Origin of the sequence: Bacillus sp. 95MFCvi2.1 (genome assembly GCF_000374965.1) — a bacterium.
Taxonomy (GTDB): domain Bacteria; phylum Bacillota; class Bacilli; order Bacillales; family Bacillaceae_G; genus Bacillus_A; species Bacillus_A pseudomycoides.
This window is the reverse complement of the sequence record NZ_KB895720.1, coordinates 1-42,300: the sequence shown is the minus strand read 5'-3', so window position 1 is coordinate 42,300 and position 42,300 is coordinate 1. Positions and strand designations below refer to the sequence as shown.

Here is a 42,300-nt window from a genome sequence, read left to right as displayed (position 1 = left end):
AAAAGGCGGAGTCTCTTTGAAGACTTCGCCTTTGTTTATATAGAGCATGAATGGTTTCAATACCTTTTATCGTACGTGAAGCATGACGAAGATTTTGAAATCCTGCGGATTTAGCAAAACGTCTCTTTACATGCCTATGATCCTGTTCAATAAGATTGTTTAAATGCTTGATTGTACAATGGATTGTAGTTTGATAAAATCCTTGTTTTCTTAATTTGTTAAATGCGCAAAGTAATGCCGGCGTTTTGTCTGTAGTGAGAACAGTTGGTTCTCCAAAATGTTTTACTAATCTTTTCATGAAGGCATAGGCAACTTTTTAAAAGTGTTCATTATCTAGGGGACAGCTAAACGGGAGTGCAAATAAAGTGAATTTGTAATGTAAGTAGAAGATTGCGTTTTTTACTCATGCTTCTTTATATATTGAAGAATAAAATTAATATATCAACAAATTGAAAGGAGCAAATAGGATGAATACATTATTATCTGCAAAAAATGTTACAAAAATTTACAATAAGAATCAATTGCCTGGACTGAATAAAGTATCTTTTGATATTGAATCAGGTGAATTTATTGGTATTATGGGTGCTTCAGGATCTGGGAAGACAACTTTATTAAATATACTATCAACTATTGATACACCGACAGATGGAGATGTTTTGATAAATGGTGTCAATATTAAAACACTTAATGATAACAAAACTGCGGATTTTAGGAAGGATCATTTAGGCTTTATTTTTCAAGAGTATTTTTTACTTGATAGTTTAACGGTGCAGGAAAATGTTGCTGTGCCACTTACTCTGTTAAACAAATCTCCAAACGAAATCGAATCGACTATAGAAAGTTTAGCAAAGCGTTTTGGCATATTCGAACAATTATCAAAGTACCCTAGTCAACTTTCTGGAGGACAAAAGCAGAGGGTTGCGGCAGCAAGAGCCATTGCGAAACAGCCAAGTATATTATTTGCAGATGAACCAACCGGCGCGTTAGATTCAAACTCTGCAACAGAGCTGCTTCAAAAGTTAAGAGAGGCTAATGAGGATCTTCATACAACAATTTTGATGGTAACCCATGACGCTTATGCAGCAAGTTTTTCAAGTAGAATCTTAATATTCAAGGATGGGAATATTTTGAAAGAATTAAAAAGAAACGAAAAGGGTAGAAAAGAATTTTTTGAAGAGATATTAAAGGAAATCTCAAAAATTGATGAAAATCGATATAACTAAGAGTGTGAAAGGAAGGCATGACTGTGGGATTATTAACAATAGCAACAAAGAATCTGAAGAATAACTTTTCCTTCTATTCGTTCTATTTCGTTTCAGTGGCTTTTGTTTTGATGGTGTTTTTCGCCTTTATTTCTTTTTCCATGAACGATATTATCATGGAAAAGATTTCGTCTGATGGTAGAGTAGAAACAATGTCGAGAACGGTGGCAATATTCGTTATGGCATTTGTACTATTCTATATGTCATACTCCAATACTTTCTTTATGAAAAAAAGAATGAAAGAACTGGGAATTTATTCGCTCTTGGGGTATCGAAAGTCAACCATGGTAAAATTATTAACCTTTGAAAATATTATAATTTCTTTTACTGCTCTAATTGTAGGTATCGTGCTGGGTGCTGTTGCTCATAAAGGAATTATTGAGGTGATAGTCAAAGTACTAAAATTAAACATTAATACTTTTGAAGTGCCATTAATTAATCTTGATTCGGTACTATTCACTTTTATTTTTATATTTGCTGTTTTGACTGTCTTATTCTTATCAAACTGGATAATCCTTCGAAAAAGTTCCTTACTTACTTTGGTACGTATGGAGAAAAAGGAAGAAAAGCAGATGAAAGTTAGTACAGCTTTATCCCTATTAGGACTATTCTTGATTTTGGTAGGCTATTTCTTAGCTATTGATATTATAAGAGGAACCGAATCATTGTGGAAAACGATAGGGTTTTCACCAATCGCACTTTTAACAATGTTAAGTGTGGTATTAGGGACAATCTTCTTTATTCACTCCTTTTTACCTTTTGCTATTCAAAAATTGAAGAAAAAGAAAAAATGGTTTTATAAGGAATCGAATATTATTATCATTCCAAACTTTATATTTAAAATCCGTTCGAAGGCAAAGACTTTAATTTTGTTAACTTTATTAGCTGCAGGAACTTTGGCTATATTTGGCGCCACTATACTAACGCTTTACTATCCAATTGCTGCTACAGAACGTATCGTACCGTCAGCTATTGAGTTCCCGTTGGAAGATAAAGAATCGGCTAATAAAGCAATTAAAGTTGTACAAGATACTGTCGGAAAAGAAAACATGAAATACAAAGAAACGACTATTATTCAAGGAACATCCTCTTCTGAAAATTTGCCTAAAGAATATAATATGAAGAAAGAACATGGATTTGATCTAATCTCTGAGTCGGATTACAGGGATCTAATAAATTTTCAAGGGAAAAATGTAGAATTTGAAAATTTAGCTAAACATGAAAGTATTTTAGTGAAATATAGGCCTGAAAAAGAAAAGTTAGATAAAGAGAATACATATACTTTGAACTTAACATCTACAAAGAGTGTGGGTGTGAAAGTGAAAGAGACTACATTACTTAACCCAATTGGATTTGCGAATAGTGTAGGAACCCTTATTATTTCTGACAAACTTTACAAAGAAATAAAAGCATTAGGGCTTCCAGAAAAGACTATGATGAGCATTAACAGAACAGATATGAGAGATAACAAAGAAGTTTATGAAAACTTAGCTCCACTATTTAAAGATAATATCTATTTTACAAGTAGTTATCAAAAAAATGATTACATTATCCAGCAGAATAGCTCAACCTTCCTGCTCATTAGCTTTGTCACTATCATCTTTTTTATTGCAACAGGTAGCATACTCTATTTCCATAATCTTTCGAGTATAATGTCAAATGAAAATGAATTTACAATTTTACAAAGAATGGGATATAACAAGAAAAAGATAAAAAGGATAATAAGAAAAGAAATCTTTACGTTATTTAGCATCCCTTATATATTAGGGGCAGCGCATAGTATTTTTGCACTGGTGGCATACAAAACTGCTTTAATGGACGATTTATTAGGAAAAGGTAGTGCCTTTATATTACCTATTCTTTTTGCATTAATTATTTTTACTGTGGTTTATATCATTTATTATTTGTTAACAAAAAGAGCATGCTATAAAATTATATTTAACGATAAAAAGTAAAAATTTACAGATAAAGCTGATGATAATAAACAAACATCAGCTTTATCTGTATGTAATCTAGTAAAGGTAAGTGAGTCTATGAAAAAATACTATGAGCAAAAACAAATCTTTATTTTAATGAATCAACTTTGTATGATTATTTTTTTATGCTATGAATTTTTGCAAGGTAAGATTGCAGGAACAGCAAAGTTACTTCCACTAACGTTTATAACAATAATGGTCATATATGGGGCATATATTAGTTTTGTAAACATAAAAGAAAATAACACGCTATCAAAATTCTCCAAATTGCTATTTTTTGCTTCATGGCAATTTTTACTTACGCTTAACGGGAGTCAAATTTCTTATACACTAAGTATACTACTTAGTGTAGTAATTCTATATAAGACAGTACAATTTTTGCTTTTGTTCTTTTTCCAAGATTCTATTTATGCTTATAAAAAAGAGACAGACTGGATTTTAAAGATTACATGTGTATTAACATTGGTTGCGAAATTGACAAACGATAAAATATTTGCCGCTCTATTTTCATGTCAATGGATTTTTAGTTTTATTTGTATTATTTTTCTGTTTTTGAAAAATCGAGAACGAATTAAATTTATCTTCAAAAGCGAAAAAAAGCAGTTATTTAAATCTGTTGCTATTCTTATCGCTCTCTTTATTGTATATGCTATGTTGTTTGCAGGAAGCCCCGAATATTTAAGTAATTTAGGGTGGTATATCGTGATCCTGCTACCCTTATTTAGTATTCATGCGATTGCTTTTAAAAGCCATACATTTATGAAGCAATATTTTCTTTTAAAGGAAGGTAAAATGATATTCATGTTTTTATGTTTTATTGTTTTTATTAGTTCGCTTGGGCTGTTGTTTAAATTTAATATGATTACCTATTTTGTCATTATACATACGATTTTTTGGTTTGTTCTTCTTTATTTCACATTATTATTTCAAGACATAAAAGATACGATCTTAAATGTGGATGCAGAAGAACCTAAACCCTTGCCAGAAAGCTCTTACGCTCAAAATCTTTTACAGATAGCTAAAGAGGAGAGGTTGAAAAGTGAATTTTCTGATTATCTGCATGATGAAATATTACAAGATATATTAGCAGTTAAAAATATGATGAATAAATCTAATAAAGAAGAAATTCATGAAATGATAGTAAAAACGCTAGATGACTTAAACCAGTCTATACGTGTACAAATGCAAGAATACCACCCAACGTTATTAAAGACACTCACATTAAAAAAGAATTATAGTAATCTGCTTGAGATGATCCAGCAAAAATACGGAATGAAAAATATTGATATATCTTTTAATTGTAATGATAATTTATTCTTAGTTGAACCTTATAATCTTGTTATATATCGAATTTTAAAAGAATTAGTAACAAATGCGTTCAAACATTCTAAATGTTCTAAGTTAGTTTTGAGTTTGACACAAGAAAATAACAAAATAGAGCTTATAGTAAAAGATAATGGGATAGGTATGGGAAATGAGAAGCATATTCCTAATGAACATAGGGGGGTGAATTCGATTAAAGAACAACTGTTTTTGTTAAACGGTAACATGACAATTTCAGAATGTAATCCTTCTGGTTTATGTATTGATATTTTTATTCCTATGAAAGGAGATGATTCCTATCAATATTTTATTAATAGATGACCATGCTTTGTTTTCAAAAAGTTTGGAGATAGCTTTAGAAGATTATCCTGAGATAGATGAATTCTATTCATTACAAAATGTTGAAAATGTTATCACAATCATTAATGAGTTTAAGCCAGATATTATTTTAGTAGATATAAATTTAAGCAATATTAGTAGCGAAGATGGTTTAGAAATAGCAAAAACTATTTTAGATAGTAAATGTGACACGAAAATAGCTATATTAACAGGCTATGATTTGCCTGTTTATCGATATGAAGCTCAAAAAATTGGTGTAAGTGGCTTTATTAATAAAAATATTATGCCAGATAAGTTGTTGGAAATTTTAATTAAAATTAACGAAGGTATTTGTTATTTTCCAATGTCTATGGACTATGTTGAAGAATTAACCGATAGTGAGAAACAAATTTTACAGTTACTATGTGGTGGATATAAGCGTAAAGAAATTGCTACTATGTTATATGCTAGTGAACGCACAATTTCAAACCATATTCAACATATGTTTGATAAATTGGATGTTTCATCTTCATTAGAAGCTGTAACAAAAGGAATACAATTAGGATATATTCAACCTCATTATAGAAATCGTTAATGAAACTATGGGCTTGAATCCAATACATTTCATTCAATCGTAATTTTTTGATTGTAATCTTTTGTTCATATTCCGTTCATATTTCTTTTTTAAGATGAGTACATAGAAAGAAATAGGAAGGAGCGAGCGAAATGTTTTTAGCTCTGCGTGAATTAAAACAATCAAAATTAAGATATGGATTAATCGGGCTCATCATGATTTTATTATCATTTTTAGTTCTTGTGATTTCTGGATTAGCAAATGGTTTATCGTATGATAATGCATCATCAATTCAAAATATGGATGCAACAAAATTTGTATTAGCAGATGATGCAGAAAATAAATTACTCCGTTCACAAATAAAGAAAGAAGATGTGGATGATGTAGTAGGGCAAGTAGATGCAAAAGATGCTGTGCCATTTCATGTGAAGGTTTCTACGTATGAAAAGAAGGATAGTTCAAAAAAGGTTGATATTGCAATTTTTGCAAGTGAACGTGACACGTTCTTGGAACCAAAGATTGTGAAAGGGAATGCATTAGGAACAGCACAAGATGAAATGGTTGCTGACGAATCGATTAAAGAAAAAGGCATAGATATTGGCGATACAATTATCGATCCAGTTTCGAAAAAGGAATTCAAAATCGTTGGCTTTACGAAAGATCAAATGTTTAGTCACACACCTGTTGTTTATGTGAATCAAGATGTATGGGGACAAATTGCGCAGCCAAATCAAAAGGATTATAGCGCAATTGCACTTCGTATTGATAAAGAAGTGAAAAATGCACATGTGATAGAGAAAAAAGAAGTTCTTCAAAGTATTCCAGGGTATAAAGAAGAACAAGGAACATTAACAATGATTATTGCGTTCTTGCTTGTGATTGCTGCTTTATTAATCGGTGTGTTCTTCTATGTCATTACATTACAAAAAACGCAGCAATTAGGTGTGTTAAAAGCAATTGGAACGAAAAATTCGTATTTAGCAAATACTTTAGTTGTGCAAGCATTATTCTTATCTGTTGTTGCAATGGGGATAAGTATTGTATTAGTAGAAGGATTGCAAAAGATTTTGCCAGAAAGCATGCCATTTTTATTAACAACGACAATGATTGGCCAATATGCAGGAATCTTTATTGTCATTAGTATTCTAGGAACACTTATTTCCTTATATCAAGTGTTAAAAGTTGATGCACTAGAAGCAATTGGAGGTGGCATGTAATGACTTCATTATTAAAATTAGAGGAAGTAAGTAAAGTGTACGGAGAAGGAAATACCGAAGTAACTGCTCTACATCCAATTTCACTTGATGTGAAGGCGGGAGAGTTTATCGGTATTGTTGGTCCCTCTGGATCAGGGAAAAGTACTTTGTTATCAATTGCTGGTGCGTTATTATCACCATCAAAAGGAAACATTTACATTCGTGAACAAAATATTACGCGTTTATCAGAAAAGGAAATGACAGATATTCGTTTAAGAAAAATCGGGTTCATTTTTCAGTTTGCAAATCTTGTTCCCTATTTAAATGTAAAGGAACAATTACTCTACATTGCAAAATTAAAGAAAGAAGACCGAAAAGAATCCGAAAAGCGTGTGGATCATTTGTTAGCTGCATTTGGATTATCTCAAAGAAAAAATCATTATCCAAATCAATTATCTGGCGGAGAAAAACAAAGGGTTGCAATTGCTCGTGCTTTCATGAATAATCCAGATTTAATATTAGCGGATGAACCAACAGCAAGCCTTGATTCAAAACGCGGACGCGAAGTTGTCGAAATGATGAAACGAGAAGTAAAAGAAAGTCAAAAAGCAGCAATTATGATTACGCATGATGAAAGAATGCTGGATGTATGTGATCGTATCTTAACATTACGTGACGGAAAGTTAGTATAAGTATTATAAGAAAAAGCACAGGGTGGATTCCTGTGCTTTTTTGTACATGATAATTCGTTTAGACTGGTTTTGGAATTAAATGTTATAATAGTCTTATTATTCTGTTTTTTTATAGGGGAGGATAAAATATGGAGAAAAAAATCATACATATGGAAGGGCTTATTGTCTTAATAGCGACCATTTATATATATGCATTAAATGAGTTTAGCTGGTTAATATTCTTCTTGTTGCTTTTAGTACCTGATGTTTCAATGCTAGCATATCTTATTAATAATCGTATTGGTGCGCAGATTTATAACCTGTTTCATACTTACATAGTATCAATATTACTGATTTTGATCGGTTTATTTCTAAAATCAGATGTGACTCTTATGATCGGCTTAATTTGGACAGCTCATATTGGAATGGATCGTCTGTTCGGATATGGTCTTAAATATCAAACGGATTTTAAGGATACGCATATTCAGAAGTTATAAAATACAGTAGGAATAAACGTTTATCATACATATGAATCTTTTTATGTACCAGGCTATATTCATTTTAAAATCTAATCGCGACAAAGAGGGATAGGTATATGAATAATGATATGAAACGATACTTAATATGCACGTTCATATTTACATGGATACTCTGGGGACTATTAATTAGCTTGATAAAATGGGACATTACCACATTCGGTACTCCATTAGCAATGATATTGTTTGTTTTCGGAGGTATCATGCCAGCAATTATTGCAATTAGTTTAAAGAAAAAATATGGATCAAGAGAGGAGTTTAGAGTTTTTATCAAAAACATTGTTAACGCTAAACATCATTTTGCATGGTATATTCTGCTCATTGTTCTAGCTTTTATTAGCTGTTATCTGCCAACGCTATTTGGTGGGGCAACGATGCAAAAGCCATTATACGTTGCATTACTTAATTTTCCAATGATGATTATTGGTGGTGGAGTTGAGGAAATCGGATGGAGGGGGATTCTTGCAACCTGCACTTCAAAAAAGGTTTTCTTCATTTTTAAGCACCATGATTGTGAGCATAATATGGGCTGTTTGGCACCTGCCGTTATGGTTCATTCCAGGAACTAACCAGTCTCAAATAAATTTTATATACTTTATAATCACGATAATTGCCGTATCCTTCATATATACTACAATTTATAATGCAACTAAAAGTATTTTTATGTGTCTAGTTTTCCATGCACTTATGAATTCTTTTTGGAGCGTATACGTGCCAAATGATAAGATTTTACCAGCCTGTTCAACTCTTATCTTTGGAATTTGCGTCTTTATAGTGTATAAATTAGTGATAAAAAGAAAAAGTACTTTATTAACAGGTTAACAAAGATAAAGCAAGGAAACCTATTTCGAGTTTCCCTTCATCAAACCTTAAGTCCCCTATTAAGGGATATAACTTACCGACATGTTATATCGTGGATTTTAAATGCTGCTCTCTGGGCACAATTTTATTTTGCGAACGCTGTCTGCAGCGTGATAAAGCGATCTATTCATGATGGGAAAATGACGCAAATGGAACTCGATGTAATAGCTGATGATAAAAAGAATATTCTTGTCGGTGCAATAGAGTACATGGAATATTCTATAGAAGGAACAAACGAATGTCATACATATAATGCGGGGAATCCTCCAAAATTTGAAGGGGATCAAACGGTATATGTGCGCCATAAAGGAGAAAGGAGTTTACATCCAGGTTTAACACGGATTGTTCATTTTTCAGCTAATAAATAGTTTAGAAAAGTAGTATGAAAGTAATAATGTATATCTTCTATATAAAAAGGGCTTTTATGTTATGATAAAGCTCTTTTTTGTGCGTTTATAAAAAAGTAAGTGAAATGTTAGGGGAAATCATGTTTTTTAAATCATTAGAGTCGCTTTACTACAATGAATCAAGTATACTGAGAAATGTTTCCTGAAAATAATTCAGGCTAAAAATCCATTAGGGTTGTTTGGTTACTGAAGACTTTTCTAATAAAAGTGTAAGAGTTATGATTAGTGAACAGATAATGCTTGATGGATATTGGAATTACTATTTTAATTTTAGATAAAGAGTAAATAAGGAGAGTTAGTATGAATTTAGCAAAATTCCCTAGAAAAAAATATACAGAATCATATACGCCAATTGAAAAATTAAATCACTTTTCTGAAGTCCTAGGAGGACCTTCTATTTATTTTAAACGAGATGATTTACTTGGTTTAACAGCTGGTGGAAATAAAACAAGAAAATTAGAATTCCTTGTGGCGGATGCACAGGCGAAAGGTACAGATACGTTAATTACTGCTGGCGGTATTCAGTCAAATCATTGCCGATTAACATTAGCGGCTGCGGTAAAAGAGAAGATGAAATGCATTCTTGTATTAGAAGAAGGACTTGAACCAGAAGAAAAACCAGACTTTAATGGGAATTACTTCTTATATCATTTATTAGGTGCTGAAAATGTAATCGTTGTGCCAAACGGAACTGACCTTATGGATGAGATGCAAAAAGTGGCCAAAGAAGTAACTGAAAAAGGGCATACACCATACGTCATTCCAGTTGGAGGATCCAATCCTACCGGTGCAATGGGATATATTGCATGTGCAGAGGAAATTATGACTCAATCGTTTGAGCAAGGGATAGATTTCAATACGGTTGTTTGTGTAAGTGGCAGCGGGGGCATGCATGCTGGTTTGATCACTGGATTTTATGGAAGACAAACAGGGATTCCGGTAATTGGAATGAATGTGAGCCGCGGGAAAGCTGAACAAGAAGAAAAGGTATGTAAGCTTGTGCAAGAAACTTCAGCGCATATTGGTATTCTAAACAGTATTCCGCGTGAGGCCGTGACATGTTTTGATGAATACGTTGGACCAGGATACGCTTTACCAACACCTGAAATGGTAGAAGCTGTTCAGCTTTTAGCAAAAACAGAAGGGGTTTTACTGGATCCAGTATATACAGGGAAAGCAGTAGCTGGACTGATCGACCTAATTCGAAAAGGTACATTTAAGAAAGAAGATAACATTCTATTTGTACATTCAGGTGGTTCTCCCGCGTTATATGCGAATACATCACTATTTTCCTAATATGTAAGAAAATCAGCACCAAAATAAGTGGTGCTGATTTTTTATGTAAGCTTTACTTGTCTGTCTTAATTAGCTATAAAGAACAAATTGCTCATCTAACCAGTTTACTATTTTTTCAATCATTGGAATACTTATAGAATGATTGATATTTTGGTATAGCATAAATGTAATGTTAGCTGTTGTATCTTGATGGTGTGATTGTACTTTTTCATAAAATGTTTGTTGTCCAAGAGGCGAGACAACAGCATCACTTGCCCCATGTAATAATAGTATAGGTCGATTATGAATGCGTTCGATAAATTGAATAGGATCCATTTTTCTAATCATATGAATTTCATTGGCGATATTTGAGCCTTGCTTTTGAAAAATCTCTTCAGAAGTTATCCAAGCTCCTGAACCATTTATATTAATAAGTGCATCAATTTTTGAATCTTTGATAAAAGCTCCTGAGGATATGAATCCACCCATTGAACTTCCGAGAACTACAATTTTATGACCTAAGCAGTATTCACTCTCATAGATACTAGTAAATAAATCATTTATATCATGTTTAACAGTATGCAAAATGGTTTTCCAAAAATATTGTTCCATTATCGGTCTAGAAAAATGATTTTCTAAAGCTGCCCGTGAATCGTGATAAATAATTTCTGGAATAATTACGGTATATCCAAAGTTAGTTAAGATGGTACCTAAAAAGATTTGATGATAAATGCTAGATCCCCATCTATGATAGAAAACGATTGTTATTTTTTTATTCTGTTTTGTGGGCTGTAATAAGAGACCGTGTATGTTTCCTAGTTGAATGTCTGTTTGATTCAATGTATCGGTTCACCTCTATAAAAAAATAAATAAATAAGTGAGGGAATGAATGCCCTTACTGATAAAAGCTTTACCTTATCACTCCGTCTCAAAAAACTCAATCCATTCTCCATCAGGGCCAGAGAAGAAAATGTAACGTGTTGCATCAGGTAATGTTTCAATTTCCTCTGTTAATAAAAAAGTTACTCCTAACTTCTTCAGTCTTTCAATTTCATCTTCTAGAGAGTCTACTTTAAAGCAAATATGATGCACTTTTCCTTCTGCTGGAAGAGAAGGGTTATAGCCTTCAATTAATTCAAGAATGGTTTCTTGTGATTCTTCTACACCTAAAAAAGCAAGTTTTAAGTTTGGATTCGGATGCCCCATGCGTTTGATAAGTTTTAGTCCAATAACTTTTTCGTAAAATGAAATAGATGTTGCCATGTTTGCAACCATAATTCCAACGTGTTCAATTCTTCTTACTGGCATGTCGATTCCTTCTTCCCATGAATTTCTTGTATATCATAATATTGAAAATTAAGAAAATAAGCAAGATAAAAACCTTACAAATTTTATGATGTTCTATGATATAGTGAGAAAGTATGTTTGGAAAGAAGGAAGGAGACAACTCAATGAACACAACTTTACAAACTCCTTCATTAACGGAAACGATGAAAGAGTGGCATCAAGCATTAGCATATGAGATTAAACATTGGAAAACGATAGGCGGTAGTAAGCTATCGATTATAAATGGCCGTTTTTTATATACAGATTATGAGAGTACAGTTTATGTATTTCAGCTTATTTCGGAAGTAAGCTTACCTGATGGTACACCAATCCGAATTGAATTTGATGGTGAGGAAGCAACAGGAGAAGTACTATCTGTACATGGGCTAGAAATTGAGCTGAAATTGAATGATTATATACAAGGTGAAATAAGAGAAGCTAGTTTATATAGTGAACCATGGCAGTTATTAGAAAAATTACAAGAGCGGTTGAAAGAAGTTCGAAAAGATAAGCAAAAGCGTCAGCGTGTAAAACGTCTTTTGGATGGAAAGAGTGCGCCAAAGCATATTGAAAAGATGAAAAATCTGAAGAATGAACTTGCATATCGTTCTTTTTATAATCCAACGACATATGTTTGGGGCCCACCGGGAACAGGAAAATCTTATAATTTATCACGTATTATTTCAGCGCACTATCAAAAAGGAAAATCAGTACTTGTACTTGCTCATAGTAATGCAGCGGTTGATGTATTAATGAGTGAGGTTACAAAGCAAATAGAAAAAAAAGAAAAATGGACACCAGGGGAAATCGTCCGGTATGGATTTAGTCAACATGAACATATACGTAACCATGAAACATTGTTAGCTTCTAGATTAGTGGAAACAACGAATGGTTCATGGGGAGAAGAGAAGCTTTATTTAGAAGAAATGCGCCAAGATCTTCGTCAAAAGATCTTATCTTATAAGGCAACTGCTTCTGATAAAAAGCGTATGCAAGAAATTGAAGGAGATCTTAGAAAACAAAGAGCGAAAATTAAAGAAGTAGAAAGAGAATATATTGAAAATGCAAAGGTAATAGGTGCGACACTATCTAAGTGTGCAATTGATTCTCTTATTTATGAACGAACATTTGACTTAGTTGTTGTAGATGAAGTGAGTATGGCATATGTACCACAAATCGCATTAGCTGCTTCTCTTGGTAAGCGAATTGTCGTTTGTGGTGATTTTTTACAGTTGCCACCAATTGCGATGGCAAATCATGAGCTTGTTAGAAAGTGGTTAGGAGAAGATATGTTTTATCATGCAGGGATTGTCCAATCCGTAAACAAGTGCGAGACACATCCGAATCTATTTATGCTGCAAGAACAAAGACGTATGCATGCGGATATATCTAAATTTACAAACTCATTTATTTATAAGAATAGAGTGTTCGACCATCCTTCTGTTTCGGCAAGACAAGAATTAGCGAAATTACAGCCGTTTGCAAACGAAGCGACAGCTCTGTTTGATACAAGTTTAATGGGAGCTTACTCTTTAAAAGATGCCGCTTCTGGTTCTCGTTTTAACATTATGTCCGGTTTCGTTGCAATGCAGATGATTTTAATTGGATTATTAGATGGCGTTCAATCGATTGGAGTTGTAACGCCATATCGCGCGCAGTCCCGTTTCTTATCAACATGTATAAGAGAAATATTGCAAAAAACAAAGTATCGAAATACACCTATTCTAGCAGCGACGGTTCATAAATTTCAAGGATCTGAACGCGATATGATGATTTTTGATACAGTAGATAGTTATCCGCAGGAACGTCCTGGCGTGTTATTCTTTGATCATAAGAATCATCGTCTTGTAAATGTTGCGGTAACGAGAGCAAGAGGAAAGCTCATTCAGTTATCGGACTGTCAATATATGCGGAAAAATCTTTCTAGAAAACAAGCGTTATCTCACTTAACTTCTCACATAGAAAGACACGGAAATGTATATGATCGTACAACATCACGTCCATTGTTAGAACGAAAAATTACAAAACGCTTGAGATGGTTTATGCAAATGAATTTGGAAGAGACGAAAGCATTATTAAAAGACATTCTGTCAGCAAAACAAAAAATTATTATTTCGCTCCCAAGTACAAGACAAGTAGATAAAAGGGTATGGCAGGCGTTAATGCGTACAACAGCGCAGGTAACAATCTATAGCGATGGACCAATTCCATTAAAAAATGTGAGAGTACAAAGGCAAAATAAATCACTCCCATTTGTATGTATTGATGATGAGATCTTTTGGGTAGGTGCTCCGTTAACATCGCAAATGATGTTTGAAGGAAGTCCAGAATTCCCTTATATATGTGCAAGAATGCAGGCGCCTGAAACGATTGGCGTTTTAAAAGGATTTTTAGATATTCGTTAAAATCAGATCGGAATTCCTTGACATTTACTCGGAATAAAACTAGAATGAAAATAATTTAATATAATTTTATGAAAATAAAAACGATTTTCTTATCACGAGAGGTGGAGGGACTGGCCCTATGAAACCTCGGCAGCGGATTCAATATGAATACTGTGCCAATTCCAGCAAGTGAAAGACTTGAAAGATAAGAAAGAAGGCCATTTTTGAATCTGTATGTTCAAGCCTCTTTCTATCTTTTAGAAAGAGGCTTTTTTATGTGCAAATTTAAAGGAGGAATGGGAAATGGGAACAAAACAAGTAACGTCACACCGAAATAGTATTACGGAAAGTATAGAAAGAAATAGAGAAAAATACTTAAAAACAAGTCATGATATACATGCGAATCCTGAAATTGGTAATCAAGAATTCTTTGCATCTAGAGCGTTAAGTTTACTTTTAGGAAGTGCAGGATTTCAGCTTCAGCACAATATCGCAGGACATGAAACAGGATTTATTGCACGGAAAAGTTCAGGGAAACAAGGGCCGACAATTGCCTTTTTAGCAGAGTATGACGCTTTGCCTGGATTAGGCCATGCGTGTGGTCATAATTTAATTGGTACAATTAGCGTTGCAGCAGCCATTGCATTATCGGAAACAATTGAAGAAATCGGCGGTGAAATCGTTGTATTCGGAACACCAGCAGAAGAAGGTGGGCCGAATGGAAGTGCAAAAGCAAGTTATGTGAAGGCAGGTTTGTTTAACAATATTGATGCAGCACTTATGATTCACCCTAGTGGAAAAACAGCAACAACAAGTCCGTCACTCGCAGTTGATCCACTTGATTTTCATTTTTATGGAAAGTCGGCACATGCGGCTGCTTCACCTGAAGAAGGAATTAATGCATTAGACGCGGTGATTCAGCTTTACAATGGGATTAACGCACTTCGTCAGCAGCTTCCATCAGATGTGAAAATTCATGGTGTCATTACTGAGGGTGGTAAGGCACCGAATATTATTCCGGATTACGCATCAGCCCGTTTCTTTATTCGAGCAGCAACACGTAAAAGATGTGTTGAAATAACTGAAAAGGTACGAAATATTGCAAAGGGAGCAGCTTTAGCTACAGGAACAACAGTAAAAATCAATCAATTTCAAAATGAAATTGATGAATTATTAGTGACGAAGACATTTAATGAGGTGGTTGCTGAGGAATTAGAAAACCTTGGTGAAGATGTAAATCGTATAGAGAGACTTGGAATCGGTTCAACAGATGCAGGAAATGTGAGTCAAGTCGTACCAACGGTTCATCCTTATATTAAAATTGGGCCGGATAATTTAGTTGCACATACGAATGAATTTAGAGAAGCAGCTCGTTCGGAACTTGGCGATAAAGCATTAGTTACATCCGCAAAAGTATTAGCGTATGTAGCATATCGATTAATTACAGAAGAAGGAACGCTTGATCAAATTAAGGAGGAGTTTAGAGGGGCGCAGCGAAATCAGTAATGTGATTAGTATTGGAGAAGTAGTTTTCTAGAATTCTATTTAGATAAAAAAGGTTTGGAGAAATCTCTAAGCCTTTTTTAGTTATAAAAGTTGGAACTTATTATTTAGATAACTATCTCTATTGGTTCCATTGGCTTGAATTAGGGAAGAATTTAGCATTTGATAAACGAGTAGAACAAATGCTTATTTCAGCGTGTCAGAAATCAAATTGTACAACAGTTGAGATGTTGAGAAGTGCATAAAAAAGACCTCAACTAAGAGTCGATTGAGGTCGAAATATCAGTAAACTAAGTTATTTTTTAACCCTTATTAAATTGTATTTGAATAATAGCGTTATTCCTAAGTTCATTAGAAAATGTACAACAAATGGTACTAAAATATTGTTTGTTTCAAAATATATCCAACCAAAAGTCAAACTTGGAACGCTTATATTTATTAGCATTATAGGCTTTTTGAAGTATTGAGTATGAAAACCTAAGAAAAATAAAGTAGTTGTTATAATTGCAATCCATGGGTTCTCTATAAATATGAAAAGCAAATTTTGAATAATTCCTCTAAACAAAAGTTCTTCAAATAACGCTCCTAAAAACATAAAGGCACAAACACTTAACAGTGAATACTTTTGATAACTCTTGTTTGTATCGTCAATGTATTTCGAGGGAATGTAAAGCGTTAACATTACACCAAACAAAAGTAGAGCAAACGAAGCGATAAATATATTCATTATCATTCGGATTGGTTTATCGAATGATAGGAAATTTTGAATTGTGAGTACATCATAAACCATAAGAATAAAAATGATAGCCACGCAAATGAATGTAAAAGAAGAGAATACTAAAACAGCGTCTTTTGGGTTGAAATCCTTTTTTGTTTTCTTGGTTTTGTCTTTTATATCTTTCATATCTTACCTTCTTTCCTGTGACTTTAGAATAATGAAAATACTTTACTATTTTATCAGAAGATATAATATCTACAAATAATTATTTAAAAAGCAACAATCTTTTAGAAAACTGCCTTTATTTATACCATATGATAATGGAACCTTTGTAAAGGAAAGAAAAGACGTCACCATTCAATTTTATATATTAAGGTAGAGTGTTTCTTTTTTTATTTAAGTAAAAAGCCGAAGTGCTAAAAGGAAGGAAGAAAAATTGTATCAAAATATTCTTGAAGGCTATCAAATTAGAACTGCACATAATGATGAAAGTCCTCTCATTGTTAAAATGCTAAAAGAAGTTGCACAGTGGTTAAAAGAGCGAGAAATTGACCAGTGGCAGTATCTTTTAGAAGGTGGAGATGACGAAGAGATCATTCAAGCGGTAATAAATAAAAACACTTACATCATTTTAAAGGAAAATGAAATGATAGGTATTTTTACAGTTTCTTCTGTACAAAGTGAGTCTTCTTTTTCGTATTATTGGATTTTAAGTGATAGAAAATAAATTTTAAATATTTTGATAGATAGTGCATTTTTAATTATAATACAGCTAGATACATAGAAAAGGGGAATTGTTCATGCAAATAACAAATGAACGAGCAATGTTACGATTAATAGATACAAATGATATAGAAAAATTATTTTCAATTGTGGAAGGAAATAAAGAAATCTGGACGTATTTAATAGCTAAAATGGATAGCTATCAAGATATGGAGCGATATGTTGAAACGGCAGTAAAACGATATGAAAAGGGAACGGATTTACCATTTGTTGTGATAGATCAAAAAACGAATGAAGTTGTCGGCAGTACACGTTTATACAATATATCAACAGAAAGCAAGACTGTTGAACTTGGTCAAACGTGGTATCATCCGAGTGTACAGAGAACGAGTATAAATACGGAATGTAAGTATATGTTATTGCAATATGCGTTTGAAGAATTACAAATGCTGCGCGTGCAAATAAAAACAGACTTGCGAAATGAAAAAGCACAACGAGCAATTGAACGGCTAGGTGCAGTAAAAGAAGGGATATTACGAAATGAGAGAAGGTTACCAAGCGGTTATATAAGGGATGCGGTAGTATATAGCATCATTGCAAGCGAGTGGCCAATCGTGAAAGATCGATTACTGCACAAAATGGACCTGTATAAATAGGAGGCAAACATGACAAATATTGAAACAAAAAGACTAAAGATGATTCCTTTTACATTAGAACTTGTTGAGGCAACGATAAAAGGCAGAGAAGAGCTGCAAGAAATCATACCATATAAAATATCTTTAGAATGGCCAATGCCTGATTATAAAGATATTTTACCATGGGTTGCTGAAGGCTTACGGAAAAATCCGGAACAAAGTAAGTGGAGTGGACTGATTGTTCATAAGGAAGATAATGTTATTATTGGTGATATGGGTTGTAAAGGTGCGCCCGATCCAACTGGTACAGTAGAGATCGGATATAGTATTGTACCAGAATATCAAGGGAAGGGTTATGCGACTGAAATGGCAAAAGCTTTCGTTGAATGGTTAGAACGGAATGAAGAAGTGCAAACGATTCAAGCAGATTGTTTAACGAGTAATGCCGCTTCAAGTAGAGTGTTAGAAAAAGCCGGTTTTACATGTGTGCTTGAAGAACAACATATGAAATATTGGATTGTAAAGTGAAGTGGAAGAGGTATACGTCCCTAAGAGGGAAAAAATATACCTCTTTTTCTTACAAAATGATTACTTCTTTTATATACTTTTGTTTCATCATTCCCTTCTGTGAAAAAATTCGTTACAATAGAGTTGTATGAGAAATTTTGTACATAAATTAAATTCATAAAATATGCACCACAAAAAATAGTAAATTAAAAATCCTCTATTTGAATGAAAACCCTTTATAGCACGAATCAATTGTTGAGAAAAGCGCCTTCTTTCAAATGAACTCAAATATAATGATTTAAAATAGATTATTTTTTAGAAGTATGGATAATGCACGGGGGCCAGTACAAATGAAACAAAATAAGAAAAGTAAAAAAAGAAGAGTCTTGCAAGTGTTCTTGCTCATGGTTAGTTCTATCATTCTATTTGTAAGTTATGCAGCTTACGATATTTGGAGTTATCGCTTTAAAACGGATGAGGTGGATACAGATGCTGCTATTGTACTAGGAGCAGCTTCTTGGAACGGAAAACCATCTCCTGTATTTCGTGAAAGAATCAATCATGCAATTTCTTTGTATAAGAATGGAAGTATTAAAAAAATTATTTTTACAGGTGGTACTAAATTTGAAGCAGAGCAGGAAGAAGCACGTACTGCGAAAGCGTATGCATTAAAGCATAACGTAAAGGATGAAGATATATTAATTGAAACACAGTCGCGTTTTACAGAAGATAATTTAAAGAATGCGAAACAGGTTGGAATTGATAATGGCTTACATACGTATACGATTGTAAGTGATCCTCTTCATATGAAGCGAGCGATGAGAATAGCGAAGCATATTGGGATAGATGCATATGCATCACCAACGCCAACATCAGCATATAAAACATTAGATACGGAAATTCCATTTTTCTTTAAAGAATTATGTTCTTATATTGGATATGTTGCATCGTTACCTTTGCGTATATTGAAAGGTGATTAAAAAATAAAGAAAAGGATAGACAAAGGTAGAGTGGTTCTACGGAGTCTATCCTTTTTTTATGCAAATATGCTTTGGATTTTCTATAACTTTACAAATTATAGAAAAAACTTTCAATAAAAACCTTGTATTTTCATCGGAATAGTGAAACAATAGAATGCATAATCAAATATAATCTTATCGAGAGAAGTGGAGGGAACGGCCCAATGAAGCTTCAGCAACCTATCTGTAATAAAAAAGGTGCTAATTCCGAGTAGATAAGAAGGAAAAGAGATGACAACCTTCTTAATATGTAAGGTTGTTTTTTAGTAGGAGGAGAAGGGATGAAACGTTTATTTTTTGCACTTGTAAGTATTGTATGTAGTTTATTTATCATTACGGGTTGCACGCAGACATCAGGGGGCGATCAAAAAGAAATTCGTTTAGGTTTTACACCTGGTCCGTACAGTGATCAAGTGAAAAAAGCGGTACAACCGTACTTAGAGAAAAAGGGATACAAAATTAAAATTGTTGAGTTTAATTCACCAAACGAAACAAATCCAGCATTAACGAATAAGGATATTGATGCAAATATATTTCAAAGTACTGCTTTTATGAAGTCTTACGCAAAAGAAAATAATGCGGAAATTTCAAGTATTATTCAAGTTCCATCAGCACCTCAAGGTGTATACTCTGAGAAACATAAATCATTAGATGATTTGAAAGATGGAATGAAGATTGGGGTACCAAATGATCCAGTTAATTTAGAACGGGCATTACGTATTTTAGAAGGGATTGGCTGGGTGAAATTAAAAGGAAATGTAAATATTTTAACAATTTCCGAAAAAGATATAACGTTTAAAAAGAAAGATTTCAAATTAGTACCACTTGAATCACCACAAATCCCAAGGGCAATGAAAGATTTAGATTACGGCATTATTAACGGAAATCTTGTTATTTCATCTGGACATAAGTTAAAAGAGGCACTGAAATTAGAAAAAACACCTTCACAACATAGAATTATTGTTACGGTTCGTGATGAAGATAAAGAAAAACAATTTGCGAAAGATTTAATTGAAGCATACCATTCACCAGAGTTCAAAAAGATGATTCAGTCTGAAGAACAATTTGAAGGGTTTGTGCTTCCTGACTACTTAAAGTAAAGGAGATCTTGACATGACATTATCATTTATAGAAACAGAAGAACAAGCTCTCGTATTGGAGAAGATAACAGAATTCATTCCGCAATTTGCAGGAAGGGAACATCAACTGAGCGAACTAGGCTCTTTTCCTTTTGAAAATATTAAAGACTTACAAAGTATTGGTTATACAAAGTTAACTCTTCCGAAGGATTTTGGTGGGAAGGCAATTTCATTATATGATTTTGTTTTATTTCAAGAGAAGATTGCAGAGGGAGATGGAGCAACAGCTTTGTCTATTGGATGGCATGTTGGAATTGTGAAGGAACTTGCGGAAAATCGCTCATGGAAACCTGAGATGTTTTCTTGGTTTTGTGAAGAAGTAAAAAAAGGCGCCCTTTTTAACAGGGCGGCAACTGAACCGAAGACAGGGAGTCCTACTCGGGGAGGAAAACCAGAAACATTAGCTGTACAAAAAGGCGATAAGTGGATTATAAACGGAAGAAAAACGTTCACAACGATGGCGCCAGTACTTGATTATTTCATCATATCTGCAAGCATTGAAGGGCGAGATGAGATAGGAGAATTTGTGATTCCAAGACACGAAAAGGGTGTGTTGATTGAAGAGACATGGGATAGTGTTGCGATGCGTGGAACGGCTAGCCATGATCTTGTATTACAGAATGTTGAAATCCCGCATAAATTTTTTACAGATGTAAAAGGTTCACAGGCGAAACCGAAAGGAATTGGATGGTTACTTCATATACCAGCATGTTATTTAGGGATTGCGCAGGCTGCAAGAAATTATGCGATTGATTTTGCGAAAGCATATGAACCGAATAGTTTAAATCACCCAATTAGTTTGCTTCCAAACGTTAGAAGATTAGTAGGCGAATTAGAGCTGGAACTCTTGCAAGCTCGTACTTTTTTATACCAAGTTGCGAAAAAATATGATGAGGTGGAAAATAAACAATCTTTACAAGCGGAATTAGCAGCAGCGAAATATATTGCGACGAATGCGGCGATATCAATTGTTGATAAGGCAATGAGAATTGTAGGGGCAAAAAGCTTATCTGAAAAGAATCCACTGCACCGCTATTATTTAAATGTTCGCGCGGGTTTACACAATCCACCGATGGATGATGTAACACTCTCATTACTAGCAGATGATGCGTTTAAATCAATTGAAAAGGAGTGAGTGAAAATGATAACGTTACGCGATATCAATAAAACGTTTCAGACGAAAGAAGGTTTATTTCACGGTGTAAAATCAGTCTCTTTGCAAATTGAGGAACATGATATATATGGAATTGCTGGATTAAGTGGTGCTGGAAAGTCTACATTATTACGTACAATGAATTTATTGGAAAAACCAGATTCAGGTGCAGTTATTGTAAATGGAAAAGATTTAACAAAGTTATCCAAGAAAGATTTACGAACAGCAAGACAGTCAATTGGTATGATTTTTCAGCATTTTCATCTTCTTCATAATAAAAACGTATCGGATAATATTGCTTTACCATTAGAATTGAAATCAGTTTCAAAAGAAGAGAGAGAAAAACGTGTAAGAGAGTGTTTGGAGATTGTTGGCTTAAGTGATAAAGCGCATCATTTTCCTTCTCAACTAAGTGGTGGACAAAAACAGCGTGTTGCGATTGCTCGTGCATTAGCAAATGATCCCAAGGTATTGCTTTGTGATGAACCGACATCGGCACTCGATCCGAAAACGACACGATCTATTTTGCAATTTTTACAAAAGATAAATAAAGAGTTAGGAGTTACAATCGTAATTGTAACGCATGAAATGAATGTAATTAAACAAATTTGTAATAAAGTAGCGGTGATGGAAGAAGGAGAAGTTGTTGAATCTTTCCACTTACGTGACCAACATCTAAAACCAACAACAGAAATTGCAAAACTTCTATTAGGTGTAGAACAAGAGAGGGGCATTGCACATGTTCAATAATGTTATCCCACTGCTTCCAGAGATTTGGACATCACTTTTACAAACATTATTAATGGTTGGACTTTCAGTTGGAGCAGCAATTATTTTAGGTGTTCCTTTAGGTGTAATTTTATATTTTACAAGTAAAGGACAAATTTTGGAACAAAATATTGTCCATCGTATTTTAAACGGCATTGTAAATATTATTCGCTCATTTCCATTTATCATTTTACTAGTGGCTCTTGTGCCACTTACAAGAATTTTATTAGGAACTACAATTGGTCCAATCGCTGCAACGATTCCATTATCAGTAGCAGCCATTCCCTATTTTGCGAGACTCGTAGAGCAAGCATTACGCGAGGTTCCAAAAGGTGTAATTGAAGCTGCTGAGGCAATGGGAGCGACGCCACTGCAAATTGTGTGGAAAGTATTGCTCGTTGAAGCGCGTTCAGGCCTTGTATTAAGCTTAACAGTTTTAACAGTAAGTTTTATTTCCTACTCAGCCATGGCAGGTGTTGTTGGCGGAGGCGGTGTCGGCGATTTAGCAATTCGTTTTGGATATTATCGTTTTCAAACAGACGTTATGATTGTTACGGTACTTATGCTTGTTATTCTCGTTCAATCTGTTCAATTCATTGGGAATAGGATTGCTGCAAAAATTGATAAACGGTAAGTATGAAAAAAGGCTTCGGTATACACCGAGCCTTTTTATAGTGAAAGATGAATTGCTGAGGGTATTCTGCTAAGTTCAAACAATCAGTATAGTTCATAATGAATCAGAGGTAGATGTGTGGGAAATTAGCCCTATCGATATAGATATGAGAGAATGTAGGAGATCTAAATAGGGAATATATATTTTAAAGGGGGAATAACAGTGGCGGAAATTAAATTTGATATTAAAGAAATTTTTGGAACTTTATCACAGTCACCTAAAGGCTGGAATAAAGAGCTCAATTTAATCAGTTGGAACGGAAAAGAGCCAAAATATGATCTGCGTGATTGGGCACCAGAGCATGACAAAATGGGAAAAGGTGTTACATTGACGGTTGAAGAGTTAAAGGCATTAAAAAATATTTTAAATCGCATGGAGTTATAAAGTAAAACTTTAATCAGTGGGGGCTATCCCCACTGATTATCAGCCCTCACCAATCGGGATTTTACGGACAGTTCATCTCCCACCTAACTTCTTTGCTTTTACTGAATTTTGAGGCGGGAGTGTTACTGTCCGTTAATGCGGGATAAAAACGAAATGATTTGTGCAGAGAAAACCACTTTTGAATCATTATTTCAAAAGTGGCTTTTTGTATGGACGTATATGTCGGAAAAGACTATATAATCTTTACCTCTTTATCTTCTTTCTTGTGATGTTCAGGTACATAGATATATTGGGATACGATAAGGAGAACGCTTATAAAAAATATAGGGAACATACTTGATATAAATAGACCATCAATCTTTAAATTAGTGATTAGACAAACGATAATAATGAGTGATGTAAATAGATGAGAAATGTGTTTTCTTAATCGTATTTTATATACCTCTCGCAATATTTCACAGCATACAAATAGGATGAGCATACTTAAAAAAATTACATTTGTATCATAAATAATGAAACAACAGATTAGGCCGAAAAAAGCTAGGTATTCAATGAGTAATGGAATATTACGTAGCATAAGATGTTACCGTACTAAGTAAGGAAGTGGATCAACGGCATTTGTTTTTTCAAAATTCCATTCCCCATTATGTAATTCGAAATGAAGGTGTTGCCCAGTTGAATGTCCAGTATTCCCCATCTGCCCCAACACTTGTCCAGTTTGAACGCGATCTCCAGCTTGTACAGATCGGTTTTTCATATGTGCATAAACAGTTGTATATAATTTTCCTTTTATGTAATGAGTGACGAATACGACGTTTCCGTAGCTGCTAGAATAGTAGGATTTGATAACTTTTCCAGCAGCTGCAGCACGAATAGGCTTATCTCCAGTTGCTGTAAAATCGACACCATAATGCATTTGCCCCCATCTGACTTCGAAGTTTGAGCTAACTTGTCCTTGTGTTGGAAATTTAAAAACAGCAGGTATTGAAGGTGACGCAGACTGTTCTTGTTGTTTATTTTGTAATACATATTGCTTTGTAACATATCCATATCCAGAGCCAAAACGAATTTTATACCATGTACCTACTGTGCCTACTACTTGTATTTGTGTCCCATTTTGCAAGGAACCAATAACAGCAGTATTTGTTCCTGCACCATTTCTTACCCTTAGTTTAGGGGTTGCAACATAATAAGAATTATTTTGTATAGTGATTCCTTTAACGAATGGTTGTGAGTTATGTGATACAAATTCTTTTTTCACATATCCTATTTTTCCGTTGTAAGAGATGAGATACCAGTCATTAAGTGTTTCTTGAACAGAGATAAATGTCCCATTTGGTAATACGTCAAGGATGGATGATTGTATACTTGGTTCTGAACGAAGGTTTAAGGCGCTTGCATTTACGATATGTTGGTTACGCTGTTGATTTAATTTCGCCAAAGATAAATTAGATTTTTGTATGTAACCAATTTTGTTTTGAGCGTTTACTTTATACCAGTCACGTGTAGTTTCGAGAATGGTAACAGGTGTATTGTATGAAATACTGCCAAGGGAATCACCATTTGTTGTATTTTCTTGATATAGTTGGACTTTATCAAGTTTTACATGTCCGATTTTTACGTTGTTTTTTGGTTGTACAGCAGCTGTTTTCATATCCGCTTCAGTAATTGATGGGAGAAGAGAAGTAACCGCGACAGTTGCTGCTGTCAATGTTGTAACTTTCATATTCATCGTATAATGAGCCCCCTTGTGTAATTTGTGGTAAAATTTAGAATTATATTACAAGAATAACAGAAATATAAAGAATATGGAAATAAATGAAAGAGATTTTTGTTTTTCTCAACATAAGATTTATTCGTACGATAATATTTGATGGTTTAAATGAGGCGTGGAAATTATCCGATATTTTCTAGGAAGATTAACTGCTTTATAGAATTCACAGACTTCATGTGATAAACGTAACAATTTTGAGAAAATAATGAATCTGTTAAGGAGTTTCGAAATCTTTCTTTTCAATTCCTTTTTTTATGTTTTATATGAGAAACCTAGGTTTCTTATTTATGCTGCGGTATAATAATGTGGAAAAAGTACGAAAAGAGGTAGTTTCATGCTCGAAGTCATTGCAACTTGTTTAGAAGATGTGAAGCAAATTGAAAAAGCTGGTGGAAATCGAATTGAGTTAATTTCAGCATATACAGAAGGTGGGTTAACACCAAGTTATGCTTTTATAAAAAAAGCGGTGAAAGCAGCAAACATACCTATCCATGTTATGATTCGTCCCCATGCTAAGTCATTTATATATACAACAGAAGAAATTGAAATGATGAAAGAAGATATTTTAATTGCACAAGAACTTGGTGCAGCAGGTGTTGTTTTAGGTGTATTAAATGAGCAGAATCAAGTTGATGAAAAAAATTTAGCTAATTTATTATCTGTTGTAGATGGGATTAATATCACATTTCATCGTGCGATAGATGAAGTGGATGATCTTATTGGTGCAGTTAAAACATTACGTAATTTTGAAAAAATAACTCATATTTTAACTTCTGGTGGTCAAGGGACGATAGAGGGAAATATACCTGTACTTCATGAAATGCAAAGAGTCAGTAAAGGGGATATCCAGCTCATTGTTGGAAGTGGTGTGACAAAAGAAAATATAAAGCGACTATTGAACGAAACAGGAATTTCAGAAGCACATGTTGGTACTGCAGTCCGAGAAGGTAAATCTTGTTTTGCTGAAGTAGATCAAAAATCTGTACAAGATCTAGTGGTATTAACAAAATCATTATAATACTAGAGAAGAGGGAAAAAGATGGAGAAAAGCAAGAAAAAAGAAATCGTTTCATGGGTTAAAACAATAGGGATTACGCTAGGAATCGCTTTAATTGTACGTGGTATTTTATTTACTCCTTCACTCGTACAAGGTGAGTCTATGATGCCTACTTTAGAAAATAACGAGCGTGTACTTGTAAATAAAATTGGTTTTAATGTACAGGGATTAAATCGTTTTGATATTATTGTTTTTCATGGAAAAGAAGGATATGATTTAGTGAAGCGAGTAATTGGCTTACCAGGAGATACGATTGAATATAAAAACGACGTATTGTACGTGAATGGAAAAGCGGTTGATGAACCATATTTAGCAGATTATAAGGACGAGGTATCGAAAGGGAAATTAACTCCTGATTTTACATTAGAACAAAAAACTGGGAAAACAAAAGTTCCAGAAGGTCAAGTGTTTGTGTTAGGAGATAATCGTCAAGTTTCAAAAGATAGTCGCATGTTTGGTTTTGTTTCTGAAGATCAAATTGTCGGAAAAGGTGAAGCGGTATTTTGGCCGCTGCAACAAGTGAGAGCATTGCATTAAAGAGAGAGTTTACGTATACGCGTTAAAAAAGCATTGAATTTTACTTTCAATGCTTTTTTTATTTGAGAAAAATATTGTTTAAATAGAAAGAATATTTTATAATTTTAAATTATATGTTTGTTTCAAAAAACGGAATTATTGTTCCGAATTACGGAACTTAGGGGAGCTAAGATGAGTGTAAATAAAACGGCAGTAAAGACGATGGATATTTTAGAACTATTTTATGGACATGAAGAGCTAACGTTAACGGAAATGGTTCATCAGACGGGAATGCCTAAAACATCTGTATACCGTTTAATTGGTTCGCTTGAAGAAATGGGCTTTTTACAAAAGACAACAAGGGGAACATATAGGCTTGGATTAGTATTTTTAAGGTTCGGTCAACTCGTTTCGAAGCGATTGTCAGTACGAAATATTGCAAAGCCATATATGAAAAAACTTAGAGACTCTCTTGGTCAAGCTGTCAATTTAATTATTCAAGATGCGAATGAGGCAATTTATATTGAAAAAATGGATGGAGATCAACCAGTAAGAGTATACACAGAGATAGGACGGCGAGCTCCTTTATATGCCGGAGCATGTCCGCGTATTTTACTTTCGTATTTTTCGGAAGACGATCAAATGCAGTATATAGAGAAAGTGCAATTACAACAATTTGCAGATGGAACGATAGTGGATAAAGAAGAGTTGCAAAGCCTATTATGTAAGGCTAAAAGAGAAGGATATACGATCAGTTATTCGGAACTTGAGAATCATACAGCTGCAATTGCAGCCCCTATTTTTGCAAGTGATGGTAGTGTAATAGCTGGTATTAGTATTTCGGGATTAGAAATAGAGTATAATGAATCGACAATTCCAAACTTTATTACAAAAGTAAAAGAAACAGCGCATCAAATTTCGAAAGAACTTGGCTGGATAGGTGAAAAGGAAGGTATATGATGAAATTTTCAGCACTAGGGGATCAAGCAGTTGTTGTTACGTTTGGAGAAAAAATTGATTTGGATATATATGAAAATGTGCAAAATTTACATCGACTATTAAAGGGAAATCCATTTCTTGGAATGGTTGAGTGTGTACCTTCTTTTACTTCTTTAACGGTTTACTATGATGTATATAAGTTATGGAGGAAAAATGAAAGAAAGGTAGTACCATATGAGTTTGTATGTGAATACATGAATCGATTGTTTAGTCATAATCAAAATAAAACACAAAAACAATATGATTGTATTTCAATTCCAGTTTGTTATGGCGGGAAATATGGACCTGATTTAGAAGAAGTTGCGGCGTATCATGGGTTATGTGCAAATGAGGTGATTCGTCTTCATAGTGAAGTGACTTATTTTGTTTATATGTTAGGATTTACACCAGGATTTCCGTATTTGGGTGGTATGCCCAAAGAGCTAGAAACACCTAGAAAACAAACACCACGTCTACAAATAACACCTGGTTCAGTTGGAATTGGTGGAAGTCAAACTGGAATATATCCATTAGAAACACCAGGCGGCTGGAATATTATTGGCCGAACACCGATTGCGTTGTTTCAGCCAAATGAAGAAAAGCCTACATATGTGCAGAGCGGAATGTATTTACGTTTTATCCCAATAACAGAGGAAGAGTACCTGGTTATGGAGGGAGCTAGGAAATGAATGTTGAGGTTTTACATGCTGGGATGTTTACAACTGTTCAAGATTTAGGAAGGTATCACTATCAACAATATGGCGTGCCTGTTGGCGGTGCTATGGATCAGACAGCATTAAGAATGATAAATATGTTAGTTGGAAATGAAGAGAATGAAGCTGGATTAGAAATTACAATGATGGGACCAAAGCTTCTTATAAAGAAAACGACATTGCTAGCAATTGGTGGTGCGAATATGGAGCCTCTGTTAAACGGAGAACCCATTCCATTGTGGCGACCAGTTTTAGCGAAAGAAGGTAGCATGCTTTGCTTCGGGAAGACGCAGTTTGGGTGTAGGACATATGTGACATTTGCAGGTGGAATTGATGTTGCAAGTAGTATGGGAAGCAAAAGTACATATGTAAAAGCAGCTATAGGTGGACTAGAAGGACGAGCGCTTAAAAAGGGCGACCTTTTTCAAATTGGTACACCATCAAAATTTGCTACTTGTATGATAAAGAAATTGATGGATGAAGACAGAATAGAAACACGTTGGGGTATATGTAATCCTGTTCTACCCAAATATAGTCGCAGCCCAATCATTCGTGTTATTCCAGGTTTTGAATGGGATCAATTTAAGAGTGAGAGTTTAGAGTCGTTTTTTACAAAGGAATATAAAGTTTCCAATTATGCTGACCGTATGGGCTATCGATTTGAAGGTGAAAAATTAAAAAGAATAGAACAATCTGAGATTCTATCGAGTGCAGTTACATTTGGAACAATTCAAGTGCCATCTGATGGTCATCCAATCATCTTAATGGCAGATAGACAAACGACAGGTGGATATCCGTTAATTGGTAATGTCATATCAGTTGATTTACCTATTCTTGCGCAATTGAAACCAGGTGATTATGTCACGTTTGCAAAGACTTCTATAACAGAAGCGACGGAGCTTTACATCGAGAAAGAACAAAATATGAATCTATTAAAGAAGTTCATCGCTTTACAAGCGTAAAGCAGGAGGAGAGATAGCGTATGGTTACCGTTGACTTAAATTGTGATTTAGGAGAAGGCTTTGGTGCATATAAGATAGGAAACGATGATAAAATTCTTCCGTTTGTTTCATCAGTAAATATTGCATGCGGTTTTCATGCTGGTGATCCAACTGTCATGCGTCAAACTGTTGAAAAAGCGTTGTACCACAATGTGGAAATAGGAGCACATCCAGGGTTTCCGGATTTAATTGGATTTGGTAGAAGAATGATGTATATTTCGCCAGAAGAGGTCTATGATTATGTTTTATATCAAATAGGGGCATTAGATGGATTTATAAGAGCGGCAGGAGGAAGGATGCACCATATAAAACCGCACGGTGCACTTTATAATATGGCAGCCACTGATCAAGAGATTGCGGATGCAATTGCAAAAGCAATTTATCATATAAATCCAGATTTATTTCTGTATGGATTAGCGAAAAGTAAATTTATACAAGCAGCTGAAAAATATGAACTGAAACTCGTGCAGGAAGCATTTGCCGATCGTACGTATCAATTAGATGGAACATTAACAAGCCGAACAGAAGAAAATGCACTCATAAAAAATGAAGATATAGCAATTGAACAAGTGTTGCAGATGGTTAAGGAAAGAAATGTAAAAGCAGTTGGTGGAAAGATTATCAATATCGATGCACAAACAATTTGCATACACGGTGATGGTGAGCATGCAGTTCAATTTGCAGAAAGAATATACAGAACATTTAGATTAAATGATATTTCTATTTGTGCACCAAAGTAGAATAAGGAGGAGATACATAGATGTTGAAACTAATTGGAATATTGCTTGTAGCTGTTGGATTTTTATTTCGCCTTAATACGTTATTGGTTGTAATGGTTGCAGGAATTGTTACTGGTATGGTTGCGGGGATGAGTTTTTATGATGTCATAAGTATGTTTGGAAAGTTTTTTATAGAAAACCGATATATGTCTATGCCAATATTATTAACTTTGCCTGTAATTGGAATTTTAGAACGATATGGACTGAAAGAACGTGCAGAAGCATTGATATCAAAATCTAAGGGAGCAACGACTGGTAGAGTATTAATGTCATATTTTACAATTCGTGAGGCTTCGGCAGCGGTAGGACTAAATATTGGGGGACATGCTCAAACAGTAAGGCCTCTTGTTGCACCGATGGCAGAAGGTGCAGCTCATGGACGTTATGGAAAACTACCAGAAAAATTAAAAGAAAAGATTAAAGCGAATGCAGCGGCAGCTGAAAATACGGCATGGTTTTTTGGTGAAGATATTTTTATCGCAACAGGAGCGATTCTATTAATGAAAGGATTCTTTGATTCTGTAGGAATGCATGTTGGTGTGTGGGATATGGCGCTTTGGGGAATTCCTACGGCAATCTCAGCTTTTATTGTAAGTTGGATTCGTTTTAAACAATTCGATAAGTATATTGAAAAAACGATGAAAAAAGAAGAAAGCCAACAAAAGGAGGCGATATAGGATGAATATTATTACACTTGATACAATCTATTATTTATTAGGTATTATTGTTGCCTTTGTCGCGATTCGTGTCGCTTTTGATCGTCAACATCCAAATCGCTTTGGTTCTAGTTTATTTTGGGCATTATTTTCTATTACATTTTTATTTGGAAATATGATTCCATCATTTTATATCGGTTGTATTGTATTAGCAATGGTCATTTTAGCATCATTGAATAAAGTAACGAAGTCCAATGAAAAAGAAGCACCTACTGAAGAACGAGTGAAACATGCAGAAAAACTGAGAAATAAAATTTTTATGCCCGCTATTTTAATTCCTATTTTTACGATTATTGGTACTTTAACTTTAGGAAAGCTAAAGTTTGGAAATGTATTTCTTGTTGATCCTGAGAAAGTCACATTAATTGCATTAGCTCTTGGGGCATTGCTTGCTTTTGTAGCAGCAATGGGAATCACAAAAGCAAAAATAACAGCGCCTGTACAAGAGGGAAGCAGATTATTACAAGCTGTCGGCTGGGCAGTTATTTTACCACAAATGTTAGCTGCGCTTGGCGGTATTTTTGCAAAGTCTGGTGTGGGTCAAGTTGTCTCGGATTTAGTAGGACAAGTATTGCCAACAGAGTATCCATTCGTTGCTGTTATGGCATATTGTTTAGGTATGATGTTGTTTACAGTTGTAATGGGGAATGCCTTTGCCGCATTTGCTGTTATTACAGGAGGAATTGGTTTACCGCTTATCGTTCAAATGCATGGTGGTAATCCAGCGATCATGGCCGCACTTGGAATGTTTGCAGGGTACTGCGGTACATTGATAACACCAATGGCTGCAAATTTTAATATTGTACCAGCGATGCTATTAGAATTAAAAGATAAAAATGCGGTAATTAAAGCCCAAGCACCAATTGCTATTACCATTTTTGTTATTAATATGTTCATCATGTATGGGCTCGTATATCGATTTTAGTAAGGAGTGGGAATGATGAAGACAGTATTGTTAACAGGGTTCGAACCTTTTGGTGGAGAGGAGATTAATCCTGCCTGGGAAGTTGTAAAGCAGCTTGATGGACAAAGCTTTGGAGATTACAAGATTGTTAGTAAACAAGTTCCAACTGTGTTTCATAAATCATTACAAGCGTTAAAGTCTTATATGGAAGAAATAGAACCGGAGCTTGTTATATGTATCGGGCAAGCAGGAGGACGTCCAGATATTACAGTGGAACGAGTTGCAATAAATGTAGATGATGCAAGAATCACTGACAATGAAGGAAACCAACCGGTTGATGTATCTATTGTAGAAGGGGGGCCCGTTGCGTATTGGTCTACACTTCCTATAAAAGCTACTGTAAAAAAACTTCGGGAAGAAGGAATACCTGCTTCTGTTTCTCAAACTGCAGGTACATTTGTTTGTAATCATCTCTTTTATGGACTTATGGACATTTTAGCAAAAAGTGAAAACGGGGCTCGTGGTGGTTTTATACATATTCCGTTTTTGCCAGAGCAAGCAAGTAAGCATCCTGGACAACCGAGTATGTCGCTTTCAACTATTACAACTGGAATTGAATTATTGGTACGGATCGCATTAGAGGTAGAAATGGATATTATAGAATGTGGCGGGACCACACACTAAACAAAAGTACAACACCTGCTATGGACAAATGTTATAATAAAGGAAGGATTATACATAGAGGTGAGAGCAATGCAGCAATATGAAGAAGTTCGTTCTGTTATAGAAAAAGCAAATAAGATAACGGTATTAACAGGTGCTGGTGCAAGTACAGAAAGTGGCATTCCTGATTTTCGCTCAGCCAATGGTTTATATGCAGATGCTAAAGTTGAAATGTACTTATCTAGAGGATATTATAACCGTAATCCAAAAGAATTTTGGAAGCATTACAAAGAAATATTTCAAATTAATACTTTCCATCAATACAAACCAAACCGTGGGCATCAATTTTTAGCAAGTATAGAAGAGCAAGGAAAAGATATTGTGGTGTTAACACAAAACATTGATGGTCTGCACCAATTAGGAGGGAGTAAGCATGTGATAGATTTGCATGGTACACTCCAAACGGCCCATTGTCCAAAATGCAAAACGAAATATGATTTGCAATATATGATAGACCATGAGGTACCACGATGTGAAACATGTAATTTTATTTTAAATCCAGATGTCGTTTTATATGGTGATACATTACCACAATATCAAAATGCAATACAGCGTTTATATGAAACGGATGTATTACTTGTTATGGGAACCTCATTAAAAGTGCAGCCGGTTGCATCGTTCCCGCAAATTGCAAAAAGAGAAGTAGGGACAACGACTATTTTAGTAAATGAAGAGTTAACGAGTCAAGAGTATTATTTTGATTATATCTTTCAGCAAAAAATCGGGCAGTTTGTAGATCGATTTTAAATGATGTAGGAAAACCGAGATAAGAGGTATTTATCTCGGTTTTTTGGAGTTTAAATTTTCTTAATTTTCTTTAAAAATACTATAAATTATATTATCTATGTGCTTTAATATTATTAATAGAGGAGATTTTTATATCCGGATGAGAAAGTATGGTTTAATTTTTGTTATTTATAAGATAAAGATACTTTTAGACCATAGAAAGAGGAGAGCATAATGAAAAAGAAAGAACAGAAAAAGAAAGAACAGAAAAAGAAACGGAAAAAGAAAACCCATATTCCTTTCCGATTAAATGTGTTGTTTTTCTTTGTATTTCTTATGTTTTCAACTGTTATTGTTCAATTAGGTAAGGTTCAAATTATTGATGGTGAGACTTATAAAAATGAGGTGGAAAAAAAGGGAGATTTAACGGTTAGTACTCCCGTTCCACGTGGGAAAATTTTTGATCGAGAAGGCCACTCGATTGTTGATAATAAACCATTACGGACAATTACATATACAAAAATGAAAGGTGTTAATTCAGAAGAGATTTTAAATACGGCAAGACAACTTGCGAAGATGATTGAAATGCCGCAGGAGGCTATAAATAAGTTAACCGAGGTAGATAAGAAAGATTTTTGGATGCAATTACATAAGAAACGTGCAGCAGAAAAGGTTACAAAGGAGGATGAAAATAAATTAAGAGCAAAAAAAATAGAGGGAAAAGAATTAGATAAAAAGGTGGAAGAAATTAGACGTGAGCGAATTACAGCGGAAGAGTTAAATGAACTTACCCCACAAGATATAGAAGTATTAGCTATTAAAAGTAAAATGAATGCAGGATATAATATGACTCCTAAAATAATAAAAAAAGATGTAAAACCAGAAGAATATGCAGTAATTAGTGAAAATTTAGCAAATCTTCCAGGTGTGGATACGACCGTAGATTGGGAACGTGAGTATCCATATGATAAAATACTTCGTTCAGTACTTGGAAACGTTTCAAGTGCTGATGAAGGACTACCGAAAGAGCAATTAGATTATTATTTAGTTCGTGATTATAACCGCAATGATCGGGTTGGAAAGAGTTATATTGAAAAGCAATACGAAGACGCCCTACATGGTATGAAAGCGCAATCGAAAAATATTACAGATAAAGAAGGGAAAATACTTCGTACTGAACAAATTACGAAAGGGAGAAGTGGCAATAATTTAATGCTAACAATTGATATGGAATTGCAAAAGAAAGTTGAGGAAAGCATTGAAAAAAACTTAATGGCGTTCAAAGCTGTAGAACCAATGTTGGATCGTGCCTTTGTGGTAATGATGAATCCTAAAAACGGACAACTTTTGTCAATTTCAGGAAAGAAACTAGTAAATAAAGATGGAAATATTCAAGTAGAGGATTATGCCCTTGGTACAATGACAAGTTCATATGAATTAGGTTCAACAGTCAAGGGAGCTACGCTACTAACAGGTTATCAAACGGGTGCGATCAAACCATTTACTCATTTTTACGATGCACCGATGACATTTAAAGGGACAACAAAAGCAAAGAAATCATGGAAAGATTTTGGTGATATTGATGATGTCAGAGCTTTACAAGTATCTTCTAACGTATATATGTTTAACACAGCTTTAAAGATTGCGGGGATTGATTACGTACCGAATAGTCCGTTAAATGTGAAACAAGAAGTTTTTAATAAAATGCGTTATCATTTTGGGCAATTTGGTTTAGGCGTTCCAACGGGGATTGATTTACCCAATGAGACTGCGGGACAACGTGGAAGAAAAGATAATACACCAGGATTCTTACTTGATTATTCAATCGGTCAATATGATACGTATACACCGCTTCAGCTTGCGCAATATATTTCGACGATTGCGAATGGTGGTTATCGTATGAAACCACAAATTGTACAAGAAATTAGAGAGCAACCGAATAAAGCTGAGGATATAGGTAAGGTAGTTCAATCAATGGAACCGGTCATCTTAAATCGTGTAGACATGGACATATCCTATATTAATCAAGTGAAAGAAGGATTTAAGAAAGTGTTTCAAGAAGGCGATGGAACCGGTGTAGCACACTTTCAAAATCTACCGTATAAGCCTGCTGGAAAAACAGGAACAGCAGAAACAGTGTATGGTGGTGATAGTAATATAGGTAAGGATGAAAATGGAGATAGAAAAAAGTGTTATAATTTAACCTTAGCTGGTTACGCACCTTATGACTCTGATCCAGAAGTGGCATTTTCTGTTGTTGTACCATGGGTAAACGATGATAAATCAGGGATTAATTCTAAAATTGGAAGAGAAATTTTAGACGCATATTTTGATTTGAAAGTGAAAAGAGTGGGTGGAAATCCAGTGCCTATGGAACAGCCGAATAAACAGCAATAAAAGATTTTTACATTTACATAGAATAACAGGACAGTGAGGCATTTTAGGGGATGAAGGAAAGTCATGGAGCAGATTACTAGAAAAGAGTGGGACAAACTTATTTTGCTTGTATTCGTTATAATTGTTATAATTCAGTCTTTTACATTGTGTAAAGTAGGATTTGTGTATTATCCTTTTTCTAAAGCTAAGATTTTAGAATAACAATTCATCCGAAAAAGAGTCCTAAAAGGTAATGGAGCATACCTGTTAGGACTCTTTTATTATGATATTCTTATCGTTTTAATAAAAAAACGGTGTTGTTTCACATCAAAATACCCTTTTTGTAGGATAAGTTGATGTATTTTGTACAATTCATTTACATATGTTTCAGTTTTAAAATCAGGCACTTGCCAAGGAATTGCTTGTAAATAATAGACGAGAGCACTGATATCATAAAACCTTTGAACGGGAAACTCTTCTTTATATGTTAAAACTTTAAAACCATGTTGCTCGAGTTCACTTAGAGCAGTTTCTAAATTCCAATTTGTAAATTCAGAATTGAGTGGTGCCCCTAGTGCTTCATTGATTTCCGCACAATCTAAGCCACCTACTTGCTGCGTAAGAAAGATGCCATTTGGAGAAAGGATCCTTTTTACTTCGGAAACAGAGTAGGATTCGTGTTGATTTAAAATCAAATCGAATTGTCCATCATCAAATGGTAAAGTCTCATCATTGGTTACTTCTAGAACCTTTACACCTAAAGGTTCTAAATTCTTTTTTGCTAATGGGATATTTGGAGAATACCCTTCAGTCGCATAAATAGAAGGAGGGAATGGTCTTAGCATGGATAAGAATTCTCCACCACCTGTTCCCATATCAAGCATAGAATTCGTGTTTTGAATAAGGGAAAAGGCCATGCTACCGTAGGACCAAGAAAGTAATTGACTCTTCATACGATCAGTTTCTGTAATAAAGGAAAAATCCCATCCAGTAAAGCTTGCGTTTGCATTTTCTAATAAGGTGAAAAATAATTTATCATTCTTCATGTTAAATCCTCCTGTTTACTATATTCAAAATAGGGTGAATATAATAAACAGGAGGAGGACCTCTAATTACAATATACGGTTGTTACGTTTCGTGTTCTAGTATTTTCATATGAAATCACTCCTGGCAAAAGTATGTTGTTTTACCTTCTAGATTTATGAGTATAATACCTTCTAAAAGTAAAAAATAAAATAGATGTAGCTGTACAGTGGTAATAAATAAAGTCCCATAAACGGTCGTTTTCGGTACTTTTTAAGGAAACTAGATTGGATATATATGTTAGGATAAAGAAGAGATTGCGAAGAAATATACTTAAGCCAACACCAATAAAGGAATCCACGTTTTAGACTACCTAATTTGTGGATTCTTTTTATTTTAGCCTAAATATAATTCGAAAAATATTGTATTTTTATGTGTTTCTTACCGAATTATTTTTTTACATTGATGTTGGAACAATAATGGTGTATGACGCATAGTATAAAACATATACCGTATAACATACACCAAGAAAAGAGGTGAATGAATGGATACTTTATTGAATTCATTAACGACAGAGCTTAGGAGAGGAACTTTGACGTTAGCTGTTTTAAGTCAATTACAAAAGCCCCAGTACGGATATTCACTTGTTCAATTGTTGGAACAGTCAGGTATTAACATTGATCAAAGTACTTTATATCCATTGCTACGCCGCTTAGAAAAACAAGAGTTAGTAACAAGTAGTTGGGATACATCTGAGAGTAGACCGCGTAAGTACTATGTTCTAAGTGAATATGGTTTGGAGATTTTTTTACAGTTAAAAAGGGAATGGATGGACAATTCTAAAAAACTCTTAGAAGTGTTAAAAGGGGAGAAAGATGATGAATCTAATTGAAATTTATATACAAGAAGTGACTCGAAGACTGCCTGAAAAAAATCGTGAAGATATTGCTCTCGAGTTAAGATCAACCATTGAGGATATGTTACTTGATGATTACAGTGAAAAAAATATAAAAGGGGTTCTTGAAACATTAGGGAATCCCGCTATATTAGCTAGTAAATACCGCGATCAACCAATGCATCTTATTGGTCCTCACTATTTTGAGACATATGTTACGTTATTAAAAATGATTTTACCGATTGCTGCTATTATTTCTCTAATCTCGATCATTCCCGAATATTTTATAGGGTATCATGGCGAAGAAGCAGTAATTAGTGTGGGTTTTGATATTATTGGTTTTTGTATAGGGAGAATCGTTGAAGTAGGTATGCACGTCTTTTTCTGGCTGACACTTGTTTTCGCGCTTATTGAACGAGTAAATCATTCGAAAGGAAGTCACCCATTCACAACAAAGTTTACCAAATGGACAGCTGATGATTTAAAAAACACACCTTATATTCCTAAGAAAAAAGTCATCACGAAATTCGAAGTATTTGGAAGTTTATTATGGACTGCTATTTGGGCAACAGTTTATTTTTACGCAAATCATCTTGTAGGTATATATCGAAGTAGTACACACGGACTTGATTTTGCGGCCCCAGCTCTTAATCAGGATGTATTGCTTCAGTATTGGCCAATCGTTCTTGTTGTAATCGGTTTAGAAATAGTATTATCTATTTATAAATTAATTAAGGGACAATGGACAAAAGGAATAGCAATATTTAATACAGCTTTCCAGCTTATTGGAACCATTGTATTCATTGTGATAGTAACGAATCCAAATGTAATGAACCAAGATTTTATTACGTATACAGCTGATTTATTCACTATTACTACTAAACAACTTGAATCGCGGATAGTTGGCGGTGCAATTTTCTTCTTTATGTTATCTGCGGCAATCAGTGTATTTGATGGTATCCGCAAGGCTAAAATTCATTAATCAGCATTCATCTATTACGATAATAGGGTTTAGTTTAACAAGCCATCCCTTAAAAAAGTCGGATTCTTAGCGTACAGGTGAACTGTACCCCATAAAGAAAAGACACTCTAATGAGTGCCTGATCTTAACTAGCAACCGAATCCGCCACCTGAACAGCTGCATCCAATAATGATTAATAGAATGAACAGCACAATTAGTAAAGCGAATCCGCCACCAAAACCACCACAACTACCACCAAAGCTCATAATATTTCCTCCTTGAGTAAGAGGGGCCAACTGGGATGCACATGTGTTTTAACGGATACACATTACTTTATGTTTTTAAACAATATATGAGCAGGTCCTTTAAGAAATAAAGAAAGACACCCTTACGTGGTTCAGCCCAGCCAAGATACGTGTATTATTCTTCAATTCTTTCTAGTAGCCAATCTTGGACTTCATCTTTCAAATCCATTCCCACGATGATCTTACCAAGGAATACACCTTACCGATTAAATTTATATCTATGTCTATAGATGGTTTTAATGGATTCATTGTGTATGTAACTGTTTCGATATGGCGAACTGGGATACGAACAATCCCAATGATTCCAGATGTAAGTAAATATCCATCCTCTGTAATCTCAATTACGTTATTTTTCCATGTGAATTTGTTATCAGTTATTGCTTTTGGATTTTTCGCACCAAAAATACCCATGATTTCACTCCTAAATGGGGTAGCGTCAGGAAAATGTGGATTTACAACGCTAAGCCCATTTTCAAGACGATTCCCCCATTTTTAACAACGTTAAGAAAGTTTCAATGGTCTTAAAGAATCTAACGAGACCACTTTCTCCGAATTAAAATGGTATTCTCCTAGTAAATTAATATGTTTCCAACCTAGAGGTGACATATGGTGCAATAAGTCTTTATTAAAACTATCGGAATTAATAAAATTTCATCAAGTAATATACTTCCCTGACGTTATCTGTCAGGGAAGTTATATTATAATAGGCTATATCAATAGTGATAGGAGTGTTATTGGATGCAAACAAAAAAGGTTTATCTTTATGTATTTAATACAATGTCAGACTGGGAATATGGGTATTTAATTGCTGAATTAAACTCAGGAAGATATTTCAAAAAAGATGTAGCACCTTTAAAAGTAGTTACAGTAGGAACGAATAAAGAAGGTATTACTACGATGGGAGGGCTGAGCATACAACCAGATATTTCTCTTGATGAATGTACTCTTGAGAGTAAAGACCTTTTAGTCTTACCTGGAGGGAATACTTGGAGAGAAGATATTCATCAACCTATCTTAAAAAAAATTGATGAAGCCTTAAAGATTGGCACTATTGTTGCTGCAATTTGTGGTGCAACTGAGGCCCTCGCGAATATGGGATACTTAGATTTTAGAAAGCACACAAGCAATGACTTAGAGTATATTAAAATGGTCTGTCCTAATTATAAAGGAGAAAAGTTTTATGAGATGAGACCTGCGGTATCTGGTGAGAATTTGGTTACTGCATCAGGAGTAGCACCTCTGGAATTTACGATGGAAGTACTGAAAAAATTAGATGTATTTGCACCTGATACATTACATGCATGGTATAACTTAAATAAGACTCATAACCCTGAATACTTCTTCCAGTTAATGAATTCAATAAATAGATGAGCTAAAAAAATCAACTTAGCAGTTTTATATTAGTTCAAATAATTACCATGCTTTAGACGATGTCAAAGCATGGTTTTTGTGTATAACTTAAAAATGTTTATAGAAGTAAAAAAATTACAAAGCACTCCTGAAGTTGTTATAAATAGAACTGGTAACTCAATCTCTTTTTAATATTGAAATTTCCTTAACGCTGTAAATCCGCATTTTCCTGACGATACCCCATTTAAGAAAACCCTATATCAGAGCCATTTAGTGACCTTAAAGATGTACATCCAAATGCTTTTTCAACAAAAAGAGTTTCTATCCATCCTAGAGCAAGAGATTGATGAATTAGCCATGCAGTTTGAAGAGTATGAGATTCTCCGTTCTATACCGGGAGTAGGATGTAAGATTGCGGCTACGCTCATCTCCGAAATCGGGGGAATCAAGCAGTTTAGTCACCCAAAAAGCTAGTGGCCTATGCAGGAATTGACCCCAGGATCTATCAATCAGGTAAGTTTACAGCTACCATAAACCGCATCACGAAAAGAGGCTCTTCCAAGCTACGACAAGCTTTATATACAGCCGTTCAGTGTGGATTAACGAATAATTGAAACACCAAACTCAGAGAGTTTTACGACAAGAAGTGAGGGAAAACCTCACAAAGTAGCGATAATAGCCTACGCCAACAAGCTATTACATTGGATTTATGCCATTCTCAAGCATAAAGAGAGTTTCATAGCATAACAAATAACTAATAATTACATTAATTAAAAAAACTTCAAATTGTTGTTTTGAAGTCTCTTAGTCATGCCTTTTTTATTGTACCATTACTTATGAATCAATATTAAGCCAAAAGTATTGACTTATATTAGCTGGTATAATTGAATAAATGAATATTAACTACATGTTTAAATGACTACACTTTAACAATATTCACTTTCCAGCTATTTTGCAGTTTTCGAATAAAGATGATTTGACCAATGTGATATGCGTTATGAGTGGATACATTTCCAAGTATCTCCCACCACTTCGCATGTGCAGGGAAGCCATTTACTTCACCCTCAACTTTTTCTTCCGTTAATAAATCTTGCCATTGTAACAACACCTCTAAAAGTCGTTCTTTTAAGTCACTAAAACTTTTATTTTCGGGAATTATAAAACTTTTATTATTATCACCTATGGGAGGTACAGCATTAACATGAGATTTTTGGTACCTAGTTTGCCATGTTTCATTCCAATAAAGTAGGTGCTGCACAATTTCAGCAATACTATTACAATTTTCGTTAGGCTTCCAAAACGCTTCTTCCTCTGACAAATTTTCGACCGAGTCAGAAAATGGAAGGTACCAGCTAGGATCATTAGCATTAGCTAATAACTGATCAGATAAGACGTCTTTTGCATGAAACATGCTCTCCACACTCCTAATAATTTTTTTCTGATTTATTCAAGTTAAAAACCAAAGTAGTGGTAAAACTCAGGTCTCAAATGTAATAAATCGACTACCTAGTTCTATTAATTCTCTTATATTAAGTTAATCCCTTCATTATTTTTTCATAAGGGGGTCCTACCACATCGCCATCAAGCTAAGGTTTTAATATACCCCCTAAATGAACATTTTCTTTTTCTACAGGTAGTTACTTTGAAAAGTCAGCTTATTTTTTCGTTTTGAGGGCGTTTATTTTTCTTAAGCTGATGAATATGGAGTACCCCCTAGGTTAAATAAAATTCCACTTAGAAACAAGTGATTTTAACAACGTTAGGAGTGTTTCATGCAGCACAATGTCATTTATGTTGTATCGCAAGAAGAAAAATCACATTAGAAAAGAGCCGGAATTCACCCTGTTAAGAGTAAACCAAATCTTTAATATTTAAAGGACGAAAAAAAGAAACATAGAAGTGAAAAACCTCTGTGTTTCTTTTTGATTCATATATTTATTGGAAAATACTTCGAACTTTCAGGCATAGATACTTCTTCTAGCCTATTATAGAAGCTATTTTGAACGTAAGGGATTTGTAAGGAATAGGTAAGGAAAAAGAGATTTTCATTGTGTATGATCAAAATATAAAGAAGCATGAAAGGCGGAACAGATATGACTTATATATGAAAAACAAACCAGTTAACAAGAGTGTTTCAAGGAAAAGAAGTAATTTCTGGGGTTAACATACATG

The 42,300-nt window shown here is 34.3% G+C and carries 41 protein-coding genes, 5 pseudogenes and 2 riboswitches; of the genes and pseudogenes, 37 read left to right on the top strand and 9 right to left on the bottom strand.

The window, feature by feature from the left end; translation table 11 throughout:
- Positions 1 to 316, bottom strand: a pseudogene (locus tag C568_RS33710) (DDE-type integrase/transposase/recombinase); the annotation flags it as partial.
- Positions 317 to 467: 151 nt separating this feature from the next.
- On the opposite strand from C568_RS33710, the gene C568_RS0126030 reads away from it, so the two are divergent.
- From C568_RS0126030 to C568_RS0125985, 10 genes and pseudogenes are all read left to right on the top strand, one after another.
- Positions 468 to 1,223 carry an ABC transporter ATP-binding protein gene (locus tag C568_RS0126030; protein ID WP_018783144.1) on the top strand — a complete coding sequence of 252 codons (756 nt, stop codon included), beginning with the start codon at positions 468 to 470 and terminating at the stop codon, positions 1,221 to 1,223.
- Positions 1,224 to 1,246: 23 nt separating this feature from the next.
- Positions 1,247 to 3,217: an FtsX-like permease family protein gene (locus C568_RS0126025; RefSeq protein WP_018783143.1), complete on the top strand. Its 1,971-nt coding sequence runs from the start codon at positions 1,247 to 1,249 to the stop codon at positions 3,215 to 3,217.
- Between the two features lie 78 nt (positions 3,218 to 3,295).
- Positions 3,296 to 4,882, top strand: coding sequence for an ATP-binding protein (locus tag C568_RS0126020; RefSeq protein ID WP_018783142.1), 1,587 nt, complete (start codon positions 3,296 to 3,298; stop codon positions 4,880 to 4,882).
- The gene (locus tag C568_RS0126015) at positions 4,851 to 5,474 is read left to right on the top strand and encodes a response regulator transcription factor (protein WP_018783141.1); all 624 of its coding nucleotides are present in this window, start codon (positions 4,851 to 4,853) and stop codon (positions 5,472 to 5,474) included. Before C568_RS0126020 ends, C568_RS0126015 begins: the two co-directional genes overlap by 32 nt.
- Before the next feature lie 131 nt (positions 5,475 to 5,605).
- Positions 5,606 to 6,670: an ABC transporter permease gene (locus tag C568_RS0126010; RefSeq protein WP_018783140.1), complete on the top strand. Its 1,065-nt coding sequence runs from the start codon at positions 5,606 to 5,608 to the stop codon at positions 6,668 to 6,670.
- On the top strand, positions 6,670 to 7,341 hold the full coding sequence (locus tag C568_RS0126005; RefSeq protein ID WP_003198455.1) for an ABC transporter ATP-binding protein: 672 nt from the start codon (positions 6,670 to 6,672) through the stop codon (positions 7,339 to 7,341). Before C568_RS0126010 ends, C568_RS0126005 begins: the two co-directional genes overlap by 1 nt.
- A gap of 128 nt (positions 7,342 to 7,469) precedes the next feature.
- On the top strand, positions 7,470 to 7,817 hold the full coding sequence (locus C568_RS0126000; RefSeq protein ID WP_003198457.1) for a DUF4260 domain-containing protein: 348 nt from the start codon (positions 7,470 to 7,472) through the stop codon (positions 7,815 to 7,817).
- A 98-nt stretch (positions 7,818 to 7,915) separates the two neighbouring features.
- A pseudogene (locus C568_RS32130) lies at positions 7,916 to 8,678 on the top strand (CPBP family intramembrane glutamic endopeptidase).
- Between the two features lie 155 nt (positions 8,679 to 8,833).
- A pseudogene (locus C568_RS0125990) lies at positions 8,834 to 9,085 on the top strand (DUF4073 domain-containing protein); the annotation flags it as partial.
- Positions 9,086 to 9,424: 339 nt separating this feature from the next.
- Positions 9,425 to 10,420 (top strand): D-cysteine desulfhydrase, encoded by a 996-nt coding sequence (locus C568_RS0125985; RefSeq protein ID WP_018783138.1) that lies wholly within the window; start codon positions 9,425 to 9,427, stop codon positions 10,418 to 10,420.
- Positions 10,421 to 10,489: 69 nt separating this feature from the next.
- On the opposite strand, the gene C568_RS0125980 is transcribed toward C568_RS0125985, so the two are convergent.
- Positions 10,490 to 11,239: an alpha/beta hydrolase family protein gene (locus C568_RS0125980; RefSeq protein ID WP_018783137.1), complete on the bottom strand. Its 750-nt coding sequence runs from the start codon at positions 11,237 to 11,239 to the stop codon at positions 10,490 to 10,492.
- A 78-nt stretch (positions 11,240 to 11,317) separates the two neighbouring features.
- Positions 11,318 to 11,707, bottom strand: coding sequence for a VOC family protein (locus C568_RS0125975; protein ID WP_018783136.1), 390 nt, complete (start codon positions 11,705 to 11,707; stop codon positions 11,318 to 11,320).
- Positions 11,708 to 11,820: 113 nt separating this feature from the next.
- Between C568_RS0125975 and C568_RS0125970 the strand changes: the two genes are divergently transcribed.
- The 3 genes and pseudogenes from C568_RS0125970 to C568_RS34415 all read left to right on the top strand — a co-directional run.
- Positions 11,821 to 14,130, top strand: a complete 2,310-nt coding sequence (locus C568_RS0125970) for an AAA domain-containing protein (protein ID WP_029427780.1) — start codon at positions 11,821 to 11,823, stop codon at positions 14,128 to 14,130.
- An 86-nt stretch (positions 14,131 to 14,216) separates the two neighbouring features.
- Positions 14,217 to 14,321, top strand: a riboswitch (SAM riboswitch).
- A gap of 91 nt (positions 14,322 to 14,412) precedes the next feature.
- Positions 14,413 to 15,615 (top strand): M20 family metallopeptidase, encoded by a 1,203-nt coding sequence (locus C568_RS0125965; RefSeq protein ID WP_018783134.1) that lies wholly within the window; start codon positions 14,413 to 14,415, stop codon positions 15,613 to 15,615.
- A gap of 89 nt (positions 15,616 to 15,704) precedes the next feature.
- A pseudogene (locus C568_RS34415) lies at positions 15,705 to 15,857 on the top strand (IS1595 family transposase); the annotation flags it as partial.
- A gap of 50 nt (positions 15,858 to 15,907) precedes the next feature.
- Here C568_RS34415 and C568_RS0125960 read toward each other — a convergent pair.
- Complete coding sequence (locus C568_RS0125960) at positions 15,908 to 16,516, bottom strand: CPBP family intramembrane glutamic endopeptidase (RefSeq protein ID WP_018783133.1); 609 nt, start codon at positions 16,514 to 16,516, stop codon at positions 15,908 to 15,910.
- Positions 16,517 to 16,766: 250 nt separating this feature from the next.
- On the opposite strand from C568_RS0125960, the gene C568_RS0125955 reads away from it, so the two are divergent.
- The 9 genes from C568_RS0125955 (at position 16,767) to C568_RS0125915 (ending at position 23,331) form a co-directional block, all read left to right on the top strand.
- Entirely contained in the window at positions 16,767 to 17,057 is a 291-nt protein-coding gene (locus tag C568_RS0125955; protein WP_006095458.1) for a hypothetical protein, read from the top strand.
- Positions 17,058 to 17,130: 73 nt separating this feature from the next.
- A complete protein-coding gene (locus C568_RS0125950; protein WP_006095459.1) occupies positions 17,131 to 17,709 on the top strand; it encodes a GNAT family N-acetyltransferase in 579 nt (192 codons plus the stop codon).
- Between the two features lie 9 nt (positions 17,710 to 17,718).
- Positions 17,719 to 18,216, top strand: a complete 498-nt coding sequence (locus C568_RS0125945; RefSeq protein WP_006095460.1) for a GNAT family N-acetyltransferase — start codon at positions 17,719 to 17,721, stop codon at positions 18,214 to 18,216.
- Positions 18,217 to 18,545: 329 nt separating this feature from the next.
- Positions 18,546 to 19,175, top strand: a complete 630-nt coding sequence (locus C568_RS0125940) for a YdcF family protein (RefSeq protein ID WP_018766823.1) — start codon at positions 18,546 to 18,548, stop codon at positions 19,173 to 19,175.
- A 171-nt stretch (positions 19,176 to 19,346) separates the two neighbouring features.
- Positions 19,347 to 19,436, top strand: a riboswitch (SAM riboswitch).
- 59 nt (positions 19,437 to 19,495) lie between these two features.
- Complete coding sequence (locus C568_RS0125935) at positions 19,496 to 20,314, top strand: MetQ/NlpA family ABC transporter substrate-binding protein (RefSeq protein ID WP_018783132.1); 819 nt, start codon at positions 19,496 to 19,498, stop codon at positions 20,312 to 20,314.
- Positions 20,315 to 20,327: 13 nt separating this feature from the next.
- Positions 20,328 to 21,488 (top strand): acyl-CoA dehydrogenase family protein, encoded by a 1,161-nt coding sequence (locus tag C568_RS0125930; protein WP_018783131.1) that lies wholly within the window; start codon positions 20,328 to 20,330, stop codon positions 21,486 to 21,488.
- Between the two features lie 6 nt (positions 21,489 to 21,494).
- On the top strand, positions 21,495 to 22,256 hold the full coding sequence (locus C568_RS31255; protein WP_018783130.1) for a methionine ABC transporter ATP-binding protein: 762 nt from the start codon (positions 21,495 to 21,497) through the stop codon (positions 22,254 to 22,256).
- Positions 22,246 to 22,908 carry a methionine ABC transporter permease gene (locus tag C568_RS0125920; protein WP_018783129.1) on the top strand — a complete coding sequence of 221 codons (663 nt, stop codon included), beginning with the start codon at positions 22,246 to 22,248 and terminating at the stop codon, positions 22,906 to 22,908. The genes C568_RS31255 and C568_RS0125920 overlap by 11 nt, the downstream gene beginning before the upstream one ends.
- Before the next feature lie 201 nt (positions 22,909 to 23,109).
- On the top strand, positions 23,110 to 23,331 hold the full coding sequence (locus C568_RS0125915; RefSeq protein WP_018783128.1) for a YdbC family protein: 222 nt from the start codon (positions 23,110 to 23,112) through the stop codon (positions 23,329 to 23,331).
- A gap of 583 nt (positions 23,332 to 23,914) precedes the next feature.
- Here the strand turns inward: C568_RS0125915 and C568_RS0125910 are convergent.
- Positions 23,915 to 25,063 (bottom strand): SH3 domain-containing protein, encoded by a 1,149-nt coding sequence (locus tag C568_RS0125910; RefSeq protein WP_006095465.1) that lies wholly within the window; start codon positions 25,061 to 25,063, stop codon positions 23,915 to 23,917.
- Between the two features lie 376 nt (positions 25,064 to 25,439).
- Between C568_RS0125910 and C568_RS0125905 the strand changes: the two genes are divergently transcribed.
- The 11 genes from C568_RS0125905 to C568_RS0125855 all read left to right on the top strand — a co-directional run bounded on the left by C568_RS0125905 (position 25,440) and on the right by C568_RS0125855 (position 35,615).
- Positions 25,440 to 26,123 carry a copper homeostasis protein CutC gene (locus tag C568_RS0125905; RefSeq protein WP_006095466.1) on the top strand — a complete coding sequence of 228 codons (684 nt, stop codon included), beginning with the start codon at positions 25,440 to 25,442 and terminating at the stop codon, positions 26,121 to 26,123.
- Positions 26,124 to 26,144: 21 nt separating this feature from the next.
- Positions 26,145 to 26,699 carry a signal peptidase I gene (lepB, locus tag C568_RS0125900; protein WP_003207624.1) on the top strand — a complete coding sequence of 185 codons (555 nt, stop codon included), beginning with the start codon at positions 26,145 to 26,147 and terminating at the stop codon, positions 26,697 to 26,699.
- Between the two features lie 171 nt (positions 26,700 to 26,870).
- The gene (locus C568_RS0125895) at positions 26,871 to 27,638 is read left to right on the top strand and encodes an IclR family transcriptional regulator (RefSeq protein ID WP_018783127.1); all 768 of its coding nucleotides are present in this window, start codon (positions 26,871 to 26,873) and stop codon (positions 27,636 to 27,638) included.
- A complete protein-coding gene (gene pxpB / locus C568_RS0125890) occupies positions 27,638 to 28,345 on the top strand; it encodes a 5-oxoprolinase subunit PxpB (RefSeq protein ID WP_018783126.1) in 708 nt (235 codons plus the stop codon). The genes C568_RS0125895 and pxpB overlap by 1 nt, the downstream gene beginning before the upstream one ends.
- The gene (locus C568_RS0125885) at positions 28,342 to 29,331 is read left to right on the top strand and encodes a biotin-dependent carboxyltransferase family protein (RefSeq protein WP_018783125.1); all 990 of its coding nucleotides are present in this window, start codon (positions 28,342 to 28,344) and stop codon (positions 29,329 to 29,331) included. Before pxpB ends, C568_RS0125885 begins: the two co-directional genes overlap by 4 nt.
- 20 nt (positions 29,332 to 29,351) lie before the next feature.
- Entirely contained in the window at positions 29,352 to 30,110 is a 759-nt protein-coding gene (pxpA, locus tag C568_RS0125880; protein ID WP_006095470.1) for a 5-oxoprolinase subunit PxpA, read from the top strand.
- Positions 30,111 to 30,130: 20 nt separating this feature from the next.
- On the top strand, positions 30,131 to 30,826 hold the full coding sequence (locus C568_RS0125875) for a DUF969 domain-containing protein (protein ID WP_003198508.1): 696 nt from the start codon (positions 30,131 to 30,133) through the stop codon (positions 30,824 to 30,826).
- 1 nt (position 30,827) lies between these two features.
- Positions 30,828 to 31,790 (top strand): DUF979 domain-containing protein, encoded by a 963-nt coding sequence (locus C568_RS0125870; protein WP_003198510.1) that lies wholly within the window; start codon positions 30,828 to 30,830, stop codon positions 31,788 to 31,790.
- A 15-nt stretch (positions 31,791 to 31,805) separates the two neighbouring features.
- Complete coding sequence (gene pcp, locus C568_RS0125865) at positions 31,806 to 32,453, top strand: pyroglutamyl-peptidase I (protein WP_018783124.1); 648 nt, start codon at positions 31,806 to 31,808, stop codon at positions 32,451 to 32,453.
- Between the two features lie 69 nt (positions 32,454 to 32,522).
- Positions 32,523 to 33,239 carry an NAD-dependent protein deacylase gene (locus tag C568_RS0125860; protein WP_018783123.1) on the top strand — a complete coding sequence of 239 codons (717 nt, stop codon included), beginning with the start codon at positions 32,523 to 32,525 and terminating at the stop codon, positions 33,237 to 33,239.
- A 213-nt stretch (positions 33,240 to 33,452) separates the two neighbouring features.
- Positions 33,453 to 35,615: a peptidoglycan D,D-transpeptidase FtsI family protein gene (locus C568_RS0125855; protein WP_018783122.1), complete on the top strand. Its 2,163-nt coding sequence runs from the start codon at positions 33,453 to 33,455 to the stop codon at positions 35,613 to 35,615.
- Positions 35,616 to 35,875: 260 nt separating this feature from the next.
- Here the strand turns inward: C568_RS0125855 and C568_RS0125845 are convergent, their stop codons facing one another.
- The gene (locus C568_RS0125845) at positions 35,876 to 36,640 is read right to left on the bottom strand and encodes a class I SAM-dependent methyltransferase (protein WP_018783120.1); all 765 of its coding nucleotides are present in this window, start codon (positions 36,638 to 36,640) and stop codon (positions 35,876 to 35,878) included.
- A 521-nt stretch (positions 36,641 to 37,161) separates the two neighbouring features.
- On the opposite strand from C568_RS0125845, the gene C568_RS0125840 reads away from it, so the two are divergent.
- On the top strand, positions 37,162 to 37,509 hold the full coding sequence (locus C568_RS0125840) for a PadR family transcriptional regulator (RefSeq protein ID WP_006095475.1): 348 nt from the start codon (positions 37,162 to 37,164) through the stop codon (positions 37,507 to 37,509).
- Entirely contained in the window at positions 37,496 to 38,494 is a 999-nt protein-coding gene (locus C568_RS0125835; protein ID WP_018783119.1) for an HAAS signaling domain-containing protein, read from the top strand. Before C568_RS0125840 ends, C568_RS0125835 begins: the two co-directional genes overlap by 14 nt.
- Positions 38,495 to 38,622: 128 nt before the next feature.
- Here C568_RS0125835 and C568_RS33695 read toward each other — a convergent pair whose 3' ends face one another.
- Positions 38,623 to 38,739, bottom strand: a complete 117-nt coding sequence (locus tag C568_RS33695; protein ID WP_003209912.1) for a YjcZ family sporulation protein — start codon at positions 38,737 to 38,739, stop codon at positions 38,623 to 38,625.
- A 198-nt stretch (positions 38,740 to 38,937) separates the two neighbouring features.
- Complete coding sequence (locus tag C568_RS32125) at positions 38,938 to 39,189, bottom strand: hypothetical protein (protein ID WP_231399017.1); 252 nt, start codon at positions 39,187 to 39,189, stop codon at positions 38,938 to 38,940.
- A 327-nt stretch (positions 39,190 to 39,516) separates the two neighbouring features.
- Here C568_RS32125 and C568_RS0125820 point away from each other — a divergent pair, with 327 nt between their 5' ends.
- Positions 39,517 to 40,149 carry a type 1 glutamine amidotransferase family protein gene (locus C568_RS0125820; RefSeq protein ID WP_018783118.1) on the top strand — a complete coding sequence of 211 codons (633 nt, stop codon included), beginning with the start codon at positions 39,517 to 39,519 and terminating at the stop codon, positions 40,147 to 40,149.
- Positions 40,150 to 40,368: 219 nt separating this feature from the next.
- Positions 40,369 to 40,875: pseudogene (locus C568_RS35775) on the top strand (IS110 family transposase); the annotation flags it as partial.
- 172 nt (positions 40,876 to 41,047) lie between these two features.
- On the opposite strand, the gene C568_RS0125810 reads toward C568_RS35775, so the two are convergent.
- On the bottom strand, positions 41,048 to 41,539 hold the full coding sequence (locus C568_RS0125810; RefSeq protein WP_018783116.1) for a DinB family protein: 492 nt from the start codon (positions 41,537 to 41,539) through the stop codon (positions 41,048 to 41,050).
- Positions 41,540 to 42,300: the final 761 nt, after the last annotated feature.

What these genes read in the sequence shown, in the direction of transcription:
- C568_RS31255 (WP_018783130.1), top strand. Translation starts at nt 21,495, where the DNA reads ATGATAACGTTACGCGATATCAATAAAACGTTTCAGACGAAAGAAGGT.
- C568_RS0125930 (WP_018783131.1), top strand. Translation starts at nt 20,328, where the DNA reads ATGACATTATCATTTATAGAAACAGAAGAACAAGCTCTCGTATTGGAG.
- C568_RS0126010 (WP_018783140.1), top strand. Translation starts at nt 5,606, where the DNA reads ATGTTTTTAGCTCTGCGTGAATTAAAACAATCAAAATTAAGATATGGA.
- C568_RS0125945 (WP_006095460.1), top strand. Translation starts at nt 17,719, where the DNA reads ATGACAAATATTGAAACAAAAAGACTAAAGATGATTCCTTTTACATTA.
- C568_RS0125935 (WP_018783132.1), top strand. Translation starts at nt 19,496, where the DNA reads ATGAAACGTTTATTTTTTGCACTTGTAAGTATTGTATGTAGTTTATTT.
- C568_RS0125895 (WP_018783127.1), top strand. Translation starts at nt 26,871, where the DNA reads ATGAGTGTAAATAAAACGGCAGTAAAGACGATGGATATTTTAGAACTA.
- C568_RS0126000 (WP_003198457.1), top strand. Translation starts at nt 7,470, where the DNA reads ATGGAGAAAAAAATCATACATATGGAAGGGCTTATTGTCTTAATAGCG.
- C568_RS0125960 (WP_018783133.1), bottom strand. Translation starts at nt 16,516, where the DNA reads ATGAAAGATATAAAAGACAAAACCAAGAAAACAAAAAAGGATTTCAAC.
- C568_RS0125870 (WP_003198510.1), top strand. Translation starts at nt 30,828, where the DNA reads ATGAATATTATTACACTTGATACAATCTATTATTTATTAGGTATTATT.
- C568_RS0125855 (WP_018783122.1), top strand. Translation starts at nt 33,453, where the DNA reads ATGAAAAAGAAAGAACAGAAAAAGAAAGAACAGAAAAAGAAACGGAAA.
- C568_RS0125835 (WP_018783119.1), top strand. Translation starts at nt 37,496, where the DNA reads ATGAATCTAATTGAAATTTATATACAAGAAGTGACTCGAAGACTGCCT.
- lepB (WP_003207624.1), top strand. Translation starts at nt 26,145, where the DNA reads ATGGAGAAAAGCAAGAAAAAAGAAATCGTTTCATGGGTTAAAACAATA.
- C568_RS0126005 (WP_003198455.1), top strand. Translation starts at nt 6,670, where the DNA reads ATGACTTCATTATTAAAATTAGAGGAAGTAAGTAAAGTGTACGGAGAA.
- C568_RS0125875 (WP_003198508.1), top strand. Translation starts at nt 30,131, where the DNA reads ATGTTGAAACTAATTGGAATATTGCTTGTAGCTGTTGGATTTTTATTT.
- pxpA (WP_006095470.1), top strand. Translation starts at nt 29,352, where the DNA reads ATGGTTACCGTTGACTTAAATTGTGATTTAGGAGAAGGCTTTGGTGCA.
- C568_RS0125950 (WP_006095459.1), top strand. Translation starts at nt 17,131, where the DNA reads ATGCAAATAACAAATGAACGAGCAATGTTACGATTAATAGATACAAAT.
- C568_RS0125905 (WP_006095466.1), top strand. Translation starts at nt 25,440, where the DNA reads ATGCTCGAAGTCATTGCAACTTGTTTAGAAGATGTGAAGCAAATTGAA.
- C568_RS0125840 (WP_006095475.1), top strand. Translation starts at nt 37,162, where the DNA reads ATGGATACTTTATTGAATTCATTAACGACAGAGCTTAGGAGAGGAACT.
- C568_RS0125885 (WP_018783125.1), top strand. Translation starts at nt 28,342, where the DNA reads ATGAATGTTGAGGTTTTACATGCTGGGATGTTTACAACTGTTCAAGAT.
- C568_RS33695 (WP_003209912.1), bottom strand. Translation starts at nt 38,739, where the DNA reads ATGAGCTTTGGTGGTAGTTGTGGTGGTTTTGGTGGCGGATTCGCTTTA.
- C568_RS0126020 (WP_018783142.1), top strand. Translation starts at nt 3,296, where the DNA reads ATGAAAAAATACTATGAGCAAAAACAAATCTTTATTTTAATGAATCAA.
- C568_RS0125820 (WP_018783118.1), top strand. Translation starts at nt 39,517, where the DNA reads ATGCAAACAAAAAAGGTTTATCTTTATGTATTTAATACAATGTCAGAC.
- C568_RS0126030 (WP_018783144.1), top strand. Translation starts at nt 468, where the DNA reads ATGAATACATTATTATCTGCAAAAAATGTTACAAAAATTTACAATAAG.
- C568_RS0125910 (WP_006095465.1), bottom strand. Translation starts at nt 25,063, where the DNA reads ATGAATATGAAAGTTACAACATTGACAGCAGCAACTGTCGCGGTTACT.
- C568_RS0125920 (WP_018783129.1), top strand. Translation starts at nt 22,246, where the DNA reads ATGTTCAATAATGTTATCCCACTGCTTCCAGAGATTTGGACATCACTT.
- C568_RS32125 (WP_231399017.1), bottom strand. Translation starts at nt 39,189, where the DNA reads ATGGGTATTTTTGGTGCGAAAAATCCAAAAGCAATAACTGATAACAAA.
- C568_RS0125975 (WP_018783136.1), bottom strand. Translation starts at nt 11,707, where the DNA reads ATGCCAGTAAGAAGAATTGAACACGTTGGAATTATGGTTGCAAACATG.
- pcp (WP_018783124.1), top strand. Translation starts at nt 31,806, where the DNA reads ATGAAGACAGTATTGTTAACAGGGTTCGAACCTTTTGGTGGAGAGGAG.
- pxpB (WP_018783126.1), top strand. Translation starts at nt 27,638, where the DNA reads ATGAAATTTTCAGCACTAGGGGATCAAGCAGTTGTTGTTACGTTTGGA.
- C568_RS0125970 (WP_029427780.1), top strand. Translation starts at nt 11,821, where the DNA reads ATGTTTGGAAAGAAGGAAGGAGACAACTCAATGAACACAACTTTACAA.
- C568_RS0125985 (WP_018783138.1), top strand. Translation starts at nt 9,425, where the DNA reads ATGAATTTAGCAAAATTCCCTAGAAAAAAATATACAGAATCATATACG.
- C568_RS0125810 (WP_018783116.1), bottom strand. Translation starts at nt 41,539, where the DNA reads ATGTTTCATGCAAAAGACGTCTTATCTGATCAGTTATTAGCTAATGCT.
- C568_RS0126015 (WP_018783141.1), top strand. Translation starts at nt 4,851, where the DNA reads ATGATTCCTATCAATATTTTATTAATAGATGACCATGCTTTGTTTTCA.
- C568_RS0125845 (WP_018783120.1), bottom strand. Translation starts at nt 36,640, where the DNA reads ATGAAGAATGATAAATTATTTTTCACCTTATTAGAAAATGCAAACGCA.
- C568_RS0125965 (WP_018783134.1), top strand. Translation starts at nt 14,413, where the DNA reads ATGGGAACAAAACAAGTAACGTCACACCGAAATAGTATTACGGAAAGT.
- C568_RS0125860 (WP_018783123.1), top strand. Translation starts at nt 32,523, where the DNA reads ATGCAGCAATATGAAGAAGTTCGTTCTGTTATAGAAAAAGCAAATAAG.
- C568_RS0125940 (WP_018766823.1), top strand. Translation starts at nt 18,546, where the DNA reads ATGAAACAAAATAAGAAAAGTAAAAAAAGAAGAGTCTTGCAAGTGTTC.